Here is a 57,671-nt window from a genome sequence, read left to right on the forward strand (position 1 = left end):
GCGGGGGCTCCGGGTCGAGCCTCGGGGGCGGGCGCCGGACGCGGTGTCGCCTTTGCGGGCGAGTACGTCGTAGAGGACGAGGTCGCCGAGGCGGCCGCCGCCGCGGTCGGTGACCCGGAGACGGTGGTCGATCGGCCCGGCGTCCGGGGCGGCGGGGAGGCGGGCGTGCCTGCTCCACTCCGGGGTCTGCCGGGTGCGGACGAAGAGGTCGGCGACGGCGGAGGAGCCGTCCCCCGTCCGCGGACGGGGCTGCTCGGAGGCTCGTCGGTCGTCGAGCGGGTGGACGAGGGTGCGCCGGGCGGTCGCGGGGCCTTCCGGGGCGGTGGCGGTGGCCGTGGCGTCTAGGCGGACGTCGGAGGGCCCGGGGCGGTCGCTCGGGGGAGGGACGACCTGGAACGAGTAGGTGCGGCGCGGGCGGTCGCAGTCGTTCGGGGAGGGATGTCGCACCTGCCAAGTGATCGTCGAGGAGGCCGGGTCCCAAGTGCCGCCGCCCGTAGCCGACTTGAACACGGTGCCGCGGGGGAGGGCGACACGCAGCCGCAGGTCGCGGTAGCCGAGTGCGGGGGCGCAGTCGTGGAGCTCGTAGGTGGTCGGTCCGTCGGCCCTCGCCGGCGGACCGACCAGTCGGAGGGCGGCTGCGAGGCGGGGAGCGCCGGTCGTGGCGGCGCCCGAGGTGAGGCGGGCGTCGGGTCGGCCGTCGGCGGTGAGGAGGACGGTCTGGCGGTAGGCCGTGCGCTGTGCCCGGTCGGGGAGGCGCCAGTCCACCTCGAGCTCGCCCGTCGTGCCGCCGCGCAGGTCCCTGAGGTCGAAGACGACGGGACCGCCGCCGGTGACGGACCGGGTGTCGGGATTCTCGGTGCCGCGACCCGAACCGGGGACGACGCCGCCGTCCGGACTCCCGCCCTCGGGCGGAGCGGCGGTGAGCCGGACTCCCTTGCAGGGGGCGGCGGTTGCGGAGCACGCGTAGCGGATGCGATACGCGATCCGGCCGCCCGGACGGCTGCGGGGCTCGACCGCCGACACCGAGGCCGTCACCGCGGGGGCGTGCGTCGTGGCGCGGTCGGCGCCTGCCCCGTCCGCGTCCGGCGTGGGCGCGGCGGCGAGGAGAGCGGCGGCGAGCGGGAGTACGGCCAGCGCTCCCCGCAGCGGTCTGGTGCGGTCCGGCGGCGTCGGCATGGCGGCCCTGTCCTCTCCCTGACGCGGTGCGGCAAGGAGAAAATAGGCAGTTATAGGAGCCTTTACCGGGATGTGGGCCAGTGCAGGCGGGTGAGTCCGTTCCTGCGGACGACAGTCGCGGAGGAGTATCCGGGACGGCTGTCGGGAGCGGGTGACGAGGTGTCATAATGCACGGGTAGCCCTTCACGCATCCCCCGTCGTGAAGGGCTACACCTTTGCCACCCACCGGGGAGCCCCGGAGGGGTGTGGCGGGACGCACACCTCCGGTCGAGTCCAACTCCCGTGCCGCTGCGGCCACTTGACGTCCTTTTTGCCCTGCACCTCCGGAATGCGGTGAAGTCGTACACGGGCAGGGGACTCCCCTCGCGGTCCCCTGTCCGTGTTTTTTCGAGTTAACAGTGACGTAGAGTTCTTATGCAAGCCCGGACGAGAACCGGGCTCAACTCCACAACGATTCAATCCACTTGCCCACGGGGTGGTCTGCGCCCCGGAGGACCGACCGAGGAGTCGGTTACAGTACGAGCCCGTTGACGGATGACCGCGCGGCGCCGCACCGCGCAAGCGGCGGACGTGCACGTGGGGGCCAGGATGGACGACGGCGGCGAGCAGACGCCCGAGCTCAGGACGCTGCAGCAGAAGGTCGCGTACATGGTCGAGAAGACCTTCCCCGGCGAACGGATCTCCGGTCGGTACTTCTCCGAACTCGTGCGGGAGCGCGGCGGATCGCTCTCCCACAGCTACTTCTCCAACATCCTCGCCGGCAAGGTCACCGACCCCTCCGAGGAGATCCTCAAGGCGCTCGGCCTCGGCTTCGGCGTCGACTGGCGGTTCTTCAAGGAGGAGTCCGAGGTCGTCGACGAGGTCGTCGCCGGGCTCCAGTTCCTCGCGAAACGGCGGACCGGAGAGATCAGCGGCTTCGCAGGGCGCGGCGTCGGGGAGAATGGACTACCGCCGGAGCTGCTGCAGTTGGCACTCTCTCTCCTGGAGGGGTCCGAAGCGGAGAGCCGCCCCGGGACGCCGCGGGAGCGCAGCGGGAAACCGGAGGGGTAACGGGAGGCGTCCGCAGCCGCGACGGGGGACCGAGGCGGACAGGTGGAACGAGGATCACGAGGTATCCATGTCCATACGCGAGCTGCGGAGGGAGTGCGAGGCGGGTCTCGCCGACCTGCCTCTCCCCTCGCCTTTCGGGATACCCGAGCTGGTCGCCAACATGGAGCGCGCGGCAGGGCGCACCCTCGTCCTCCACGAGCTCCCCGACCGGCTCGCCAGCGTCGACTCCGCCTGCGGCCTGCGCCTGAAGTCGGGCACGACCAGCTTCGTCCTCTACCGCCGCCGGCCCACCGCGTACCAGACGCAGCACGTCATCCTCCACGAGCTCTGCCACGAGTGGTTCGACCACGGAACGAGCCTCGACGCCGGGCAACTCCGCAGGCTCCTCCCCGTCTTCGACACCTCGCTGATCTCCCGGATGCTCTCCGCGCCCGAGGACGCCCCGGCGGAGGAGCCGGAGGAGCCGAGCCCCTTTCCGCCCGACATCGACCGAGCGCTGCGGAGCGGGGGGCCGATCCAGGCCCGCGCCCAGTACGACACGCACGACGAGCGGATCGCCGAGTTCGGCGCCTCCCTGATCCCGCGCATGGCAAGGGAGTTGACCAGCGACGACATGGTCGGCCGCCTCGCCAACTCGCTCTCCAGGCCCGTGGCGCACCGGCGCCGCGGCCTCTTCGGACGCCACGGCCCCTGACGGCCCGCACCGGCGCCGCCCCTCCCCCACCGACCAGAGGACACGCGAAGTGACCCCCCTCGACCTCGCCGGCTACCTGGTAGCCGGGCTCATGACCGCCGTCGCACTCTGGCGGATGCCGGCAGCTCTCTGGGGCGACGAGGAGGACAAACGGCGCCGTGCCCTGTGGGGTTGCTACGCCGGGTTCGCCGCCGCGCTGTGGACGAAGACCGAGGCCGTGCGGACCGCGCTCAACAACAGCCAGGTCACCGACCTCGCCGTCCTCATCAAGCACTACACGGCGACCGTCGCCATCCTCGCCATCCTCAGCTACATCGTCGCCATCTACGGCCGGTACCCGGACGGCGGACCCGTCCCCCGGCACGTGCGCTTCGCGCGGGTGGTCCAACGCGTCGTCGCCAAGGCCGCGTTGGCGACGCTGGTGCTGCTGACGGTGCTCTTCTTCACCGTCGTCGACCGGTCCGTACCCTCCGACCGGTTCGTCTCCGACCACGCCGGGCAGTGGGGCGCGACGCTCTACATGTCCGTCTTCTACCTCTTCCTGGGCGCCGCCTCCGCGGTCTGCGCGTACCAGTGGGCGCTCGCCACCGCAGGCGCCGTCCGCCGGCACCTGCGGATCGGGCTGGGGATGATGACGTGCGCGATGTTCATCGGCGTCGCCTACACGGTGAGCCGGACGCTCTTCCTCTGGGTGAGCGTCGTCGACAACCCCAGCGCGGCGTTCGCCCGCGAATTCGACCGGGCGACCGAGGCTGCACAGGTGGTGCTCTTCGCTCTCTTCGCCCTGGGCGCCTCCCTGCCCGCCTTCAGCAACGGCTGGCGGCGCGCCCGGCTCTGGCGGGCGCAGGCCCGACTCCACCCGCTGTGGCGCGAGTTGATGACGACCTTCCCCGACCAGCCCTTCGAGCCGCCCCGCTCCAGGATGCGCGACCTCACCCGCCTCGACACCCCCGCCGACCTGCGCGTCGACCGCTGGACAGCGGACATCGCCGACGCCGTGGAGAAGCTGCGGCACTACGTGCCCGACGACCTCCTCGACGCGGCACGGCGGGCTGCCGAGGCCGACACCGAGGGGACCGGTGCCGACCCCGGGCCCCGCACCGACGCGTACTGGATCAAGGCCGCGCTCCTCGCACACCGGGACGGCGCCGAGGCGGGACGGGCGGCGGCCGTCGAGCCCAAGAACGCGAGCGACCAGGACGACGAAGTAGCGTGGCTCGTCCGCGTGGCGCGGGAGTACCGCACGATCCCCCCGGCCCGAACCGAGCAGGTCCTCGAGTCCCTGGAGCAGACAGCGTGAGTACCGCAGCCCCTACGACCGCCACCGCCACGGCCCGTACCGTCACCGACGTACTCCAGCCGCGCAACGTCCTCCTCGCCGGCATGCTCGGGATAGGTCTCGCAGCGGCCGGTGACTGGACGGGCATCCCCTGGGGCCTGCTCGGCGCCGTCTGCGCCGGGATCATCCCGGCCGGCTACATCGAGTGGGAGCGCAAGCGCGGCACCTGGGGCGACCGGCACGTCGTCGACCGGACGAAGCGCGCGCCCATCTTCCTCGTCATCCTCGGCTCCATCGGCGTCGGTTCGCTCGTGATGGTCCTCGGCTCCGCGCCGACCGGCATCCTCGTGACGATGCTGGCGCTCTGGGCGATGACGGTGGTGCTCCTCGCCGTCAACACCGTCTGGAAGATCTCCGTCGACGCGGCCGTCGCCTCTTCGGTGATCGCGCTGCTCGCCGCTGTGCACTCGCCGTACTGGCTCCTCGGGTACGCGATGACGCTCGCCGTGTGCTGGTCGCGGGTGGCGCTCGGGTACCACACCGTCGCGCAGACGGTGGCGGGCGCGGGGCTGGGTGCCCTGACGTCGGCCGCGTTCCTCTTCGGGTGACCTACCGAGGGGCGCTCAGCCGGAGTTGCCGCTGCCGCTGTAGGAGCCGCCGCCGAGCCGGGTGAGGTGGTCGGCCGCCTCGTGGAAGCTGCGGATGAGGGAGGTGTTGGCGCGCGTCGGCTCCTCCACCCCGCCGAGCTCGACGGCGTACCGGCGCAGCCGCGTCACCACCCATCCGAGGTGCGCCGACTGCTCGGCGGTCCCGGGAGCCTCCCGGAGCAGGGCCGCCGTGCGCGCCTCCAGGGCTTCCACCGCCTCCCTCGCCAGCGTGTGCTCCCGCTCGGAGACGTCCGCCGCCTCGGCCCTCTCCCTGAGGCCCCGGCAGGTGGCCGAGGCGCGCTGGAGGAGGTAGACCGGTGAACTGCCGCGCCCGCTCTGGGCGTAGAGGACGCTCCGCGACGTGGACAGCTCCTCGGAGCCGTGCCGCGCGTCCTGGCGGGGGCGCGTGACGCCGAGCGCGGGGCGGAAGCACGGGTGGACCTCGAACTCGTCGTCGTGGGGCTGGACGCCGAGGTGGTTGGCGGTGGCGTAGACGGCGCGGCGGGGCTCGCCGCGGCGGGCGCCGAGGAAGCCGACCTCGAAGAGGATGCCGAGGACCCTCTCGGGCGTGAACGTGGACGCGGCGAAGTAGGACGGGTACTCGCGCGGTATCCAGCCGGCCGAGCGCTCCAACCTCGCCGCCAACTCCCCTCGCCCGACGACGGGTTCGCGGTTCTGGAAGAGCGCCAGCAGCGGGTCGAGGTAGGGGTGGACGACGATGTACTCCTGCACCAGGTCCTTCAGCTTCCACCGCGAGAACTCCTCCGAGGCGCGCCGCACGTCCTCGGGCTCGATCCGCGCGAGGTGCCCGCTGCGGAACGCGACGTCGCGGCAACTGGTGGAGTACTGGATCACGTCGCGCGGGCGCGCAAGGGAGCGCGCGAGGAGGTACTCGGCGGTGGGCTCGCCGTCGACCGACTCGGGGAAGACACCGCCCCACAGCTCCCGCTCGCTCAACTCCCTGCCCAGCGAGGCCGCGGCGCGGGTACGGACGAGCTCTTTGAGCTCGGTGGCGCTCCAGTCGATGCGCAGCTCGTCGCCGCGGAACTTGTCGCCCTCGGGGAAGACGAGCGAGTCGTAGATGTCGGAGCGGAGGAAGAGGACGCAGCGCAGCGCCGGCGCGTACGTGCCCGCGGCCCACTTCGCCGCGAGGAGAAGGCCGATCACCATGGAGTTGCTCTCCTCGTCGGAGGACCAGACCTGCTCGATCTGGTCGACGAGCAGGAGCAGCGGCGGGTGCGTACCGGCACAGCCGAGCCGCCGGAAGGCTCCGGCCACCTCCTGCTCGACGATCTCCAACTGCCGCTGGGCGCGGGCGCCTTCGGAGCCGCCCTCCCGCTGGAGCTCGGCGCGGAAGCCGAACGCCTCCAGGGCGAGCGAGGTCCGCAGCGCCTTCGCCCCGTGCACGACGCGGTCCACCAGGTTCGCCTCGCGCAGCTCCCCGTTGTCCCTGAGGAACCTGCGCAGGCTCCGCACCTTTCCGCGGCTGCCGCGACCGTGGGCCTCCCGCGCGTGGTCCACGAGGTGCCTCGCCGCGTGGACGGCGAAGACGTACCGCCAGATCAGGGAGCGCGCGGTGTCGCCGTTGAGGCCCTGGAGCGCGAAGCGGCGCAGCTCGCCTCCGGCGGCGTCGTCCGGCGCGAGGGCGAGCGCCGCGGCGCCGGGCGGCGCGTCGGCGGCGACGGCGCCGCCCGCTGCGAGCTGCATGCAGATGGCGCTCTTGCCGGTGCCCTTGCGGCCGACGACGAGCGTCTTCCGCCCGGCGACGACGTCCCGGTACGCCGGGGTGGGGCGGAAGCCGTCGCGCAACAGGCCCTCGGCCATGTCGCGTTCGGCGTCCTCGCGGCCGAACGAGAGGCGCTCCACCGGCGTGCGAGCGGTCTCCTCTGCGTGCCTCGGCATCGTCGCGCTCCGTCTCCCGGTTGTCGGCGGGTCGATTCTCTCTCCGGGGCAGGGGTGGCGCCATGCTGGGGTGCGGCAAGGGTGAACCGGGGGTGTACGGGGGCTCGTTGGGTTGCGTGTTGGGGTCGGCCCTGTGGAAGGAGCCGGCGAAATGCCTCTCGTCGTCGCGGACTTCGGCGTGCACAGGGGTGGTTGCTGCCTGTGGATAACCGTCAGATCCTGTCCACAGCCCGCGTGTTGACCCAGGTGGCGCCGGGCTCACGGCCCGGCGCCACCCGACTGCCGGTGCCTCAGCGCCCGTCAGCGAGTCTGCGGCTGAGGCCGCAGATCAACTGCTCGGTGTGCGCGGTGCGCAGCTCGACGGCGGCGACCCGGTGGTCGAGGAGGTCCAGCCGCTGCTCCACCCCGTCGAGCCGCCGGTCCAGGCGACCGAGCCGACCCGACATACGGGCCAGCACGGGGCCCAGCTCCCGCAGCGTGACGCCGATTTCGTGGACGGCCGCCTCGACGCGGTCGAGCCGGGCCTCACACGTCGCCCAACCGCTCTCCGCCGCGGCTGCGCCGTCCCGCCGTGCCGACTCTGCTTCGAGCAGGTACCAGCGGACCCTGCGGGCCACCTCGCTGTCGCGCAGCAGCATGCCGACGTTGAGGACTGCGCGGCGGGTGAAGACCATGAGTCGCCGCCGGCGCTGTGGATAACCCACCTGTGGATAACCAGCACCGCCCTCATTTGAGACCGACAAGCTGTCGGTCTCAAATTTTTGCAGGTCAGAAGTGCGCAACACCTCCATCCCACTCTCCTGGAGCTCCTTCCGGTGCCGCTCCACGAGTTTTTCCACAACCTTCACCTCGACCTCGAAGAACGCGGCGACGTCCCTTGTGGACGCGCGCACGCCATCCGGGGAGAGAGCCAACGCCTTGACGCGATCGAGGACTTCGACCCTGTGGGCCACTGCGGAGCGCGCACTGCACGACTCCGTCAGAACGGACTCGGTGTACACGAGCCATCCCTCCTGGGGAGCTGCGGACATGACGGTCTCGCCCCGCTTGCCTGGGGGGCTTCGCCAGGTGTCCGTATCCAGGAGCCAGGATCGGAGGTCAGCTCATGTCGTCCCGTACTCTGCGACCGGCCCTCGGACCGGCAACCGCCACTTCACGCACTCTCGTCGCCACGTACTCCAGTCGCCTCCGCGCACCCTTCCCAACGAGCACACGGTCGTACGGTCACAGCGGTCCGCGGCGAAGTCGCCGCGGCGGCGCGGGCGTTCAGCCACCGAGAAGCCTCTCCAGCACGAGGGCGATACCGTCCTCCTCGTTGGAGGCGGTCACCTCGTCGCAGACGGCGAGGAGTTCGGGGTGCGCATTGGCCATCGCGACGCCGTGGCCCGCCCAGGAGAGCAGCGGCACGTCGTTCGGCATGTCGCCGAAGGCGAGGGTCTCCCCCTTCTGCACGCCGAGCCGCCGGGCGACGAGCGAGAGCCCGCGCGCCTTGCTGAGCCCCGAGGGCAGCAGCTCCACGACGCCGGCACCCGCCATCGTCACGGAGACCAGGTCCCCCGCGAGCCGGCGTGCGGCAGAGGCGAGTTCGTCGTCCCCGAGCGAGGGGTGCTGGAGGTAGAGCTTGTTGAGCGGTTCGGCCCACAGCACCTCCGGGTCGGTGCAGGGCACGTGCGGCAGCGGCCCCTCCTGCACCGCGTACCCCGGCGCGACGACGACCTCCCCGTCGACGCCGTCCCGCGAGGCGGCGAGGAGCAGCGGCCCCACCTCCGCCTCGATCCTCGCCACCGCGCGCCGTGCGAGGTCGCGGTCGAGCGTCACCGAGGTGACCATCCGGCGCGCCCCGGCGTCGTAGACCTGCCCGCCCTGGCCGCAGACGGCGAGCCCCTCGTACCCGAGCGCGTCGAAGACCTGCCGCGTCCAGGGCACGGCACGGCCCGTGACCACGAGGTGCGTGGCACCGCTCTTGCCGGCCTCGGCGAGTGCGTCCCTGGTGCGCGCCGAGACGGTGTCGTCGCCGCGGAGCAGTGTCCCGTCGAGGTCGGTGGCGATGAGGCTGTAGGGGAACTCGCTGTTGGTTGCGGTCACTTGGCGATCGGCTCCAGTCTCTCCCGGCCACCGAGGTAGGGCCTGAGCACGGGCGGCACCCAGACGGAGCCGTCCTCCAACTGGTGGTTCTCCAGGAGTGCCACGAGGGTGCGGGGTACGGCGCACAGCGTCCCGTTGAGGGTGGCGAGCGGCCGTACGTGCTTGCCGTCGCGCATCCGGATGGAGAGCCGCCGCGACTGGAACTCGGTGCAGTCCGAGGTGGAGGTGAGCTCCCGGTACTTCCCCTGGGTCGGGACCCACGCCTCGCAGTCGAACTTGCGGGCCGCCGAGGCGCCGAGGTCGCCCGTGGCCACGTCGATGACCTGGAAGGGCAGTTCGAGCGAGGAGAGCCACTCCTTCTCCCACTCCAGCAGCCTGCGGTGCTCCGCCTCCGAGTCCTCGGGCGCGACGTAGGAGAACATCTCGACCTTGGTGAACTGGTGGACCCGGAAGATGCCGCGGGTGTCCTTCCCGTAGGAGCCGGCCTCCCTGCGGAAGCAGGGCGACGAGGCCGCGTACCTCAGCGGGAGGCGGTCGACGTCGATGATCTCGTCCATGTGGTAGCCGGCGAGGGCGACCTCGGAGGTGCCGACGAGGTAGAGGTCGTCCTTCTCCAACTGGTAGACGTCCTGCGCGGCCTGGCCGAGGAAGCCGGTGCCCTCCATCGCCTGCGACTTGGTGAGCGCGGGCGTGAGCATCGGCGTGAAACCGGCCGCCGTGGCCTGCGCGACGGCGGCGTTGACGAGCGCCAGCTCCAGCAGGGCGCCGACGCCCGTGAGGTAGTAGAAGCGGGCGCCCGAGACCTTGGCGCCGCGCTCGGTGTCGATGGCGCCGAGCCGGTCGCCGAGCTCCAGGTGGTCGCGGGGCGCGAAGCCCTCGGCCGCGAAGTCGCGCGGCGTGCCGACCGTCTCCAGGACGGTGAAGTCCTCCTCGCCTCCGACGGGGACGTCGGGGTGCACGAGGTTGCCCAACTGCCTGACGAGCTCCCTCGTCTGCTCCTCGGCCTCGGCGCGCTCGGCGTCCGCCGCCTTGACGGCTTGGGAGAGCTCGCCGGCGCGCTCCAGCATCGTCGCCTTCTCGTCGGGCTCCGCCTTCGGGATGCGCTTGCCGAGCTGCTTCTGCTCTGAGCGGAGTTCGTCGAAGCGGACGGTCGAGCTCCTGCGCCGCTCGTCGGCGGAGAGCACCGCGTCGACGAGCGCCGGGTCCTCTCCTCGGGCACGCTGCGAAGCGCGTGCGCGGTCGGGGTCGTCACGGAGCAGGCGAAGGTCAATCACAGCACCAGCCTACCGGTGGCCCACAGACCGCGGCGAAGTAATACTCGAACCAGAAACGTTAGCAATTGTCCAAATTGACTGCTATTCAAGTCTTTTGGGTCGCATGCCCCGCATTCTGGTGGAGGTCGACGTACCAGCCGGAGCCGCCGCCGACACCGGAGGACGGGGCGAACACAGGCCTCCGCAGGACCGTGGACGGGGACTTATCCACAGCCGCGGACTCCTTCACAAGGTTATCCACAGGGTCCGGCGTCCACCTGTGGAAATTGAACGAGATCGTTCCGCAGACCTCGCCCGGGCGAGGAGAATTCTCGGAGCAAAACGGAAAAACCATGCGTATTCGATCCGATTCGCACGCCACACACTCACCCCCAGGGATTGATCAAAAGAATTGAGGTGACGAGGCGGCACCCATTCCCGCTTGGCGAACTCTGAGATCTCCATGCGGTTTTGTCGACAGTGCCCGTTTCCTCCCATCCCCTTGTGCACAGCCCTCGACGACGCCCTGTGGAAAACCCTGTGGACAAGTCACCGCCCCCACGGCAGCGGCCTCGAAGCCCCCGTCCCCCTCTCCAGGTCAGCCGCCCGCGGAGGGCGGAGCGACGCCCGACGCCGACCGCCGTCCCCGTCGGGGAGACGCTCAGATCCGTCCGTCGAGGCACCGGTTGAGCCAGTCGGCAGCGGAGAGGAAGTCCTCGTCCGAGTTGCCGGGACGGACCGCCGGCTCCTCCCGATCGGCCCGCGGGTACGAGCCGAGGAAGCGCACCGCACGCGTCGCACGGCGCAGCCCCATCAGGACGTCGCCGACCCTGCGGTCCTGGACGTGGCCCTCGCAGTCGATGGAGAAGCAGTACCGGCCCATCCCCTCGCCCGTCGGCCGCGACTCGATGCGCATCATGTTGACCCCGCGGGCCGCGAACTCCTGGAGCACCTCGAGCAGGGCGCCCGGGTGGTCCTCGCGCAGCCAGAAGACGGCGGACGTCTTGTCGGCACCGGTCGGCGCCGCAGGCCGGGCCGGGCGCCCCACGAGCACGAACCGCGTGACGGCGTTCTCCGCGTCGTGGATCTCCTTGACGAGCGGCTCCAGGCTGTACGTGGGGGCGGCGAACTCCCCGGCGAACGCCGCGTCGTACCGCCCCTCCTGGACGAGGCGGGCGCCGTCCGCGTTGGAGGCGGCCGACTCCCAGAGCGCGTCGGGGAGATGGGCGGCGAGCCAGTTGCGGACCTGGGGCTGCGCCACGGGGTGGCCGGTGACCGTCTTGATCTCCTCCAGCCGCGTCCCCGGGCGCACGAGGAGCGCGAAGGTGATCGGGAGCAGCACCTCGCGGTAGATCATGAGCTGCCGCCCGCCGGCGAGCTCGTCGACGGTGGCGCTGACGCCGCCCTCCACGGAGTTCTCGATCGGTACGAAGGCGGCGGCCGCCTCCCCGTCGCGCACCGCGTCCAGCGCGGCGGGCACCGAGACCATCGGGTCGAGCTGCCGCACATCGGCCTCGGGGAGCGTGCGCAGGGCCGCCTCGGTGAAGGTGCCGGCCGGGCCGAGGTACGTGTACCGGTTGGCCGGGAGGTTCTCAGGTGCCGCAGATGCCATGGGGACACCGTAGCCCCAGCCGCGGCACCCGCCTCGCGGCTTCACCCCTCCAGGAGTGGTTGCCCCACGTACTCGCCCTCGGCCGCACCGCCAGGCACCGCGAAGAGGGCGCTCGCCTCGTGGCGGAGGAACCGGGAGAGCGCGTCGCCGCGGTCGAGCTTGCGCTGGACGGGGACGAAGCCGCGCAGCGGGTCCGCCTGCCAGGCGACGAAGAGGAGGCCCGCGTCGGGCGCGCCGTCGTCGCGGAAGCCGTCGTGGAAGGAGAAGGAGCGGCGGAGCATGGCGGCGCCGCCGTTGGTCCCGGGTGCGGCCACGCGGATGTGCGCGTCGGCGGCGATCGCCAGCGAGCCGCTCTTGCGCTTCTCCAGGTCGGGGGCGGTGTCCTCGTCACCGCCCGAGAGCGGGGCACCGTCGGACTTCCGGCGGCCGACGACGCGCTCCTGGTCGTGGAGGGGTTCGGCTTCCCAGTCGTCGAGGAGCATGCGGATGCGGCGGAAGACGGCGTAGGAGCCGTTCGCCATCCAGGCGGGGGAGCCGTCGCCCGGCACGAAGACGCGCTCGTCGAACTCCTCGTCCCGCGGCTTCGGGTTGTTGGTGCCGTCGAGCTGGCCCATGAGGTTGCGCATCGTCGTCGGGTGCGCCGTGGCCCCGGGGGAGCGGTTGAAGCCGCTGTACTGCCAGCGCAGTCCGGCCGTTTCGCCGGCGAGGCGCTGGAGCAGGCGCAGCGCCTGGAAGGCGACGAGCCCGTCGTCGGCGCCGATCTGCACCCACAGGTCGCCGTCGGAGCGGGCCCTGTCGAGCGCGTCCGAGGAGAAGTCGGGGAGCGGCGCCAACTCGCGCGGCATACGGGAGCGGAGACCGGTGCGGGAGAAGAAGCCCCGCCCGAACCCGAAGGTGACGGTGAGCGAGGAGGGCCCCGCGTCCCTGCCGACGTCGGCGCCCGCGCGCTCCCCCTGCCACGGCTCCCCCGCCATCAGCCGCTCCGCCGCACTCGACCATCGGCGCAGCAGCGCGACCGCGCCGGTTCGGCCCGCGCCGGGCGCGAGGTCGAACGCGGCGAGGTGGCCGTGCGCCTGGAGCGGGGTGGTGATGCCGGGCTGGTGGGTGCCGTGGAAGGGGACCCGGGTGGCACCGAGGGAGGTGAGCGGTTCCGGGTCGCTCCGCGTCGCCGCCCAGCCGGCGCTCGCGCCGGCGCCGACGGCGAGGCCGGCCGCGCCGGCGGCGCCCGCGGTGCCGAGGAGACGGCGCCGGGTGACGCCGGCCGGCGGCTCGTCGGCGGGGTGTTGGCGTGCCGGGTCCGTGTCGGTGGACGTATGAGTGGTCATTGCTTCGTCGTCCTGCTCTTGTCTTCCCTCGCGCCGGGCGCTCCACGGTAGCCGTGGCGGCGGGCCGGGCGTCAGCCGATGCGGGCTCGTGCGTTCTCGGTCGTCTGGTCGATGTCGGAGGTACGGACGGTGAGGGCGAACTTCCACTCGCCGGCCATGGGGATCTGCACCCCGGTCGCGTGCCAGTGGCCGGGGACGCCGGCGAGCGGCGCGAGCTTCGCGGGGAGCGGGCCGATGTTCTTGTCCGTGAGGCTCAGCGCGAGCTTCACCTCCTCCGCCTCGAGCGGCTCGCCTCGGGCGTCGTCGAGCTGCACGGCGATCTCGTTCTTCCCTGAGGCACCGGGCTCGACGGCGATCTCGGCGGTGCCCTCCCCGCCCTTGCCGCCCGTGTCGAAGGGGACCTTCAACTGCGTCGGGCCCGACTTCTCGGTGACGCCTGCCGCGTCGCTGCCCTGGGCCGAGGTCTCGGTGCGGGCCGGCTCGGTCGTGGTGAGCAGCGTGGTCACGGCGAGGACGGCGACCGCGATCGCCGTCTCGACGAGGAGGGAGCGCCGCAGTCCCGAGCGCTCCGCGTCCCGCTCCCGTTCGCCCTTGCGCCGCGCCGCGTTGACGGCCGCGCGCTGGCGTGCGAGCTGCGCCGTGCGCACGGGGTCGCCGCCGGCGGGTACGGGCTCCGGCTCGGGCTCCTCCTCGTCGGGCGCGGCCTCCGGCACCTCGCGCAGCCGGGCCGTCCAGCGGCGGGAGACCCAGCCGACGCAGACGAGGAGCGCCACGAGCGCCGTCTTCACGAGCAGGAGCTGCCCGTACGCGGTGCCGAAGAGCGCGTCGAAGGAGCCGACCTGCCGCCACGCCTGGTAGACCCCCGTCGCCGCGAGCACCGCGACGCTCACGGAGGCGAGCCCGGAGAACCGGCGCACCGCCTCGCGCGGGACCGCGGGACCGCCGCGCAGCAGTACGAAGACGCAGAAGAGACCGCCCAACCAGAGGCCGGCGGCGAGGAGATGGAGGACGTCGACGGGGATCGCCACCGCCGTCTGTATCCCTGTCGAGGCGTGCTCGGCCGCCGCCCAGCCGGCGGCGAGGCCGAGCGCCAGCACGCTGCCCCCGAGCGCGAGTCCGAACCGCAGGTCGCGCCGCCCGGTGTCCGCGCCCTGCTGTGCACCCGTCACGCCGGCGCGCGTCTGGTGGCCGAAGAGCACGGCGACGAAGAGCGCGGCGGCCGCGAGCAGCAGCAGCCGCGAGACGAGGACGGCGCCCGGCTTCGTCGCGACCGTCGTCGAGAGGGCGGAGACGTCGAGCGCCTCGGCGAGGCCGCCGCCGTTGATGTAGGGGTTGCGCAGGAGCAGCAGCGCGAGCGTCGAGACCGTGACGGTGAGCCAGCCGACCCGCACCGTCCGCCGCACCGCCGAGGTCCGCGCGGCCCCCGGCCAGCAGAGCAGCACGAACCCGCAGCCGCCGACGAGGAGGATGAACCCGGCGTACGCCGCGTACCGGCCGACGTCGTAGAGGAGCCCGACCCAGCCGCCGCCCGGCTCGCCCCCGTCGACGGAGGCCGACGTCTCGGAAGGCGCGCCGACGGAGAAGGTGAAGGCGCCGGAGACGGGGTGGCTGTCGGCGGAGACCGCCTGCCAGGCGACGGTGTAAGTGCCGTCGGGGAGCCCCGGCTTGAGCCCGACCGACCGCTGCTCCTCGCCGCCGCTTCCGACGTCGCGGACGGTGTCGCGGTCGACCCTGTTGCCGTCCGGGTCGAGGACGCGCAGCGATCCTTCGGTCATCGAGACCGCCTCGGAGAAGGTGAGCACCACCTGCTTCGGCGCGCTCTGCACCACCGCGCCCTCCTTCGGGCTGGTGTCGAGGAGCGCCGCGTGCGCGGTGGCGGTACCGGCGCTCAGGAGTACGCCGGCGGCGCACGCCAGTCCGACGAGGAGCGCCAGCAGCCGGGCACGCGGTCTGTGCGGGGTGGGGGAGAGCACGCCTGTTTCCTCACTTCCGTTGTGCGTCCGGTACGTGGGTGGCGGACTCGACGGGCGCCTCGACCTCGATCGGGTCCGACTCCTCGAAGTGGAGGACGAGCTGCACCCGTTCGCCCTCCACCGGCTTGCCCGAGAGTTCCGTGAGCATCAAGTGGCTGCCGCCGCGCCGTAGTTCGAGCTCCCCGCCGGCGGGCACCGGCAGCGAGTCGACGTGCTCCATGCGCCCGTCCTCCGTGGTGTGGAGCGCGACCTTCCCTGCGTCCGGGCTGCTCACGGACGTGAGCCGGTCGGCGCCCTCGCCCGAGTTGTGCACGGTGAGGAAGCCGCCCGCCATCCGCCCGTCCACCGGCTCCGGGACGTAGGCGCCGGAGACGCGGAGTTCGGGCGACGCCTCGGAGCAGCCGGCGAGGCCGAGCGCGGCGACGGCGGCGAGCGCGGCGGCCGTCGTCCGGGCCCCCCGGGGACTCACGGGTTGCGCCCCTCGATCAGCGCCGGCAGCTCCTTTTCCAGGACCTCCGGGGTGGCGTTGCCCTCGGTGTAGAGGACGTGCGCCTTGTCGTCCTTGGGCGAGAAGGCGAGGAGCTGCGAGCCGTGCGTCGAGACGACGTCGCCGTTCTTCTTCTTGTAGCTCGGCTCGATGGAGACGCCGAGGGTGCGGGCGCCGGCCTGGATGGTGTCGAAGTCGCCGGTGAGGCCGATGAACGACGGGTCCTGCCCGCGGAGCCACTTGCCGAGCTCCTTCGGGGTGTCGCGCTCCGGGTCGGAGGTGACGAAGACGACCCGCAGCTTGTCCTGTTCGGCCTTGGGCAGCTTCGACTTGGCCACCGCGATGTTGCTCATCGTCAGCGGGCAGACGTCGGGGCAGTTGGTGTAGCCGAAGTAGAGCAGCGTCGGCCGGCCCTCGGTCTCCTCGACGAGGTCGTACTTCTCGCCCTCGGTGTCGGTGAGGGTGAGGTCGGGCTTCTCGAAGGCCCGCTGGAGCACGACACCGCCCTTCTTCTCCTTCTCCACGGTCGCCGGCTTGCTCTCGCCACCTCCCTCCTCCGTGCTTCCGCCGCAGGCGGCGAGGGTGAGCGAGGCGGCGACGGCAAGGGCGGCGGCCGCTGCTGTACGGGTGGTGCGCATGGAAGTCGTGGATCTCTCTCTGCGGGCGGTGCGGCGCCCGCACTCTCGGGGCGCCGCACCGCGGGTGTGGTTGCTACTGGCCGGCGCGGCCGCGCCGGCCGGCGAGTACGCCGAAGCCGACCCCGGCCGCACCGAGCACGATGCCGGCGACGCCGAGCACTCGGGCCGCCGTGTCGGCGCCGCCGTCGGCCGAGCTCTCGGCCGAGGCGGTCTCGGTCTCGCCGGCCTTGGCGGGGGAGCCGGCGCCGCTCTCTGCGGCGTCGTCCGCCGCGAGCTTCAGCACCGGTGCCGGCGTCTCGGGCTCTTCGGCGCCCTCCTCCGGCTCCTCGATCCAGCGGACGACCTCGCCGCTGTCGTACGTCTGGAGCGCCTTGAAGACCAACTCGTTTGTGTCCTTGGGGAGTTGGCCGAGCGAGACGGGGAACTGCTGGAACTCGCCCGGCTTGATCTCGCCGCCGGTCCAAGTGATCTTGCTGACCGCCTCGGTGATCTTCTCGCCGTGCGACTCCAGCGGCTTGTCGAGCTTCTCCTTGGTGACCTCGACCTTCCATCCCGGCACCGGCTGCGGCATCGCGGAGGCGAGCGGGTGGTCGGTCGGCAGGTGCACCTCCAGCTTCTCCGTGGAGGCGTCGTCCCGCTCGTTCGGCACCTTGAAGTTGACGACGGCGTAGCCGCCCTGCTCCGCCTCCTCGGGGTCGACGGAGACGTGCGCGGCGGCCGGACCCGCGCAGAGCAGCACGCCCGAGACGGCCGCCGCACCGACGACCGTGAACCGCCGCGCGCTACGGACCTGGTTCTTCTCCATATGTCTGGCACTCCTGTTGCCCGGACGGCGCACCATCGCGCACCGCGGCGGCCGCCGGGCTCCAGCCCGGCAGGACGCACCGCGGCGAGATACCGCGCGTCCACTGATGGTTGGGGAGACTCCTCGGACCCCGCGACCCGCGCCTTCGGCGCATGCACGACGTGCCGGACGGCGCGCTCGCGCGCCCCGGCCGCGTCAGGCCGCGAGGATCAGGCAGCCCTCGGGCGGGCCCCTGGTGTGAACGGAGTGCGCCAACAGCACGGAGTGCGGCGGGGGTTCGGCCCGCTCGGCACGCGGAGCACGGCCGACGGCCGGCAGGAGCCGGCCCGTCCGGAGAGCGCCGGCGTAGACGAGCGCCGCACGCAACGCCCGCAGCGCGAAGACCTCGTCGGCGAAGCGCGCGGCCTGCTCGGGCAGCCGCGTCAGACGCCACAGCGCGGCCTCCCCGCGCCGCAGCAGCCAGCCGATGGCCACCGCGACGAGGAGGTGCCCGAGGAGCATCGGCGCATCGAAGGCACCGAGTGCGACGCGGGCGGCGCTGCGCAGGCACTCCAGCGGTGTCTCGACGCCGGCGAGCGGGGCGGTGTGCGCCGCGTGGGCCGACTGCGCAGCAGGCGCGGCCTGGAGCCCCGCCTGCTCGACGACGCGTTGCGCCTCCGCCTGGCTCATCCCCGCGACGGCCTGCTCGTTGCAGAGGAGGCGCTGCGCCAAGTCCCGCGCCCCGCCCTCGGGGGCCGGCTGCGGACTGTGGCCGACGCCGAGCGCGAAGAGCGTGTGCAGACCGAGCTGCCCGACGGCGCTGAGCGCGGCGATCCCGGGCAGCGAACGCTCCCTGCCCGCAAGGGCGGTAGAGGCGACGAGGACCGCGGCGAATCCGACGGCGAGCGTCGCCGGCGGTACGTGCCCGCCACCCGCCAGGGTGTGCCCGGCGGCGGACAGCACGACGCAGACCGCGGTGAAAACCGCGGCCCGCAGCACTCTCAGACCCCAACCGGCAGCCATGGCCGCGCCATCATCTCACCGCGCGCCTCAGCCGTATACAACAGGTGTCCTGCACCGATGCGCGTACCGCACCGTCCCGCGCCCCGCGCCCCGGTCGGCCGAACGGGCGGGATCGACGCCACGCCGAGTACCGTCCACGGGACCCGGCTATACGTCTCGGTATGGCCTGACGGCCTGCATGGTGGCCCACCGTCGAGCCACAGCCTGGAGGGTGTCATGAGCAGCCTGTGGTGGTCTCTTCGTCTGCGGCGCGAGGCGTCGAGCGTGCCGCTCGCCCGAAAGCTGCTGTTGGAGTCGATGGAGTCGGCGCGGGTCGACCCGGAGATCGCCTACGAACTCTCGCTCGCCCTCTCCGAAGCCTGCGCCAACGCCGTCGAGCACGGCGAGGCCGACGACCCGGGCGCCTACCGCGTCTCCGCGTACCTCGACGGCGACCGGTGCCGCATCGAAGTCGCCGACTCGGGGCCCGGGTTCGCGCGCGGGGCGCGCGGCTGCTCGCGCGCCGAGCCGAGTCGCAGTCAGGTCGCCTGGGACGCGGAGCACGGGCGGGGGCTCTTCCTCATCGAGTCCCTCGCCGACCACGTCAGATTCCGGAACAGACCCGGCAGCGGCGGCGCCGTCGTCAGCTTCGACAAGGTGCTCAGACCCGGAGGCGGAACGCTCCTCCCCGCCTCCTGAACGACGCACCTGCGCCGCCGCACCGCTCGGCAGCTACGGCTGGCCGGACTCGTTCCGCGTCCAGACGTCCTCCACCTCCGGGTACTCCCCTTCCTCCGTCTCCTGCTCCTCCTCTTCCGCCGGGTCGCGATAGCGGAGGAGGAGCATCGCCGCGTCGTCGTTGAGGGGGGAGCGCACGTGCTCCTCGATGTCCTGGTGGACGGCGGCGAGCGCGGCGTCCGGGTCGGTGTCCTTGAGGAGGTCGGCGCGCTCGTCGAGGGGGTAGAAGTGGTTCTCGCTGTCGCGGGCCTCGGTGACGCCGTCGGTGTAGAAGAGCAGTTGGTCGCCCGGAGCGAAGGCGACGCGGTGCGGACGCGGGTTCTCGCCGCCGTGGATCGGTCCGAGCCCCAGCGGGAGGCTGCGCTTGGGAGGCTCGGCGAACTGCACGGAACCGTCGGCGCGGATCGCCAGCGGAGCCGGGTGCCCGTAGTTGAGGAGGATGGCGCTCTCGCGGGTGCTGCCCCGCTCCTGCGCGTGCGGTACCTCGCAGAGGACGGCCGTGACGAACTTCTCGCCGAGCAGGTGCCGGTCGAGCGCGCGCTCCAACCTCGCGCCGACGGCGAGGAGATGGCGCTCGTCGTACGCCGCCTCCCGGAAGGCGCCGAGCACGACGGCGGCCGTCTCGACCGCTTCGAGCCCCTTGCCCTGGACATCGCCCACGATCACCCGCACCCCGCGGGGCGAGTGGACCACCTCGTAGAGGTCGCCCCCGATCCGCGCCTCCGCGACCGCCGACGTGTACGAGACGGCGACGCGCAGCTTCCCGGCGTTCCGCGGCACCGGCCGCAACAGCACGCGCTGCGCCGCCTCGGCGATCGACCTGACGTTGGCGAGCTCGGTCTCGCGCTGCTTCCGCACCGCCACCGCCAGCACGCTCGCCACGGCCACACCGGCGACGGAGATCAGCGTCGCGTCGCCCCTGCGCTCGCCGAACTGGCCGTTGTAGACGCTCATCGCAACGGAGAGGAGGAAGGCGCAGCCGCCGATCAGCGCCGTGCGCCGCACGCCGCCGATGAGCCCGGCGAACGCGGGACCGAGCGCCATCATCGACGAAAGGCCGATCCCGGGCCCCGCCGTGACGTCGACGAGGACGACCGCGCCCATGGCGAGAAAGGGAAGCGCGGACAGGGGTCCGGTCCAGAACCGGGAGACCAAAGCGTGCTCTCTTCCTCGTTGGGTACGGTGGCGAAGCCGCGCGGACTCTACTCGTCCGCGCGGCCCGTCCGGCCGTGTGCGGTCAGCTCCGCAGCCCTGCCATCCATTCTTCGACGTCGGCGCTGGTGCGCGGAAGGGCCTGGGACAGGTTCCGGTTGCCGTCCTCGGTGACGAGGATGTCGTCCTCGATGCGGACTCCGATGCCGCGGTACTCCTCCGGGACCGTCAGGTCGTCGGACTGGAAGTACAGGCCGGGCTCGACGGTGAGGCACATGCCCGGCTCCAGGGTGCCGTCCGCGTACGTCTCGCGGCGGGCCGCTGCGCAGTCGTGGACGTCCATTCCGAGCATGTGCCCCGTGCCGTGGAGCGTGAAGCGGCGCTGGAGGCCGAGTTCGAGGACGCGGTCGACGGGCCCTTCGAGGAGGCCCCACTCGACGAGCTTCTCCGCGAGCACCCGCTGCGCGGCCTCGTGGAAGTCGAGGTACTTGCCGCCGGGGCGCACGGCGGCGATGCCGGCCTCCTGCGCCTCGTGGACCGCGTCGTAGACCTTGCGCTGGAGGTCGGTGAAGCGGCCGCTGATGGGCAGGGTGCGTGTGACGTCGGCGGTGTAGAGGGTGTCGGTCTCCACGCCGGCGTCGAGGAGGAGGAGGTCTCCGGAGCGGACGGGGCCGTCGTTGCGCATCCAGTGGAGCGTCGTGGCGTGCGGGCCTGCGGCGCAGATCGAGCCGTAGCCCACGTCGTTGCCCTCGACGCGGGCGCGCAGGAAGAAGGTGCCCTCGATGTACCGCTCCGAGGTCGCCTCGGCCCGGTCGAGGACGCGTACGACGTCCTCGAAGCCGCGCGCCGTGGAGGCGCACGCCCGCTCCAGCTCGCCGATCTCGAAGTCGTCCTTGACGAGGCGGAGTTCGGAGAGGAACACCTTCAGCTCCTCGTCCTGCTCCGCGGTGGTCTTGTCGCCGAGCGCCGCCTCGACCCCCGCGTCGTACCCCCGTACGACGCGGGCGGGGCCGCGGGTCTTGCGGAGCCTCTCCACGACCTCGCGCACGTCCTCGACCGGCAGCCCGTAGAGCTGCTCGGCCTCCGCGTGGCTGTACCGGCGGCCGACCCACAGCTCGCCCTGGCCGTCGAGCCAGAACTCGCCGTTCTCCCGGTTGGAGCGGGGCAGCAGGTGGAGCACGGCCCGGTGGCCGCCCTCGGCGAGCGGCTCGAGGACGAGGACGCCGTCCTCGGTCTGGTCGCCCGTGAGGTACGCGTACTCGACGGAGGCGCGGAAGGGGTACTCGGTGTCGTTGGACCTCGTCTTGAGGTTCCCCGACGGGATCACCAGGCGCTCGCCCGGGAAGCGTGCGGAGAGCTTCGCCCGGCGCTCGGCGGTCCGTTCGGCCTGGGGGATCGGCTCCAGGTCGCGGAGCTCGGTATCGGCCCAGCCGGTCTTCATGCTCTCCGCGAGCTCGTCGGAGACACCCGGGTAGAGACCGTTCTTCCGCTGCTCGACCGGCTCCTCGTCCGCCACGTCCGCCTCCTAGGGATGGAAAAAACCATCTCCATCGTATGGGGAGGCGGAAGGAGGTACAGGGTCGAGAAGCTGTGACGTATCAGGCAGCGCCGGCCGGAACAGGCGCGGCTACAGGCGGGCGGCGAGGAGTACGACGTCCTCGGGATGGTCGGCGGAGTCGGCGAGGGCGCCCGGAAGCACGGTGCGCAGCACGTGCTCCACCAGGCGCTCCGGGTCGCGCCGCACGCTCCGGGGCGCGCAATCGGCGGCGGAGTGCAGGCGTGCGAAAGCGCGGTCGAGCGGCTGCCCGGTGCGGTGGAGCAGTCCGTCGCTGTAGAGCAGGAGCGTTTCGCCCTGCCGGAGCGAGAGTTCGGCGCTCGGCGCCTCCCAGCAGGCGAGCATGCCGAGGGGCGCGGAGACCCGCGTCTCCACCGCCTCGGCTCGCCCCTCGCCCACGACGATCGGCGGACACTGCCCCGCACCCGCCATGAGCACTCTCCGCCTCCCCGGATCGAGGTGCGCGAAGAGCGCCGTCGCCGAGCGCCCGCGCTCCGTGAGACGCAGCAGCAGCTCCAGGTCGGAGAGGACGGCGACCGGGTCCTCCCCCTCCATCACCGCGTACGCACGCAGCGAGGCACGCAGCCGCCCCATCGCCGCCACCGCCTCGGGCCCGCCACCGGTGACCCCGCCCACGCTCAGCCCCACGGCGCCCTCGGGCAGCGGCAGGACGTCGTACCAGTCGCCGCCGCCCCGCGGCCCCGTACGGTGCCGGACGGCGAGCGCGACGCCGGGCACCCGGGGGAGGCGGCCCGGCAGGAGTTCGGCGCGCAGCGCCGCCGCCTGCTCCAGCGCCCTGCTGCGCTCCAGGTGGCGCGCCGTGTACTCGCCCGCGTGCTGCAAGTAGAGCTCCAGCAGGCGGCGTTGGCGGGAGCTGGGTCGGGCCGGTTCGTCGTAGAGCCAGACGGCAGCGCCGTAGCGGCCGGCGGACGCGCCTTCGTGAGGCACGGGGGCGCGGCTGGCGAGGGGCACGGCGTAGCTGGCGGCGTAGCCGAGACGGGCGGCGACCTGGCGGTGGCGGGGGTCGAGTCCGGCGTCGCCGGGGATGTCGGCGTGGACGATCGCGGGGGGCGGCTCCTCGCCGGCGGGGACCTGCGCCCCGGGCTCCGAACTCGCGGGCGGTGGAGGCGTTTCGGCGGCGTCGAGGAGGCGGGCGCAGGCGGCCGAGGTGCGCGGGACGGTCTGCAACTCCCCGATGTCGGAGCGGCCGAGGCCGAGCCCGAAGGTGCGCTCGGGACCCGCGCGCTCCTGCGGCGCCAGCACGGCGAACGCGCGCTGGGCCCCGACGAGCGAGGCGCCGGCGCGGAGCGTTTCGTGGAGCGCGTCGTCGAGGGTGCTGGTCCGGGCGAGGCGCGCGGTGAGCTCGTTGAGGAGGGAGAGGTCGGCGAGCCACCCCGTCAACTGGTCCTGGACGGCGGTGAGGCGGTCGGCGACGGAGCGCGCGGGGCGGAAGGCGGCGGTGAGGAGCGACGTCCACGGCTCGGATCGCCGCTGCTCGCCGGGGAGTTCGCGCGGGGGCTCCGCATGCGGCGCGGTGTCTTCGGCCGCTGCCGCCCGTCCCGGCTCGGCAGTCGGCGGATTGTGCTCCCGGGTGGAGACCGCGGCCTGGGTTCCGGCCACTTTCGGCGCAGGCTCCGTGCTCATCGGCGGAGGCGTCCGAGGCGGTCGAAAGCTCTCAATAGCATCGCAAACCCCCATGTCATGCTGCTCCGCTATCAATGCCCCTACATGTACACATACCTCCGAGAAGATGTCCAGCACTGAACTACCGGGGTCGAGCGTCTTCACAAGGCGCGCGGCACGCCGTTGTACGGGGGCGGTTGGGGGTCACACGGATTGGCGTGAAAGCATCGCCTGGGTTCGGCGCGGGCTGTCGACTGACACCCGACCGAGGCTGGCTGTACGGGCGTTGACGTCGTCGACGCGGGTACGGAACCCAGTGCGGGGTTCCAAGCGTCCTAGGATGTGCGGCGGTCACTTCTCCGCCCTCACCGCTCGGCAGCAGGCACCGGTCGACAGCATCGGCACGCGTATCCACCGAGAGCACGCGAGCACGCACCACCACCCGGCACAGGCGGCAGCACACGGCACAAGCGCCAAGGGCGCGCCACCCTCCGCCACGTTCCACGCTCGGTCGGCAGCATGATGCCCTGTCCAGCACGTGCCGTCACGGAAGTTCTACGCGTTGTGATGAGCTAGGCGATTCGACAACCGGTCAACTGGCGTTTACGGAAAGGAACGAGCGCTGATGCGCGAGATCCTCGGAAGGCGACGCTCCCCCTCCCGGGCCCTGCGGCCCGAGAGCCTCTCCCACCGGGCCCTGCCCGTGCGCCTGTCCGGACGCGTACTGCGGCGGCTCCGCGCACTGCTGCGCGAGCGCGGCAACCCGCGTCCACGCGCCAGCGCGCTCCACGACGCCGCCGCGACCTGCGCCACCGAGTGGGGCTGGCCCGTGGTACCGGGCGTACAGGCGGTCGTACCGCAGTGCAGCGGCGCGCGCGGCCGTCGGGCGGCGAAGCCCAACGCCGGTACGCCCGACGCCCCGTTGGCGTGCAGTTGCCCGCAGCCCGACTGCGCCGTGCCCGGCGGCCACCCGTTCGACCCGGTACTCCAGGCGGCCACGACCGACCCCCGCATGGTGAGTTGGTGGTGGACGACGCGGCCGGACGCGCCGCTCGTCCTCGCCACCGGCGGCTCCGCGCCCTGCGGCCTGAGCCTCCCCGCCGTCGCGGGGGCGCGCGCGCTCGCCACCTTCGAGAGCCGGGGCGTGCGCCTGGGTCCCGTGACGGCGACACCGACCCGCTTCACGCTGCTCGTCGCCCCCTACGCGTTGGAGGAGCTCGGCGAACTCCTCTACGCCCACGACTCGGTGCCCAGCTCCCTGCGCTTCCACGGCGAGGGCGGCTACCTGCTGCTCCCGCCGTCCGCCACGGGGATCGGCACGGTGCGGTGGGAGCGCGTGCCGACGCTCGCCGACGGCGCCCCCTGGAAGTCGGGCGGTGGCACGCCGTGGCTGCCGAGGATGGAGAACGTCCTCGACGTACTCGTCGAGGCGAGCGCCACCGTCCCCGACACCGGCAGCCGACTGGCGTACTGAGGTGCGGCGGACCGGCGGGGAAGAGTCCAAGTCGCCGCCGTCCGCGGCCGCTTGGAGGGGGAAAGCGCGGACACCCGGGAGCCGACTCGACGTGCCCCGGCGGGCGAAGGACCGCACACATGGAAAACCCGGTCGCTGGCGACGGGGGATGCACCAGCGACCGGGCTCCTAGAACGGTAACAAGAGATCCGCCGTTCGCAAATTCGATCGCGCAGATCCGGACGCCGATTTACCGACGGGTAGGGGAAGTTGCGCCCGTTCTGTGAGTCGCCTCACGAGCCGGCCACACCCCCTCCCGTGCACCGTTCGCCCGCAAGTAGTCCGACGACGGACCAACCTCCCCCGCCTCGCGGCGAGTTCGGCGAATCAGCTCAATGTCACCTGTCGGTTGGCGAGACCGTCGCGTGCCTTGCGCTCGGCGGTGGACAGGGCGCCCTCCGCCCCCAGCGCCTCGGCGAGCCGCTCGGCGAAGGCCGCCGCAGGCTTCTCGCACTCCTCGTAGCCGGCGTCCTCGGGCAGGTCCCACACCGGGACGAGCAGCCCGTGCGCGCGGAACGAGCCGACGAGCCGCGAGCCCTCGACACCGTCGAGCGCGCTCGCGCCCGCCGCGTGGAGCCGTGCCAGCGCGTCGAGCAGGCGCTCCTCGGGATGGGTCATCACCCAGCGGAGGTGGTTGCGGTCGTTCGCCTTGCACCAGTACGCGCCGTCGACGCCGGCGAGCCGAGCCGTGGGCACCGCGGCCGAGTTGGCGCGCTCCAGGGAGGCGGCGACCGGGTCCGACGGGGACTCGGTGCCGTCGAGCCAGAAGTCGAAGCCCTCGTGGACGACGGGCGAGAGCGGCACCTCGGGGTCGAGGAGGTCCTGCAACCGGACGTCGCCGCCCGGGCGTCCGGCGGGCACCGCCGTGTCGGGCTCCGCCTCCAGCGCCCGTCGGAGGACGTCCGCGAGGTCTCGGCTGAGGTCGCCGGAGGCGGTGTCGTTCTGGAGCCCGAGGAGGACGCTGCCGTCAGCGCGCCGCAGACCCGGCGTGGCGAGCGGCAGCACCGTGGCGGCACGGACCGAGGGGACCCCCTCGGGAAGCCCTCCGCGCAGGGTGAGTTCGGCGGTGGCCGCAGGAACCAGCTCGCGCAGCGCCACCCACTCGACCTCGCCGGGCAGACCCTCGAAGGGACGGCGTACCAGCTCGGTGACGGCTTGGGCGGCGGCCCGGCCGTGGCACGCCTTGTACCGGCGTCCGGACCCGCACGGGCAGGGCTCGCGGGCGCCGACGGCCGGGACCTCGCCGGCGGTTGCGGGCTGCGGGGCGGTCTGGGGGCGGCGCTTCTTGGCCATGACGGAGGTACTCCTGGTGTGCGGGTCGTCTCGGTCTCGTGCTCTTCCGGCGGCGCCTGGCGGACGGCGCTCTCCCTGTCGCCCGTGCACGCATCGGCACCTGCGCCGCGCGGACGCAGCGACGGTCGCCGCCGGCGCTCGTTTCAGCCGTATCCGTTGGGGCGTTGGGGCTCCGCCTTCCGTAGCACTGCGGTACCACCGGCGCCCCCGGCCACCCGCCGCAGCGCCGACGCTGCCGGGACGGGGCGGACCCGGCGGACCAACGCACGGCGCACAACGAGCAATCGGCGACGCCGCCGCCCCGGCAGGGCGGCGGCGAGAGAGACCCTAGCCGCTGACACGCGCGGGCGGACCGCCCGTGCGCCGGTGCGCCCCGAGACCCCGGGTCACGCCGACTCGTCGAGCCCGGCGAACTCGAAGCTCTCGGCGAGGCGATCCCCGAGCCCCTCGCTCCCGTCGAGCACGGCCCAGACCGTGACGCCGGTCTCGCACGCGCCCTCATGTGCCGCGGCCTGGCCGCGGGAGCGCGGCGGAAGACCGTCATTGACGCCCCAGTCGCGCGCGAGCGCCCTGATGATGGCGAGGCCGCGGCCGCCGCGCGCCGAGATGGAAGGCGTGGCGGGCAGTGGCCTGGTTGGGCCTCCGCCGTCCGTGACCGCGATGGTCAACTCGCCCTTGTCGTCCCTGCTCCAGGATGCGCGGACGCGCCGCTCGGCGTCGAGCGGCCGCGCATGCCGGCAGGAGTTGCTGAGTAGTTCGGAAAGGATCAGAACCGCGTCGTCCACGACCGAGTCCGGCGCACCGCTCGCGAGGAGCTCCTCGCGCATCCTGCGCCGCGCCGACCCCACGCCCGCCGGCCCATGGGGCACGGCCATGGTCGACGACGTCGGCACTTCCTGTGCCACCACGAACGCCACCCCCGAGACCTCCTTTGCCCCACGCCACGGGATGAATGCCCCTCCCGAGTGGAACGGAAACCGGCCACTCACCGGCTCTTGACGCACGCCGACTGATCGAATAAGAACCGCGAACAGCCAACGCGCTGGCAAGTACCTGCTGAGAGCCCCGACTTGCTCCCTCAGCCCGGCCAACGAGCCCGCCCCCGCACGGACACGTACGTGACGAAGACCACTGCTCACACGGGCACTTGCCCCGCACGAAGAGGTATCCCCGCCGCATTCCCGGACATCGCACGCACTCACTCGAGTTGGGCGCGCACCCGCGACGGCCGGTTGGTGATCACGGCGTCGACGCCCAGCCGCACGCAGAGCTCGACGTCCTCGGGCTCGTCGACGGTCCACACGTGCACCCGGTGTCCCGCGCGGTGCGCACGCGCGACGTAATCCGGGTGCGACCGCAGCACCCGTACGTGCGGACCGGCGATGGAGACGCCCGGCGGGAGGCTGCCGTCCCGGTGCCGCGGCAGCAGCCACTGCATCAGGTACGCGGTCGGCACCCACGGGGCGCCGGCGCGCACGCGCTCCAACGAGCGGGCGGAGAAGCTCATCACCCGCAGCCCCGGCAGCTCCCGGTAGCGGCGGAGGAGCACGAGCAGGCGTTCCTCCACCTGACCCGCCCACCGGGTCGGATGCTTGGTCTCGATCGCCAGGCCGACCGGCCGCGGCGTGTGCGCGACGAGTTCGAGGAGGCGCTCCAGCGTCAGCACCGAGGTGAGCTCGCCTCCGGGGAGGCGGGCCGCGTCCGGCGATCCGGCCTTCCAGGAGCCGAAGTCGAGTTCGGCGAGTTCGGCGAGCTCCAGCGCGGAGACGGCACCGCGCCCGTCGGAGGTCCGGTCGACGCGGCGGTCGTGCACGCAGACGAGGTGACCGTCGGCGGTCAGCCGCACGTCGCATTCGAGCGAATCCGCGCCCTCCTCGATCGCCCTGCGGTACGCGGCGAGCGTGTGCTCGGGTGCCTCCCCCGAGGCCCCGCGGTGCGCCACGACCTCGAACGGCCGCCCCCTACGTGGACGCTGGACCGATCCACCGGCGTGTTCCGTCACCCGCACATCGTGGCACGCAGCGCCGTCCGCCGGCGCGGAACCCCGTCCCGCCGCCGGACGTTCCCCGGTGAGCGGGTGAGGACGGGTCCGCATACGCTTTCCCCGGAACTTGCTCCGGACCGGACCGTCCCGCCCGTCGGTGGGAGGTAAGGAAGGGCGCCCGTGGAAGAGGGGACGTCTTACGCGCGTCTGACAGCCCATGGGGAAGGCTGTCCCCTGACACTCACGTACGTGGATGCCCTTCCTGGCTATGTCGTGCACCTGAGGAGACTGCTGTGAGCACCGAGAACGACGGCGCCGCCGAGACGCCCGCGGCGGGGCCCGCACCCAGGCACCCGTCCACCGGCACCCCGCACGCCGTCGCGGACGAGGACTTCTCGCCGACCTCCGCTCCGGAAGGACCGGCCGCACGCGCCTCCGGGGACGAACCCCCGAAGCCGGCCGGCGAACCGTCCGACACCGCGCACCAGAGCGCCGACGAACCCCGCGCCCCGCACCCGGAGCAGCCCCCGGTTCCGCCGGTGCCGCCCACGGCGCACGCCTCCGGTCCCGCGGGCCCGGCCGGCGGGCCGCAGGGTCCGGAGGGGCCCGGATATCCGGGATCGGGCCAGACGGGCCAGTGGGGCACTCCTCCGCCTCAACCCCCTTACGGCGGCGGCCCGGGCGGGCCGCAGTACCCGTGGGGCGCACCTCCCGGACCGGAGCCGAGGCCCGAGGGGAAGCGGCGCGGAGGGCTGATCGCCGCCGTACTCGTCGCGGCCCTCGTCGCCGGCGGCATCGGCGGCGGCATCGGGTTCTGGGCGTCGGACCGCGCCGGAGACGACTCGACGACGATCTCCTCCTCGAGCGACCCGGAGGCGCTCAACCGCTCGCCCAAGTCGGTCGCCGGCATAGCGTCGAAGACCCTGCCGAGCGTCGTGACCATCACCTCCTCCGGCGGCGGCGAAGAGGGCACGGGCACCGGCTTCGTCTACGACAAGGAAGGCCACATCCTCACCAACAACCACGTCGTGGCGAACGGTTCGAAGGGCGGGGAGCTGTCGGCCACCTTCTCCGACGGCAAGAAGTACACGGCGGAGGTGGTCGGCGAGGCCCAGGGGTACGACATCGCCGTGCTGAAGCTGCGCGGCACCGGGGACCGCAAGCTCACCCCGCTTCCGCTCGCCAAGTCCGGCGAAGTCCAGGTCGGGGACGCCACCATCGCGATCGGCGCTCCGTTCGGCCTCTCGGGGACGGTCACCACCGGCATCGTCAGCGCCAAGAACCGGCCCGTCGCCTCCAGCGACGGCCAGGGGGCCCAGGCGTCGTACATGAGCGCCCTGCAGACCGACGCGTCCATCAACCCGGGCAACTCCGGCGGCCCGCTCCTCAATGCGCAGGGCGCCGTGATCGGCGTCAACTCGGCGATCCAGTCCGGCGGAGGCGACGGCCTCGGGCAGTCGCAGGCGGGCAGCGTCGGCCTCGGCTTCGCGATCCCCGTGAGCCAGGCGCAGCGCGTCGCGGGCGACCTGATCCGTACGGGGCAGGCCGTCTACGCCGTGATCGGCGCCACCGTCGACATGGGCGGCGGCGAGCGCGGCCAGCAGCAGAGCGGCTCCGGCGCCACCATCTCCAAGCACGGCCAGGGCGACACCGAGCCGGTCCCGAAGGGCAGCCCCGCCGACAAGGCCGGCCTCAAGCCGGGCGACGTCATCACCAAGTTCGACGACACCCTGATCGACAGCGGCCCCACCCTCATCGCCACGATCTGGACCCACAAGCCGGGCGAGAAGGTGAAGCTCACCTACGAGCGCGACGGCAAGGAGAAGACCGTCGAACTCACCCTCGGCTCCCGCGAGGGCGAGTCCCAGTAGCCCCCGATCGGCTGCGCCCGCACCGCCCCGCACACGTTAGGCTGTCCCCGCGTCCGCTCCCGGCGGACGCGGGGAGGTGTGCCCGAGCGGCCTAAGGGAACGGTCTTGAAAACCGTCGGGGTGGCGACACCCCCGTGGGTTCAAATCCCACCGCCTCCGCAGGGCCGACAGGCCGGACAGGGCGTCTCTCGTGAGGGAGGCGCCCTGCGTGTTGGAGGCTGTCCCGTTCTCGTGTGCGCATCCGCTCCGGGGTCGCCGGCAAGGCTCGTCCGCCGCACACAGCCAGCGCCCCCGTACGCCGCCCCTGCCTGGAACACGCGGGCGCCAAGCCCGCCATCCGGCTGGTGAACCTCTCACCCCGCCCTGTGCCGATGCGCCCCCCGCCCCGGGTGGGCGTGGCGGGCGGCCGGGGCGGGTGGGGCGAACAGGTCGATCTGGCGGACGAGTTGGTGGCAGCAGAGGAGGACCGTCACCGGGGGGAGGCCGGCGATGATGAAGCCGGACGGGGTGCGGGGGGCGTCGCTGATGCACAGGGTCATCGCGGCGAGGGCGAGGAAGGCGACGACGAGCCAGGAGTGGACGGTGCTGCGCTGGTTCATCCTGGCGCGGAGGATGGAGAGGGTGGCGACCGCCCAGGGGCCGTAGATGAGCATGGGCCACAGCTCGGCGAGTGTGGGGCCTGTGACGCGTTCGGCGAGGTGGTGAAGCGGGTCGTAGCAGGTGAGAGCGCCGAGTACGGTCACGCAGACGCCGATGAGCAGGGCGAGAGCCGCGGAGAGTGCGTTGAGCAGCGCGTGCGGGGACGCCCAGCGCGGGGAGTGGGAGGCGCGGTGCTCATGGGGCCTCGGTTTGCGGTGCCGTGGGTGGGTGCCGGTCGGCTGGCGGGGGGCGGGGACGGCTTCGCCGGCTCGCCTGTCCCTGTCCTGCTCCTCCCGTACGAGTTGGGCCAACTCGGCGTCCAGATCGGGGAATTCGAGGGCGTTGCCGTCGAAGTCGAGGACAGGTTCGGGGAGTGGCTCCTCGGGGAGGTGGCCGTAGACGTCGGCGCTGCCTAGCCCTGCCGCCGTGGGGGCGGCCGTGCCGAGCGGTTCGGAGGCGGCTCCGGTCGGGAGCCGTTCCGTGCTTCGACCGCCCGCCTGTCCCTCGGGGTCGGGGTCGCGGTACGAGAAGCCAGAGGTTTCGTACAAAACGTTTCCTCGGTACGGAGGCGGGACGGAGGTCGCGCACCCGGGGTGGGTCCGCCTCCGTGGGAGGGAGCGAACGCGCCTCGTACTCCGCCCGGGCACATCCCTTGCAACGAGCACCGCGCAGCTAAGTAACTGGACATTCTGGCTACTTGGTACTTCTATTGCCATTCAGGTGTAGCTCATCTGAAAGTACCGGTGCAGCGCCGCATGCACGCTTCGACACCCCGCCCGATCCTGTGTACGCCGCCACCGCAGGGGAGTTCGCACCCGGCCGTGGCTGAAGACCGTACGAAGAGCGGCACTTGTGGTGCAGACGCACCGAACTGCCTGACCACTCGGCCCGGTTGCCCACCGCGTGCATCGAGGATGAAGGCTCCCACTTTCCGGCGAGAGAAAAGGTGTTTGTCCAGAGATCCTCACGCTTGCGGACGAATACAGCCGGTCCGTGTGGCTTTACGTACATGCCTGGGCAACTCTGTTTCCGCGACGCCGCACAGTGTCGCGTCGGCAGTCAACTGCCGTACACCACAGCGGTCTTACGTTCCTGGAGGAATGAACATGGCACGCACCAGCACCGCCCGGATCATCGCCGCAGCCGCCTCCGTACCGCTCGCCGTCACCCTCATGAGCGGTATCGCCCAGGCCGACGACGGCGCCGTCGCGGGCCTCGGCTCCAACGCGAGCGTCAGCGAGCAGGGTCAGGTGGCCGGCGGTGAGGGCAACAACACCAACCAGGCCAACAACGCGACGGTGAACGGCGACGGCAACCTCGTCAAGCAGGACAACACCACCACCAACGTGGAGTACACCGTGGTCATCACCAACCTGTGGCGCTGACCACGGCGGGCTGAGCCGAGCCCGCGCCGAGTTGTCGGGGGGAACCAGGGCCGTCCGCCGGTGCACCGGCGGACGGCCCTTCGCCGTACCACGGGTGCGGACCCCGCGATCGGCTGAATCCCGACCCACCGCAGGGCGTGCCTGAACCTTCGCGCGGCCTCGGGCTTCTTCACTCGCCGCATGTTTCCCCGTAGTCAGTTCCTACGACGGCTGGCCGTACCGACGGCCGCGCTCGCCTCCCTCCTCACCGCCGCTCCGCTCCCGGCCCAGGCGTCGGACCCCGCGCCCGGCCCGTCGTCGGGCAGCGCCCGACCGCTGCCGCAGACGCCGCAACCGCACGTGCCCGGCCCCGGCGCGGAGCCCGTGCCCGAGGGCGTCCTCCCCACCCCGCGCGCCGGTGAGGGCGACCCACGCGCCGCCGGAGCGCACGTCTACACCGGCGCAGGGTTCGACACCTGCGAGGCGCCCCCGCTCGCAACGATGCGCTCCTGGAAGCGGAGTTCGCCCTTCGGTGCGGCCGGCGTCTACATCGGGGGCCGCGCGCGCGGCTGCCCCCACCAGGCGAACCTCGACGCCAACTGGGTGCGGGCGACCAGCGCCGAGGGGTGGCGGCTGATCCCGGTCTACGTGGGGTCGCAGGCACCGTGCGTACTCGCCGCGCACAAGCGGAAGTTCGCGCTGGGCCACGAGGACCCGGCCGGGCACGGCGCACGCGAGGGGCGGGACGCGGTGGCGCGCGCCGAGGCGCTCGGTATGCGGGCGCGCACCGCGATCTACCTCGACATGGAGGCGTACCGGCAGTCGGACGCGCGGTGCGCCGCCACCACGCTCCGTTTCGTGCAGGCCTGGAACCGCGCCGTACGCGACGCCGGTTACCTGCCGGGGTTCTACAGCAGCGCCGACTCCGGCATCGTCCACATGGAGCGCGCCCGCCGCTCCGGCGCCCCCGACCTGCCCGAGGCCGTGTGGTTCGCACGCTGGGACTCCGGGAGCTCGGTGTACGGCGAGAAACGGCTGCCGCCGAAGGCATGGCACCCGCACCGGCGCATCCACCAGTACCAGGGGAACGTCCGCCTCGAGTACGGCGGCCGCGCCCTCAACGTCGACCGCAACACGGTGGACGCACCGGTCGCGGTCGTCGGCTGAGCCGTACGGAAGCGCGAGGGGGCGGCGCCCGGCCCCCGGCCGCGAAGGGACGGAAGGCGCAGGCGAGTTGAGGCGGGACGGTGCGGTATCCCCGAGAGGGCGCCGCCGGGTACCCTGATCCGGCCGCCGTACGTTCTCCACCTTCAGTAGGTGGGGCCCGCGCCGGACGTACACCCAGAGGCGGACGTCCCTTCGGCACCCAGGGGCGATGGCCCGAGCGGCCCGGACTTCTAGCGTTGAGCCATGACCACGCCTGGGACCGTTCGGACAGCCCGGACCACCGTCGAGCGCGCCCCCGCAACCGCGGGGACGCCGGGTACGGGGAGGAGTCCGCTGACTTTCACGGCGTACGTCGCCGCTCGCGGACCCGCGCTGCGGCGCACCGCGCGCTCGCTCACCGCCAACCCGTCCGACGCCGAGGACCTGTTGCAGACGGCGCTCGCCAAGACGTTCCTCGCCTGGGAGCGGATAGCCGACCACCGCGCTCTCGACGGCTACGTGCGCCGGGCACTGGTGAACACGCGCACCTCGCAGTGGCGGAAACGCCGGGTGGACGAGTTCGCGTGCGAGGAGCTGCCCGAGCCGGAGCCGCTGCCCGCCACCGATCCCGGCGAGGAGCAGTCGGTGCGCGAGGCGATGTGGCACGCGGTGCTGCGCCTCCCCGACCGCCAGCGCGCCATGGTGGTGCTCCGCTACTACGAGGACCTCAGCGAGGTGCAGACCGCCGAGGTGCTCGGCGTCTCGGTGGGTACGGTGAAGAGCGCCGTGTCGCGCGCGCTCGCCAAGCTGCGCCAGGACCCGCGGCTCTCCGCCGAATTGAGCCCGGAGTCCGCGGGCATCCCGGTGCCGTCGGGGGGTTGAGCGCGTCCGGTGTACCTGCCACGCGGATCTGCCCCGAATTCCGCGTCACCGGTAGTGACATACCGCCGGGTATGCCAGCAGAATCACCGGAAACTTACCCTCGCGTAACGACGCGCTGATTGGGGAGGTCCCCGGTGCTGAGCACGATGCAGGACGTACCGCTGCTGGTCTCGCGCATTCTCGAACACGGCTCGACGATTCACGGCCGCTCACAGATCACCACCTGGACCGGCGACGGTGCCCCTCGCCGGCAGAGCTTCGCCGAGACCGCGGCAAGGGCGGCGCAGCTCGCGCACGCGCTCCGCGCCCTCGGCGTCACCGAGGGCGACGCGGTGGCGACCCTCATGTGGAACAACGCGGAGCACACCGAGGCGTACTTCGCCATACCTTCGATGGGGGCCGTCCTCCACACCCTCAACCTGCGGCTGCCGCCCGACCAGTTGGCCTACATCGTCCGGCACGCAGGCGACCGGGTGCTCTTCGTCAACGGCTCCCTGGTCGGGCTGCTGACCCCCCTCATCGAGCACCTCCCCCGCCTCGAACACGTCGTCGTCTCCGGCCCGTCGGCGGAGGAACCACGGGCCGCGCTGGACGCGTCCGGCGTGGAGGTGCACGAGTACGAGACGCTGCTCGCCGGACGCCCCACGGCCTACGACTGGCCCGAACTGGACGAGCGGCAGGCCGCGACGCTGTGCTACACCTCGGGCACCACGGGGGAGCCCAAGGGGGTCGCCTACTCGCACCGGTCGGTCTACCTGCACTCGATGCAGGTCAACATGACCGAATCGATGGGCCTCACCGACGCGGACCTCTCGTTGGTGATCGTCCCGCAGTTCCACTGCAACTCGTGGGGCATCCCGCACGCCGCCTTCATGACCGGCCTCAACCTTCTGATGCCGGACCGGTTCCTCCAGCCGGGACCGCTCGCCGAGATGATCGACACCGAGCGCCCCACCCACGCGGCCGCCGTCCCCACGATCTGGCAGGGGCTCCTCGGCGAACTCGAGGCCAGGCCCCGGGACGTGTCCTCGCTGGCGCAGGTCACCATCGGAGGCTCGGCGTGTCCGCCGTCCCTGATGACGGCGTTCGACGAGCACGGGGTGCGGGTCACGCAGGCGTGGGGGATGACGGAGACGTCGCCGCTCGGAACGGTGGCGCGGCCCCCGGCCTCCGTGGAGGCCGGTTCCGATGCCGAGTTCGCCTACCGGATGACCCAGGGACGGTTCCCTGCGGGCGTCGAGGCCCGACTGGCGGCCCCCGAGGGCGGTTTCGCGCCCTGGGACGGCAAGTCCCAGGGCGAGCTGGAAGTACGCGGACCGTGGGTCGCGGGCGCGTACCACGGCGGCGTCGACGGCGAGAAGCTGCGCCCCGAGGACAAGTTCAGCCCGGACGGCTGGCTGCGCACCGGCGACGTCGGGGTGATCGGTCCCGATGGCTATCTGACGCTCACCGACCGGGCGAAGGACGTCATCAAGTCGGGCGGTGAGTGGATCAGTTCGGTCGAGTTGGAGAACACGCTCATGGGGCACACCTCCGTGGCGGAGGCGGCCGTCGTCGCGGTCCCCGACGACCGGTGGGGGGAGCGTCCGCTCGCCGTGGTGGTGCAGGCGGAGGAGGCGGGCGAGGCGACCTTCGAAGAGCTGCGGCAGCACCTCGGCGAGAGGGTCGCACGCTGGCAGCTTCCCGAGCGGTGGACGCGCGTCGGCGCGGTGCCCAAGACGAGCGTGGGGAAGTTCGACAAGAAGGTGATCAGGGCCCAGTACGCGGCGGGGGAGCTCGACGTCACCCGGCTCGACTCCGCCGGACACGGGTCCGACGGATGACGGTGCGGGGGCGGGCACCGGCCCGCCCCCGCTCAGAACCGTGGGGCCTCAGTTGGCGCCGATCTTCGTCAGCAGGTCGACGATGCGCGACTGCACCTGCGGCTGCGTCGAGCGCTCGGCGAGGAAGAGGACCGTCTCGCCGGAGGCGAGCCGCGGCAGCTCCGCCGGGTCGAGGTCGGCCGAGGTGTAGACGACGAACGGGGTGCGGTTGAGCAGGCCGTTGACGCGGAGCCAGTCGATGATGCCGGCCCGCCTGCGGCGCACCTGCATCAGGTCCATCACGACGAGGTTGGGGCGCACCTGCGCCGCGATCTCCACCGCCGCCGCGTCGGTCTCGGCGTGCACCGCCTGCATCCCGCGCCGCTCCAGCGTCGCCACGAAGGCGCCTGCTATGGCGTGGTCCTCCTCGACGAGGAGAACCCGCGGCGGGTGCTGCTCGCTGTCGCGCGGTGCGAGCGCCTTGAGGAGGACCGCCGGGTCGGCCCCGTACGCCGCCTCCCTCGTCGCCTGCCCGAGCCCGGCCGTCACCAGCACAGGCACCTCGGCCGCCACGGCCGCCGTCCGGAGCGACTGGAGCGCGGTGCGCGTGATGGGCCCGGTGAGCGGGTCGACGAAGAGCGCGGCCGGGTACGCCGCGATCTGCGCGTCGACTTCCTCACGGGAGTGGACGAGCACCGGCCGGTAGCCGCGCTCGGAGAGCGCGAGCTGCGTCGAGGTGTCGGGCTCGGGCCAGACGAGGAGGCGGCGCGGGTTGTCCAGCGGTTCGGGCGGCAGCTCGTCGTCGGGGTGCGCGGGCAGGGAGAGGCCGCGCCCCTCGGTGACCTCGACGGGGCTGTCGGGACCGTCGAGCGGCTCGGGCCCCTCGGCCGCTTCGCTGCTGGGGGCACCGATCGCGAACTCCTTTGCCGTGCCGGTGCCTTGGCGACGCTGGTCGACAGGCTGCGGCGGCTGGGCCTGCTGCGGGGTCTCCTGGGGGGCGGCCGGCGCCGGCTCTTCTGCCTCGTCCGGTGGCGTCGCCAGCTTCCGCCGGCGGCCGGAGCCCGGGAGCGGTGTCGGCGTCGAAGGGGTCGACGGTATCGCCGAGGCGCCCGTCCGGCCTGCCTGCCTGCCGTCCGCGCCGTCACCGGGGCGGCGGCTGAACGGGACGCCCTGCCCGAGGGTGCGCACCTGCGGGCCGCCCGCGTACGAATCGGCGTACCCGTCCGGCATCGGCAGCCCGCGCGCCGTCGCCTGCTGCTGCTCGGGGAGCGGGTCGCCGCCGAGGATGGGACTGCGCGCGACGACGGACGGCGCCGCACGTCGGTCCTCCTCCGGGCCGGCCTCCGCTTCCGCGGACGTATCGCGATGCTCGGGCTCGGTGGGAGGCGACGGTGCGAACTCGTCGGCGGCTGCCGGTGCTTGGGCCGGCGCCTCGGCCGAGCGCTGGTTCGGCAGTGCGGACGACTCGGGTGCATCGGCCGGTGCGGGCGCGCCCGGGAGCGGTTGCGGCGGGGCCTGCGGCGCCTGAGGCTGCCCGAACTGGACGCCGGGAGCCTGGGGTTCGGGGTACTGCGGCGACTCCGGGGCAGCCGGGGCAGGCCAGCCGGGGACGGGGTGCTCTGCGAAGGGTGGAGTTGGACCGTGGTGGTCGGTGGGGGCGGCTGTGGCCGGTGGCGGTGCGGGGGTTTGCGTGTCGGGGGTGCCGGGCGGCGGCGTGGGGGCGAGTCCGTCCGGTGCGGGCTGCTGGCTGGGGGTCTGCGGAGCCGTGGTGCCCGGGGCAGCGGGCGCGGACTGGGCGCTCGGCGCCTGCGGCCCGTGGGCTCCGGGTGGTGTGGGGTGGTGCGGGGGTTGTACTCCGGGTGCGTGTGCGCCGGGGGCGGGTTGGGCACCGGGGGCCTGCTGCTCGTACGCGCCCGGCGCCGTTGGCGGCTGCGGCGCGGACTGCCCGTACGCGCCGGGGGCGGATTGAGCACCGGGAGCCTGCTGCTCGGAAGCGCCAGGCGCCACCGGCGGCTGCGGCGCGGACTGCGGCCCGGATGCGTGGGCGCCGGGCGCGGGTTGGGCGCCGGCGGCCCGCTGCTCGTACGCGCCCGGCGCCGTTGGCGGCTGCGGCGCGGAGTGCGATCCGTACGCGCCGGGGGCGGATTGAGCACCGGGAGCCTGCTGCTCGGAAGCGCCAGGCGCCACCGGCGGCTGCGGCGCGGACTGCGGCCCGGATGCGTGGGCGCCGGGCGCGGATTGAGCGCCGGGAGTCTGCGACTCGGGGGCGCCCGGCACGGCTGACGGCTGCGGCCCGGACGCGTGGGCGCCGGGGGCGGATTGAGCACCGGGAGCCTGCTGCTCGGGAGCGCCGGGCGCCGTTGGCGGCTGCGGCGCGGACTGCGATCCGTACGCGCCGGGCGCGGATTGAGCACCGGGCACCTGCGACTCGGCCGCACCCGCCGCCGGCGCATTCGGCCCCGACCCGGACGCATACGCACCCGGCGCAGGCTGCACACCGGGCACCTGCGACCCGGGGGCTACGGGCGCAGGGCCGTCGGGCGTCGCGGAACGGGCTCCGGGCAGCGGCTGCTGAGCGCCGGGGACGGGCTCCGGCGCGGCAGGGAACTGCTGCTCACCGGCAGGGAGTTGCTGCCGGCCGTGGAGGGCGTTCTGTGCGGGCTCCCTCTCGGAGGGCTGGCCGGTCGCCTCCGGCTCCCTGTGCGCCGGCGCGGGCTGCCCCGGGCGCGCGCCGGGCGCGGGCTGCGCGTCGTCGGGCGCGTAGGGCTGCGCCGGTACGAGACCGCGCGGGGACTCCGTCTGCTGCGCGAGCGAGGGCTCCGCGGACGCGGGGTAGCCGGTCGGCGCGGACGGCCCCGGCTCGGACGGCATGCCCGGCGCGGGCAGGGCCGGAGCTGCCGGGTCGGGAGCGGTGCGACTCGGCGCCGGGCCTGCGCCGACGTGCGGGTCGGGGCGGTCCCCCGCAGGGACGGAGGGCGAGTCACCACCCTGCGGCGCGGGCGCCTCCGACTGAACCTGCTCCGAGGGCGCAGGAGGGAGCGCGAACGGGGCGTGCTGCGGACCCTGTTCGGTCCGCGCCGCCTCGACGCGTGCGCGGGCGGCCGCGAGCCTGCGGGCGCGCCTACCGCCGCCCGTCGAGCCGGTGTCCGACGCGTCGACGTCCGGAGCCTGCCCGGACTCCCCCGGACCGAGCGCCGGCAGCACCCCCTGGGCCGGAGGCTGCGATTCCGCGTCAGGACCGTGGGGTTCTGCGAGTGCACGCCGCGCCCGGCGCCCCGTGCCCTGCGACGGCGTCCGGTCTTCGCCGACGCGGGCCCCGGTGTCCGCCGGGCCCGCCTGCTCGTGCTGCTCCTCGGCCGAACTCGGCTTCCCGCGCCTGCGCCCCGTCGGTCGCGGCACGACCGCCGCACCCGTATCGCCCGGCAGCTCGACGGCGTCCGTCCCGGCGTGCGCCTCGCCCTGCCCGACGTACGCGCCACCGGACACGTCCACCGGCGCAGCACCGGACTCCGACGCCCCGCCGGCCGCCACGAACCCGTCGGCCGACCCGCCCGAAGCCGCACCCGACCAGGCACCGGCCCCAGGCACCGACTCGCTTTCTGCGGAGCCGCGCACCGGCCGGGCAGGCCCCGGCATCACGGTCGTCTCGTTCTCCTTCTCCTTGCCCACCCGTGCTCCCGCGGCCGGACGCGACGCCTCCGCAGCCCCGACCGTCGGCAGCTCCACGACGAAGGCGGACCCTCCGGCACCCGGCACCTCGTGCGTCTGCAGGACGCCGCCGTGCTTGCCGACGATCCCGCGCACCAGCGGCTGGTGCACCCGGTCGCCGCCGCTGTACGGGCCCCGCACCTCGATCCGCACGGCCTCACCGCGCTGCGCCACCGCCACGACGATCGTGGGGTCGACGCCCGACGGAAGCGGTGCCGCGTTCCCCGTCGAGTCGACGCCCGCGACGTCGGCGACGAGGTGCGCCAGCGCCGTCGCCAACTGCTCGGCGTCGAGTTCGGCGTCGATCGGCGGCGTGTGGACGGCGAACTGCGCGCGCCCCGGACCGATCAGCTCGTCGGCGCCCTCGATGGCGGACTGCACCACCTCGTCGAGGCGCACGGTGCGCACCTTGAGGCGCTCGGCGCCCGAATCGAGCCGCTGGTAGCGCAGCACGTTGTCGACGAGCGTGGTCATCCGCCCGTACCCGGCGGCGAGATGGCGCAGTATCTGGTTGGCCTCGGGCCACAGTTGACCGGCCGGATCGTCGGCGAGCCCGCTGAGTTCGGTACGCATCCGCTCCAGCGGCCCGCGCAGCCCCTCGCCGACGACCGCCTCCAACTGTGCGTGCCGCGCCGCGAGTTCGTCGTACGGCCGGCGATCGGTGAACGTGAGGACGGCGCCGACGAGTTGCTCGCCGTCGCGCACCGGGGCCGAGGTCATGTCGACGGGCACGGGCCGCCCGTCCTTCGCCCAGAGCACCTGGCCGACGCGCACGCGGTGCTTGCGCCCCGAACGCAGGGTGTCGGCGAGCGGCGTCTCCTCGAAGGGCAGCGGCGTGCCGTCGACCCTGGAGTGGTGGACGAGCGAGTGCAGCTCCTGCCCGCCGAGGTCGCCGGCACGGTGACCGAGTATCTGCGCCGCAGCCGGGTTGACGAGCACGATCCGCCCCTGCGCGTCCACACCCATCACGCCCTCGGAAGCGGCACGGAGGATCATCTCCGTCTGCCGCTGCTGGCGCGACAGTTCGGCCTCGGTGTCGAGCGTGCCCGTCAGGTCGCGGACGACGAGCATCAGCAGCTCGTCCCCCGTGTACCCGCCGCTGCCCGACGTCCCGTAGTCGGCGAACGCGGCCTCCACAGCCGAGGCGTAGGGGGTGCGCGAGTCCTCCAGGTTGGCGCTGGTCACCTCGACGGCGAACGTGCTCCCGTCGGTACGCCGCGCCGTCATCCGCTGCGGCTTGGTGCGCCCTTCCGCCTCCTCGATCTCCTCGGGCCTGCGCATCGAACCCGGGATGCGCTTGGAGTCGAACTCGGGGAGGAGGTCGAGGAGTCCGCGACCGACGAGCGCCGTGCCGGGGGACTCGAAGACCTCCAGAGCAATGGAGTTGGCGTTGACGACCGTGCCGTTGCAGTTGACGAGGATGAGGGCATCGGGCAGCGCGTCGAGTATGGCGGCGAGGCGAGCAGCGCCCCGGGACGGCCTGCTGCTCACAGCGGTCTTCCTCCCTGCTGACCACGTGCGGTGACCCACGGCGCCGGCTTCCTGCTGACGTCCCCGCCGATCCTCCGCTTCTGCCGGACTGCCCGGTTGCCGGTCGGTCGCCCGGGCGCGTCGCTAGGGGGAAGTGTACGGGCAGCCGGGAGGGGAGCGGCGAGGGATGCGGCAGCCGCTGCGGAGAACCGGTGGAGAAGAAACGGAAGTCGGGGAGACCGGAGGACGGGCTGATGGTGCGGGTGCGCCGGCGCCACCCGTCAACTACGCGGCAGTACGGGGACCAGCGCCGACCAGCGGTCGATTTCGCACCCGTCGGTGCGGTCGAACCGCGCGTCGACGCGCTCGCCCCGCCACGTCCCTACGACCTTCGCCGTCGCATCGCCACCGTGGACGAGCGTGCACAACTCCCCCTCGCCCACGGGCGCGAACGGGTCCCCGCCGTCCGCGGTCGCCTCGCGGAGCTTGGCGCAGGCGGCGCTCGGGTGCGGGTGATCGCCGCCCGTCGGGCGGCAGCGGAGGGGGCGCGAGCCGTTGTACGCCCCCGACTCGCTCCCGGAGACGGTGAGATGGAGGACGTCCGGCCTGCCCTCCGCCTTGGATGCGCCCGGCCCGGCGGGCGCGGCGCCGAGGGCGGCGCCCGCGAGGAGGAGCGCTGCGGTGGGCAGGACGAAGCGGCGCGGCATGGGTCTCTCCCGGGTTCGACGGGGAGCGGACGTCCCCGCTCCTGTTCCGTTAACGCCCCGGGCGACGTCCCGTTGCGCGCTGCCGTCGGCCCGCGTCGAACGAGGCGGGATGCGCTCCCCACCTGCCTCGGACGGATGCGCTTTGCCTGAGCCTTACCGGACCGAGTACGGTAGGACCCGATTGGAGACAGCCCACGCGGCTGTGCCATCATCATCCGCACACACCGCGCTTCCGAGCTCCTGGTGTGTCTGGAGGCTTCGCCTAGTCTGGTCTATGGCGCCGCACTGCTAATGCGGTTTGGGGTGATCCCCCATCCCGGGTTCAAATCCCGGAGCCTCCGCTCGATCTCCACGATCATGAAGCCCCGACCACTCCGGCCGGGGCTTCTTCGTGCGCGCGACCCCTCTCGCCACACAGAGCGTTTGCGCAGGTCGGGAGGGGTAGACAGTAAGGATTTCACCTCCGGCCGCAGGTCATGTAATGTTGTTCCCGCAACGCCGAGGGGGCGACCGACCCGAGGCACAAGCGCTCGTAGCTTAACGGATAGAGCATCTGACTACGGATCAGAAGGTTGCAGGTTCGAATCCTGCCGAGCGCGCAGTCGAAGGGCTCCGTTCCGATCATTTGGAACGGAGCCCTTGTGCGTCGTGGAGCGATCGTATCGGAGCCACACGGCGCTGCTGCCCGGCTACGGTGGGCACGCCCGCTGAGGCTGCCGCCGGGTCAACACTCGCCGCCCTGCCCGACGTGCGGGAGACGGCGCAGATAGCGGCGGAACGCATCACGGCAGCCGGGCGGCTGCGCACCGGCCGCCGGCTGAAGGTGGCTCCGTGTGCCGTGTGCTGGTTGGGCGGCGGTGAGACGGCGAGGGCGAGGTTGGTCGAGCATGGCCTGGTGGACTCCGCCGTCTTTCAATCGGCAGTCGCGGGGGAGTCTTCCGGCTCTTCATGAGTGCGAAGGCGTGCTCGACACGGGCGCGGACCTTGCGGTGTGAAGTGTCGGAATCCTCTTGCCGGCCTGCGAGTTCGACCTGATCCGGCGGGATGACCAGGCCCGTGCCCCGATAGCCGCCGGCCGCGCTCACCGTCACACGAGGTCGCGAGGTGAGCGCGCTGCACAACTGGCTTTGCCACTCACTCGACCGAGGCTGGCTGTCAACGCCCTGCGTCAGACGGTGAGTCCGACGAGGGCGAGGGTGTGTCCGTCCTCGTCGACTACCGGGGACGGGTGCAGGGCGCGATGCCACATCCCGGCTTGCACGTCGCCGAGGTGTTCCGGAGCGGAAGGAAACGGTCCGCGGTTGCACGAGCCGGGTGCGGCCGTCTTCGTCGTGAGGCACCAGGTGGCTGGACGGGGGCGCCGGCGGCGACGGAGAGGGCCACGTCGACCATCATGTGCTCGTCCGCTTGGAACCGGGGGGGGCGCCCACCGCCTTTGCAACGGTGAGCGCCGGAGTCACAGTCGAGCCGACCTGGTTGTCGCTGTGTCACGGCGGTCCTTCTGTCGACTGCCTGGATCACCGACTGGCCACCGGACGGCCGGGGTTGGTCAGGCGACTGTTTTGAAGGAGGAGCGGCGTCCGCGGCGGGCGGGCCGGTTGCGGCGGGCCCGCTGTGCGGGTGCGGCGGGCTTGGGCGGCTCGGTGTCCGCGGCGCTGAGCGGGGTGCCCGGAGGGACCTTCGCGCCGGTGATGCGTACCAAGTCGGCTTCGCCGGGGCGGACTCGGGTCTGATGCGCGGTGATGGAGGCGTCCGACATCAGGCGTTTCATGCCGTGGCGCTGTCCGGGCAGGACGAGGGTGACGACGGTGCCGGATTCGCCGGCGCGGGCGGTGCGTCCGCCGCGGTGCAGGTAGTCCTTGTGGTCGCTCGGCGGGTCGACGTTGACGACGAGGTCGAGGTTGTCGACGTGAAGGCCGCGGGCGGCGACGTTGGTGGCCACGAGGACGTTGGTGTGCCCCGACTTGAACCCGGCGAGGGTGCGGGTGCGCTGGGACTGCGACTTGCCGCCGTGCAGGGCCGAGGCGCGCACCCCGACCGCGAGCAGGTCCCGGGTGAGGCGGTCCGCGGCGTGCTTGGTGTCGAGGAACATGATCACCCGGCCGTCGCGGGCGGCGATCTCGGTGGTCGTCGCGTGCTTGTCGGCTCCGTGAACATGCAGGAGGTGGTGTTCCATGGCGGTGACAGCGCCGGCGGAGGGGTCGACGGAGTGGACCACCGGGTCGGTCAGGTAGCGGCGGACCAGCAGGTCGACGTTGCGGTCCAAGGTGGCGGAGAACAAGAGCCGTTGGCCGCCGGGACGTACCTGGTCGAGCAGGTGAGTCACCTGGGGCATGAAGCCCATGTCGGCCATCTGGTCGGCTTCGTCCAGAACCGTGATGGCCACCTGGTCCAGCCGGCAGTCACCGCGTTCGAGCAAATCCTTGAGCCGGCCCGGAGTGGCGACCACGACCTCACTGCCGTTGTGCAGGTCCCGTGCCTGACGGCCGATCGGCATGCCGCCGACCACGGTGGCGAGACGCAGCCGCAGTGCGCGGGCGTAGGGGCTGAGTGCTGCCGTGACCTGCTGCGCCAACTCCCGGGTGGGGACGAGGACCAGCGACCGCGGCTGCCGGGGCGCGGCGCGCTGCCCCGCAGTGCGAGCCAGCAGCGCGAGGCCGAAGGCGAGGGTCTTGCCCGATCCCGTACGGCCGCGGCCCAGCACGTCTCGGCCGGCCAGCGCGTTGGGCAGTGTCGCCGCCTGGATCGGGAAGGGGGCGCTCATGCCGTGCGCACGGAGCGCCGTCTTCAAACGGTCGGGCATCTCCAGGCCGGCGAAAGTCTCGACAGCCGGCAGCGGGGCGGTGCGGGTGACCGGCAGCGCGAATTCCTTCGGCGGTCCGGACGGGCGGCCCTTTCCGGCGCGAGCGCCCTGGGACGAGCGGGGCGGCCCGCCGCGCCGGTTGGTGCGGTGCGGGCGCCGATCGGCGCCCGCAGAGGCGCGGTGCGAAGGGTTGGTGGTGGAGCGAGCGGTGTGGTTCATGCAGAACCTTCCTCGATGCGGCACGAATCGAGGAAGTCACCCAGCACTGCGCAGGCGCACGGGAATTCACAAGATCGAGCCGAAGAAAAGACGAAAAAATCCGGAGCCGTGATAGGCAGCGGGTCCGTCATGAAAAGCACCCCGGCCGTCGATGGAAAAGTCGGCGGATGAATGGGTGCCGTGCAGCCGGGGGCACGTTGGCTCACGGCCCAGTTGCAACAGGCGGCGCTGTCATTCACTCGCCGCAGGGGAAGCATATCCATTGCTGCCGGGACGAGTGAGAATAATGCGACGAGCTGGGCCGCACACAGGTGCGCCCCAGCTCGTAGTGCACGTCAGCGTCAGGCGGGAACGATGTTCTCCGCCTGCGGGCCCTTCTGGCCCTGCGTGACGTCGAAGCTCACTGTCTGGCCTTCGAGCAGCTCACGGAAGCCGGTGGCGTTGATGTTCGAGTAGTGGGCGAACACGTCGGCGCCGCCGCCCTCCTGCTCGATGAAGCCGAAACCCTTTTCCGAGTTGAACCACTTCACGGTGCCAGTAACCAAAATACATCTCCTTCAAGGCGGTACCCGGGGCCCGCACTGCGCGGGAGCCGGGGTTGCCGCGATGATAACCCTCCGCGAACGGAACAACACAAGGCTCTTTCCGGGGGTCCTGGAGGAGCGCTTGAATTTTCGGGGAACCACGACTGCAACTGCTCGTAACCGTAGCACGGTGACCCTGGCTATAGCGATGGCTCCTGGTTTCAGATCCGCCGAGGCAACACTTCTCACCGGGCATTATTCGTGTTTCTACAGCGGCGAAAATAGATTTCCATCGCCGGGCGGTTACTGAAATCGACCTCCGATGGTGAGCGCCACAGCACTGACCACCGGCTGGGTGTCGACAAGAGCAGAATCGGGTGCACCGGCGCACCGTCGGTGGTGACGGCCACCGCGCTGGCGTTCCAGGTGGCGATCTCGTCGGTGGCTCCCTCGATCCGCACCCCGGTGGTACGGACGAACCGCTCAGGGGAGCTCGGGCGCCTGATGTCGACTGAGCAGCACCCGTGCAAGAGTCTTCGAAACGCGGGCCGCTGTCTCGGCCCGGCACGCTCAGGCGTCTGCCGTTGAGTCCCGGGGAGTCTCCCGGTTGCGTAGCTGTTCGTTGATGCGCTGGGCCTCTTCGAGCTGGTCTTCGAGGATGATGATGCGGCAGGCCGCCTCCACAGAGGTGCCCTGGTCGACCAGTTCGCGGGCCCGGGTGGCGAGCCGTAGCTGGTAGCGCGAGTAGCGGCGGTGGCCGCCTTCCGAACGCAACGGCACAATCAGCTTCGCCTCGCCGATGGCCCGCAGGAAGGCGGGCGTGGTGCCGAGCATCTCGGCGGCCCGCCCCATGGTGTAGGCGGGATAGTCGTCGTCGTCGAGGTTGCTCGACGGGGTGGGGTTGTCTGCGGCCACTGGCACCTCTCGGGTAACGCGTCGAAGGGCCCTGGCGCCGTACAACGCCAGGGCCCTGGGGGATTAACACCATCTACCGGTACGTACACCGGCTTCTGTCATCCGCGCCGCCGCCCGGAAGGGCGAGGCGCTGGGATCGCAGCTGCGTGACCGAGGACCACCTGCCAATCCGGGGTCTGCGGTACCCGGGCGACTGTGCTCACCCGGGCGATCCTGATGGCGCCGTCCTCCTCCTCTACTGATCTGTCGTGCACTACTTCCGTCTTGCAGAACTGCATGCGACCCCTGGGGTCGCCTGGCCCGGCGGCCAGCGGTGGAGCCCTCACCTTCCGGCCACACCGCTCGACCGCCGGTCCACAACTTCATCGACCTACATCCGGGGCAGCTCCGTCATCTGCCCCGCCCTTCTGATCTCCGCGAGTACGAGGAAGACGCTACCTTCGGCACCGCCTCATGTCTACTCTGGCGAGCACAGATTTTCTCCAGTGGACGAAGGCGTCAATCTCACCTACCGCGTAGCAGAAGACTGCACCGGCAACTGCGGCGTGCTTCCCCGCTCCACCAGGGGGCGGCAGCTCCGTAGCCGTACGACCGCGACCGAGCTCGTCGTGTGCACGTGGCGAGGTGAGTGCGGCGAAGCGGATGGTGCGCGTGTTGCGCACCGTGAGCCCTGGTCCCGCCGGAGGCGCCACCGACCGGGGCGGCAAGGGCGGCGAGCCTCCGTTCCGACCGCTAGGAACGGACCTCTCGTGCGCGGCACGGCGTCAGCATGCGGATGGCCATGCCCGCCATGGCGCGGGACGGCCTGACCTGGCACGTCTTCGTCGCTTGCCCCGGGTGTGGATCTCCCTCGTGGTGGCGAGCGCGAGTGCCTAAGGATGTCTTGCGCCACCTCCGGGTGGGCGCGAAGTCCCGTGCCGTGGGCGGGGTTTCGTTACGTCGGTGGTTCGAGTCGGCCGGGAGCTGCGCAGCTCCCGTACCGCTCGGCCGCCCCCTCGTCAGGCTGGTCGTTCAGCGCAGGTGGACAGGTGCCACCGGGGAAGGCTGCCTCGGTGAAGTGGCTGCGGGCCGAGTTCTTCGAGACGGACGTTGGCCCCGGGGGAGGTTCGGCCGCGGTCGGCGTCAAGCAGGACGTCGGGCCTGCGGAGCACCCGGAAGTGGGGGGAGCTGCAGTTCACCGCACCCCCACCCCCCTCCTCGCAGCCGCCGCCTCGACGAGTGCCCGCATGACGCGGACGTCGTCGCCCTCCTCCGGGTGCCATTGGACGCCGAGTACGAACGCGGGGCCGGCCGGGGCCTCGATCGCCTCGACGGTGCCGTCTGCTGCGTGGGCCGAGGGGACGAGGCCGGTGCCGAGGGCTGCGAGGCACTGGTGGTGGTAGGTCGGTACGGCGAGGGGGTCGGGGAGTACCGAGGCGAGGCGGGTGCCGGGGACGGGGGTCACCGTGTGGCGGGCGAAGACGCCGGGGTCGCCGCAGTGTCCCTCCAGGTGCTGGACGAGGGTACCGCCCGCGTGGACGTTGAGGAGTTGCATGCCTCGGCAGATCCCGAGCACCGGGAGGCCGCGGGCGAATGCGGCGTCGAGGAGGGCGAGTTCCCACTGGTCGCGTTCCGGGTCGGCCGGGCCCGCTTCGGGGGCGCGCTCGGCCCCGTAGCGGGCCGGGTCGACGTCGGGACCGCCCGAGACGACGAGGCCGTCGAGGCGGGCGACGACCGCGTGGGCGGCCTGGGTGGCGTCGGGAGGGAGGAGCGCTGCGAGTCCGCCGGCGCGCTGGACGAGGAGGTGGTAGCCGGCGGGGAGGAGCGCCGCCGGCTGCTGCCACACGCCCCAGCGGACGCAGCTCTCCAGGTAGGTGCTGACGCCGATGAGCGGGGCCTCATCCATCGCCGCCTCCATCACGCTGCGGAACGTCGGCGCTGTCCGACTCGCGGGGGGTGCCTGCACCTGAGGCGTCGTCGGAGCCGTCTGCTGCGCCCGGCCCTGCGGGGTGCTCGTCGGAGGTGTCACGGGCCAACTCTGCCTCCGCGGCGGCGAGCTCGGCGAACTCCTCCTCCGGCGCGGCGGCCACGAGGCGGTGCCGGCTGTACAGGGCGAAGTAGAGGACGGCAGCGGCGTAGAGGACGAGCGCGAGCCCTGCGGCCTTCGGGTCGACGAGGAACGTCGCGACGACCGCGGCGCAGGCGAGGACGAGCGCGACGGACGAGGTGACGAGCCCGCCCGGTGTCCGGTACGGGCGCGGGAGTTCGGGCTCGCGGACGCGGAGAACCACGTGCGAGAGGGACATCAGGACGTAGCTGAGCGAGGCGCCGAAGACGGCGATGTTGAGCATCCGCGCGCCGTCCCCCGTGGCGGCTGCGAGCGTGAAGCTGAAGGCGCCGGCGACGAGGAGCCCGAGGTACGGGGCCTTCCTGCGGCTCGTCAGCGAGAGGAAGCGGGGCAGGTAGCCGGCGCGGGAGAGGGCGAAGAGCTGGCGGGAACCGGCGTAGATGAGGGAGAAGAAGGAGGCGATCAGGCCGGCGAGGCCCGCGTAGTTGACGATCCGGCTGAGCGTCGTCGGATCGCCCCCGTTCGCCGCCTGGAGCGCCGCGACGAGGGGGTTGTCGGCGTCCTTGATCGCGGTCGAGCCGGCGGCGCCCGCGGCGGGGAGCAGCGTCAGAAGGGCGAGGACGACGAGGACGCCGATCGCGGTGGCCATGGCGCGCGGCATGCTGCGCACCGGGTCGCGCGCCTCCTCCGCGGCGAGCGGTACGCCCTCGACACCGAGGAAGAACCACATGCCGAAGGGGAAGGCCGCCCAGATGCCCAACAGCCCGAGCGGCAGCCAGGAGTTGGAGCCGAGCGCGGTGGTGTCGACGGCGACGTCGTCGAGGGAGGCGGCGTCGAAGTGGGTGAGCGCGCCGAAGGCGAAGACCAGCAGCGCGGCGACGGCGACCCCGGTGACGACGAAGCTGAAGCGGAGCGCCTCGCCGACGCCGAGAAGGTGGATGCCGATGAAGACGGCGAAGCACGCGAGGAAGACGGGCCAGCCCGACTCGAGCCCGAAGAGCCCCAGCGACTCGACGTAGCCGCCGATGAAGACGGAGATCGCCGCGGGCGCGAGGACGTACTCGATGAGGATCGCCGTGCCGGTGAGGAAGCCGCCCCAGGTGCCGAGGGCGCGGCGCGCGAAGCCGTAGCCGCCACCCGCGGTCGGCAGGACGGAGGAGAGCTCGGCGAGGGAGAAGACGAGGCAGGTGTACATGGTGCCCATGAGCACGGTGGCGACGGCGAGGCCGCCGAAACCGCCCTCGGCGAGACCGAAGTTCCAGCCCGCGTAGTCGCCGGAGACGACGTACGCGACGCCGAGGCCGCTGAGGAGGAGCCATCCGGCACTGCCGCGGCGGAGCGAGCGGTTGCGCAGGTAGTCGTCGGCGCCCGGTGGTGCTGAACCCTGTTGCCGCGGTACGCCGCGCGAGCCGGTTGCGTCGGTCATGGCCACTCCCGCCTGAGGCAATGGTGCGGGGGCATACCTTTGTGCCGCGGACGGGGGCTGCGCAACCCCCGTGCCGGATGGTTTCGCGCCGTAACTGCGGGACAATACAGGTCATTTGGCGGTGTGGCTGCGTCAGCGGCAAACCATGCGAAGGCAGTTGCATGCAGCTCAGGTGAGGAAACCGCGCAGGAGTGCGGCCGTCCCCTGGCAGTGCTCGCGCGCCGCACGCCGTGCGCGTTCGGGATCGCCCGCGAGGACGGCGTCCGTCAACTCGGCGTGCTGCGCCTGGGAATGCTCCAGGTTGCGTACGAGGAGCGGTATACGGCCCAGCAGTTCGTTGACGCGTGCACGAACTGCCGTGTACTGCGCGGTGAGTGACGGGGAGTCGGCTAGCTCGACGAGGGTGAGGTGGAAGAGCGTGTCCTGGCGTCTGTAGTCGGCGGGCTCGGCGTCGCCCGCGGCCTCCATCGCCGTCCGCAGACGCTGCGCCGGGACACCCGACAGGCCCTGTACGGCGCAGAGTTCGGCGGCGCCCGACTCCAGCACTTCACGGAACCTGAGCGCGTCCTCGACCTCGGCGACCTCCGCTCCCAGGCGCGCGCCTTCCGCCGGCGGCTCCGGCGAGTGCACGAACGTTCCGCCGTACCGGCCACGGCGGCTGACCACGAGCCCCTGCTCGGCGAGGACCTTCAGCGCCTCGCGGAGCGTCACCCGGCTCACGCCCATCCGTCCGGCCAACTCGCGCTCGGACGGCAGGCGTTCACCGTGCCTGACGAGTCCGAGCCGGATGGTCTGGAGGATCTGCTCCAGCGCCTCCTCGAAGCCGTTGCCCGCGCGTACGGGGCGCAGCACCCTCGCCAACCGGTCCCGTCCTGCCCCGTTCTCCACCATCGCTCCCAACCCGTCCCGCACACCGCTCGGCCGCTCCGTCCGGCGCGACACCGGTCGTCCGACGCCCTTCCTTAAAAAGGTCTCGGCGAATACCTTATGGCCTCTGCCCACCGACAGGAGGACTCCCCGTGGCAGACCGTGCAGCGTCCGCGCCCCCACTCGCCGTCGAAGAGCTGCGCGCGCTGGTGGCGTCGGGCGAGATCGACACCGTGGTGCTCGCCTTCACCGACATGCAGGGGCGGCTCCAGGGCAAGCGGTTCGCCGCGCCCTTCTTCCTCGACCACGTGCTCGACGAGGGCACCGAGGGGTGCAACTACCTGCTCGCGGTGGACGTCGACCTCAACACCGTCGACGGCTACGAGATGGCCTCCTGGGAACGCGGCTACGGCGACTTCGCCATGCACGGCGACCCGGGGACGCTGCGCCGCGTCCCGTGGAACCCCGGCACCGCGCTCCTCCTCGCCGACCTCGCCCACCACGACGGGACCCCCGTCCCCGCCTCGCCGCGGCAGGTGCTCAAGCGGCAGCTCGAGCGGCTCGCCGCGCACGGCTGGAGCGCCCTGGCCGGCACCGAGCTGGAGTTCATCCTCTTCGACGACTCCTACGAGGACGCCTGGCGCAGCGGCTACCGCGAACTCACCCCCGCCAACCAGTACAACGTCGACTACTCGATCCTCGGCACCGGCCGCGTCGAGCCGCTCCTGCGGCGCATCCGCAACGAGATGACGGCGGCCGGCATGGCCGTCGAGTCGGCGAAGGGCGAGTGCAACCTCGGCCAGCACGAGATCGTCTTCCGCTACGCCGACGCACTCACCACCTGCGACCAGCACTCCGTCTACAAGACGGGCGCCAAGGAGATCGCGGCGCAGGAGGGCAGGGCGCTCACCTTCATGGCCAAGTACGACGAGCGCGAGGGCAGCTCCTGCCACATCCACCTCTCGCTCCGCGACGAGTCGGGCGGCGCCGTCCTCGCCGACGGTTCCGCGCCCGACGGCATGTCCCCCACGATGCGGCACTTCCTCGCGGGACAGCTCGCCGTGCTGCGCGAGTTCACCCTCCTCTACGCGCCGAACATCAACTCCTACAAGCGCTTCAGGCCCGGCAGCTTCGCGCCGACCGCCGTCGCCTGGGGGCCGGACAACCGCACCTGCGCCGTCCGCGTCGTGGGCCACGGCGCCGGCCACCGTCTGGAGAACCGCGTGCCGGGCGGCGACGTCAACCCGTACCTCGCCGTCGCCGGCATGGTCGCTGCCGGACTTTACGGCGTCGAGCGCGGCCTGGAGCCGCCCGAGCCGTGCACGGGCAGCGCGTACGCGGCCGACGTCGCGCAGGTGCCGTCGACGCTGCGGGAGGCGGCGCAGCTCTGGGAGGCGAGCGCGGCGGCGCACGAGGCCTTCGGCGAGGACGTCGTCGCGCACTACGCCAACATGGCGCGGATCGAACAGGAAGCGTACGACGCCGCCGTCACCGACTGGGAGCGGTACCGCTCCTTCGAGCGGATGTGAGCCGGCGCGCAGGCGCCAGGACCGCGCGCACCGCCACCCTGTGCCAGGGGAACGCCCCGCCAACGCCCGTACGCAGCCGAGGGATCGAGGACCGTTGACGCAACCGCCCCACGAAGCACACCAGGAACGCGAGCTGCGCGTCGTCAACCCGGCGACGGAGGAGCTGGTCGACACCGTGCTCGCCGCAGGGCCCGAGCAGGTCGACGCGGCCGTCGCCGACGCCGCCGCGGCGCAGCGCCGTTGGGCAGCGCTCGCGCCGTCGGACCGCGCGAGGACGCTGCGGAGGTTCGCCTCCGTCGTCGACGCGCACCGGGAGGACCTCGCCGAGCTGGAGGTCCGCGAGGCCGGGCACCCCATCACGGCGGCGCGCGGCGAGGCCGCCAACGTGCGCGACGTGCTGGAGTACGCGGCCGGTGGCGTCGAGCGGCTCACCGGGCGGCAGATCCCGGTCGCCGGCGGTCTCGACGTCACGTTCGCCGAGCCGCTCGGCGTCGTCGCGGTGATCGCACCGTGGAACTTCCCCATGCCCGTGGCCGGTTGGGGCACGGCTCCGGCGCTCGCCGCCGGCAACGCGGTGCTCCTCAAGCCCGCCGAGACGACGCCGCTCACGGCGCTGCGCCTCGCCGAACTCGGTCTCGACGCCGGACTCCCGGAAGGGCTCTTCCAGGTACTGCCGGGCGAGGGACGCCTCGTCGGGCGCGCGCTCGTCGAGCATCCGGGGACGGCGAAGGTCGTCTTCACCGGCTCGACGGCGGCCGGCAAGGACGTGATGGCGCGGGCCGCCGCGCAGGTGAAGCCGGTGACGCTGGAGCTCGGCGGGAAGAGCCCGAACATCGTCTTCGCGGACGCCGACCTCGCCGCTGCCGCCGCGGCGGCGCCCGCCTCCTTCCTCGACAACACGGGGCAGGACTGCTGCGCCCGCAGCCGCCTCCTCGTCCAACGCTCCGTGCTCGACCGCTTCCTCGCACTGCTGGAGCCCGCGGTGACGGCGTTCCGCGCCGGAGACCCGAGGGACGAGGCCACCGAGATGGGGCCGCTCGTCTCCGAACGGCAGCGCTCCCGGGTGCGCGGGTTCGTCGAGGAGAGCGCGCCCGCGCTGATCCGCGGCAGCGTGCCCGAGGGCCCCGGCTACTGGTATCCGGCGACGGTCCTCGAGGGGCGCCCCGGGGACCCCGCGGCGACGGAGGAGATCTTCGGTCCCGTCGCCGTCGTGCTGCCGTTCGAGGACGAGGCGGAGGCGGTGCGGCTCGCCAACGCGACCGAGTACGGCCTCGCGGGGTCGCTCTGGACGCGCGACGTCGGGCGCGCGCTGCGCGTCTCGCGGGCCGTGGCGGCGGGGAACCTCTCGGTCAACTCGCACAGCGCCGTGCGGTACGCGACGCCGTTCGGCGGCTTCCGGCAGTCGGGCGTGGGGCGGGAGTTGGGGCCCGATGCGCTCGCGGCCTTCACCGAGACCAAGAACGTCTTCATCAGCACCGAGAGCACCGAGGAGCACGCGTGACCGCACCAGCCGAAGGCAACGCCCCCGTCTGCCGACGCCTCCCCGGACGTACCGCGGTGATCACCGGGGCCGGCAGCGGCATCGGGCTCGCCGCCGCGCGCCGGCTCTCCTCCGAGGGCGCACGCGTCGTCTGCGCCGACATCGACGCGGACGCCGGGCGCCGCGCCGCCGAGGAGGTCGGCGGGCTCTTCGTGGAGACGGACGTCACGGACCCCGAGCAGGTCGGCGCGGTCTTCGCGGCGGCGGACGAGACGTACGGCAGCGTCGACATCGCCTTCAACAACGCCGGGATCTCGCCGTCCGACGACTCCTCGATCCTGGAGACGGGACTCGACGCGTGGCAGCGCGTGCAGCAGGTGAACCTCACGTCCGTTTACCTCTGCTGCCAGGCCGCGCTGCCGTACATGCGGCGCCAGGGCAAGGGGTCGATCATCAACACCGCCTCTTTTGTCGCGGTGTTGGGCGCCGCCACGTCGCAGATCAGCTACACGGCCTCCAAGGGCGGCGTGCTGGCGCTCTCCAGGGAGCTCGGTGTGGAGTTCGCGCGCGAGGGCATCCGCGTCAACGCGCTCTGCCCAGGACCCGTCAACACGCCGCTGCTGAAGGAGCTCTTCGCGAAGGACCCGGAGCGCGCCCAGCGCCGTCTCGTCCATGTGCCGGTGGGGCGCTTCGCCGAGGCGGAGGAGATCGCGGCGGCCGTCGCCTTTCTCGCGAGCGACGACTCGACCTTCGTCAACGCGGCCGAGTTCCTCGTGGACGGCGGGATCGCCGGGGCGTACGTGACGCCGCTGTAGCCGTCCCGCGGCGTGCGGGCGCGGCGGGGCAGGCGGTTCGAGGCTCCCCCCTCGTGCCTCGAACCGCCCTCGTGCGGCGCGTGAAACAGCGCTCACACAAGGCTAGTTGACTCAGCGTCAGTGTCCAATCACGGTATCGACACAGACCTATCGGGATACTTATCGTTGCGGACACCGTCGGCGGCATAGGCGGCAACCCCGTCGAAACGCGCATCGGAGACGTGATGGACCTGGCCCTGCTGCGCACCTTCCTCGCTGTGCACCGGGCCGGTTCCTTCACGCGCGCCGCCGCGCTGCTCGGGCTCTCGCAGCCGGCCGTCACCCACCAGATACGCACCCTGGAGCGGCAGGTCGGGCGCCCGCTCTTCGTACGCCAGTCCCGCGGAGTCACGGCGACGGGCGTCGGGGAGGAGCTCGCGCACCGGGTCGCGCCGCACGTCGACGCGCTGGCGGAGATCACCGAGATCGACCCGGAGGAGCCGGCGGGGCGCACCCTGCATCTGGCGGGGCCTCCCGAACTGATGTCGCTGCGCGTGCTCCCCGCGCTCGCGCCCCTGGTGGAGCGGGGGTTGACGCTCCGCGCCGCGTTCGTCACCGCGCGAGCGGGGCTGGAGGGACTCGCGGCCGGGCACTACGACCTCACCGTCGGCACCGCCCGCGCACACGGCGAACTCCTCTCGACGACGCCGCTCTGGGACGAGGAGCACGTCCTGGTGGCGGCCCCCGCCTGGGCGTCCCGGCTCGGTGGGCCAGGTGCCGTCCGCGCCGAGGGGGCACGGCTCCTCAAGGACGTCCCCGTGGTGGCGGTCCACGAGTCGCTGCCGCTGCTCGCCGGGTACTGGGAGTCGGTCTTCGCCGCCTCGCCGACGCACGTGGGCGCGGTCATAGTGCCCGACCTGCGCGCCGTGCTGGAGTGCGTGCGCGCGGGGGCCGGCGTCTCGGTGCTCCCGCGGTACCTCTGCGCCGGAGCGCTCTCCGCCGGCGAGGTCGCCACCCTCCACGACCCGGACGTACCCCCGCTGCGCACCTACTTCCTCACGGCACGCGCCGGCACCGCGGCGCTGCCGCACCTCGCGCGCACACAGGACCGGTTGCTGCGCACCGCCGCACACTGGTGAACCTCGCGACGAGGGACCGGTTTCGGCGGGTTTGGACGCGGCGCCGACCGGTGAAACACCGGAGATGGGCGACGAAACCCCGGTCGTGAAGCGCACCGCACGCGCCGTCCTCCTCGACGGCGAACTCGCGCCGGACGCGGTCGAGATGGTGCTGATCAAGCGGACGAAGCCGGGAGCGGAACCGTACTGGATCACCCCGGGCGGCGGCGTGGAGCCGGGCGTCGACGGCAGCGTCGTGGAGGCGCTCCACCGCGAGGTGGACGAGGAGCTGGGCGCCAAGGTGACGGACGTGGTGCCGGCCTTCGTCGACACGGTCCCGCACCGCGCGCACCCGCCGGGCCTCAAGGTGCAGCACTTCTTCGTCTGCCGGCTCGCGTCGATGGACCTCTCGCAGCGGCACGGGCCCGAGGTGGAGGCGCCCCGCGGGAGCTACGAGGTGGTCCGCATCCCCTTCAGCCGGGCCGGGCTGGACTCCGTCAAGGTGGTGCCCGAAAGCCTCAGGGTCTATCTGCGCGCCAACATCGAGGGCGTACAGGCGCTGCTCGCGCACGACCTCGGCTGAGAGCCGGCGCTGCCGTCAGCCGAACCACCCGTGGAACGAGTCGGGTTCGCGCGCGGAACGCTGCCCTCGGCGCCGGGCCTCGGCGAGCGCCTGCTGGGCCTGGCGGAGGAGCAGGTCGGCCTCGGCGCTCGGGGACGGCTGCCGGGGTCCGGAGGGCAGCTCGGCCTGCCGGAGCGCCATGGTGGTGTCGGGGGTCGGCTCCTCGGGGTGCGGGGCGCCGCCTTTCGGTGGCGGCGCCAACTGCGACGGTGCGACGCGCTGTTGGGCAGAGCCGCCGAGCGGGAGGGCGGCCGTCCTGTCGCTCTGCGGTGCGCGGACGGCGTCGACGTGCCGGTCGGCCGCCACGGAGCGCTCGTCGGCGGAACGGGCGGCGCCGAAGAAGTCGCCGCCCTTGCGCTTGTAGTCGTCGGTGCCCCACTCGCGGGCCGGGCGTCCTGGGGCCTTCTGGAGGTGCGGTATGTGCTTGGCGCAGTGGATGTACGCCTCCTCGACGGAGACCCGGACCCACAGCTCGGCATGCCGCCCCGGCACCGGGTCGACGGGGAGCGTAGGAAGTGCGGCGCGCACCTCGGCGTCCGGGACGACCTCGCCCCTGCCGTTGATGTGGAGGCCGATCCTCGCCCGCGTGAAGTCCACGAGGATCAGGCCGAGTTGCGGGTTCTCCAGCAGGTTCCCGAGGCTTGCGTGGACGCCGTTGCCGCGGTACTCCGGATAGACGAGGGTGTACTCGTCGACGACGTGGACGAAGCCGGGCGGGCCCGCGCGGAAGCTGCAGTCGCAGGCGCCTGCGGCGTCCGAGGTGGCGAGGAAGAACATCTCCTGGTGCCGGGTGAACTCCTGCATCCGCGCGTTGAGATGGTCGAGCACCTGCTCCTGGTAGAACTGCTCGGCGCGGGCCGACGTGCCCATCCGGCGCTGGAGTTCGTGCTCGCCCTCGCTGCCCGGCAGACCGTCCCGCCGGCGAGGGCCGCCCCCGGGCCGCCGCTCTCCCTCCGCCACGAAGGCCTCCTCCTTCTCGGGTACCCGCCGGATACTCCGCGGTGTCGTGGTCCGCTTCGATGCGTCACGTCTGCTGCCGATCCTCCTCCGGCCGCCGTCCAGCGTTCCGCGCAGGGTCAGCCGGCGCCGGTGAGTTCGGCGACGGCGTCGTGGCGTATGCGGCCCTGCGGGATGCCGGACCAGAGGAGCGCCTCGGCGCCGCTGCGGATCAGTCCCGGCGGGCCCGCGAGGTAGCCGTCGAAGGCGTGCCAGGGGCCGAAGCGGCGTACGGCGTCGGGGAGGAGTCCAGGGAGCGCACCGTTGGAGCCCGGGGGAGCCGCGACCACGGGGCGCACGGCGAGCCAGCCCAGGCGCTGCTCCCAGATGCGGAGTTCGGCGAGGTCGTAGAGGTCGTCGCGGTTGTGTGCGCCGTAGAAGACCTCGACGGGGCGGCGTCCGCCGTGCACCGCGATCTCCTCAATCAGTGCACGGATCGGCGCGATGCCCGTGCCGCCGCCGAGGCAGAGGAGGCCGCTTCCGTCACCGTGGTCGACGGTCATGGTGCCGGAGGGCGCGCCGAGCCGCAGGACGTCGCCGACGCGCGCCCGCCGCACGAGCGAGGTGGAGACCCAGCCGCCGGCGACTGCCTTGACGTGGAAGGTGAGCAGGCCGTCGCCGCGCTGTGCCGAGGCGAAGGAGTAGTGCCGCCAGACCCTCGGCCACCAGGGGGTCTCGACGGGTGCGTACTGGCCCGCTCTGAAAGGGTAGCCGCGGTCGGTGCGCAACGTGATCTCGGCGACGTCCGGCGTGCGCTGGCGGTGGTCGACGATCTCCGCACCCCACCAGGCGGGGGCGCGCCTCGCCTCCTCGGCCGCCGCGTCGATCATTGTCTGCGAGATCGCGGTGTACGCGCGGACCCATGCGGCCTGCGTCGCCGCGTCCCAACTGAGCGGCGCCCAGCAGGAGACGGCCGCGAGGAGGCACTCGCCGAAGACGGGGTACTGGTCGGGCGAGGTCCCGTACTTGCGGTGGCC

General features: G+C 72.6%; 45 protein-coding genes and 3 tRNA genes (2 of these 48 cut by a window edge). 19 read left to right on the forward strand and 29 right to left on the reverse strand.

What is annotated here, in order from left to right; translation table 11 throughout:
- Positions 1-1,176: the 5' portion of an SdrD B-like domain-containing protein gene (locus F603_RS0121520; RefSeq protein ID WP_019548025.1), read on the reverse strand. The gene continues 873 nt to the left of window position 1, outside the view; 1,176 of the gene's 2,049 nt are visible here — the first part of the coding sequence; its start codon is at positions 1,174-1,176; its stop codon lies beyond the left edge, outside the window.
- Positions 1,177-1,710: 534 nt separating this feature from the next.
- Here F603_RS0121520 and F603_RS32570 point away from each other — a divergent pair.
- The 4 genes from F603_RS32570 (at position 1,711) to F603_RS0121540 (ending at position 4,807) form a co-directional block, all read left to right on the forward strand.
- Positions 1,711-2,226 carry a hypothetical protein gene (locus F603_RS32570; RefSeq protein WP_019548026.1) on the forward strand — a complete coding sequence of 172 codons (516 nt, stop codon included), beginning with the start codon at positions 1,711-1,713 and terminating at the stop codon, positions 2,224-2,226.
- 67 nt (positions 2,227-2,293) lie between these two features.
- Entirely contained in the window at positions 2,294-2,920 is a 627-nt protein-coding gene (locus F603_RS0121530) for a hypothetical protein (RefSeq protein ID WP_019548027.1), read from the forward strand.
- 49 nt (positions 2,921-2,969) lie between these two features.
- Positions 2,970-4,220 (forward strand): MAB_1171c family putative transporter, encoded by a 1,251-nt coding sequence (locus F603_RS0121535; RefSeq protein ID WP_019548028.1) that lies wholly within the window; start codon positions 2,970-2,972, stop codon positions 4,218-4,220.
- Positions 4,217-4,807 (forward strand): phosphatase PAP2 family protein, encoded by a 591-nt coding sequence (locus tag F603_RS0121540; RefSeq protein WP_019548029.1) that lies wholly within the window; start codon positions 4,217-4,219, stop codon positions 4,805-4,807. The genes F603_RS0121535 and F603_RS0121540 overlap by 4 nt, the downstream gene beginning before the upstream one ends.
- A gap of 15 nt (positions 4,808-4,822) precedes the next feature.
- On the opposite strand, the gene F603_RS0121545 is transcribed toward F603_RS0121540, so the two are convergent.
- The 11 genes from F603_RS0121545 to F603_RS0121595 form a co-directional block, all read right to left on the reverse strand.
- Complete coding sequence (locus F603_RS0121545; RefSeq protein ID WP_019548030.1) at positions 4,823-6,748, reverse strand: P-loop ATPase, Sll1717 family; 1,926 nt, start codon at positions 6,746-6,748, stop codon at positions 4,823-4,825.
- A gap of 290 nt (positions 6,749-7,038) precedes the next feature.
- Positions 7,039-7,779 (reverse strand): hypothetical protein, encoded by a 741-nt coding sequence (locus tag F603_RS0121550; RefSeq protein ID WP_245600863.1) that lies wholly within the window; start codon positions 7,777-7,779, stop codon positions 7,039-7,041.
- Between the two features lie 235 nt (positions 7,780-8,014).
- Entirely contained in the window at positions 8,015-8,833 is an 819-nt protein-coding gene (locus F603_RS0121555) for an HAD family hydrolase (RefSeq protein ID WP_019548032.1), read from the reverse strand.
- On the reverse strand, positions 8,830-10,107 hold the full coding sequence (serS, locus tag F603_RS0121560) for a serine--tRNA ligase (protein ID WP_019548033.1): 1,278 nt from the start codon (positions 10,105-10,107) through the stop codon (positions 8,830-8,832). The genes F603_RS0121555 and serS overlap by 4 nt, the downstream gene beginning before the upstream one ends.
- A gap of 640 nt (positions 10,108-10,747) precedes the next feature.
- Positions 10,748-11,698 (reverse strand): prephenate dehydratase, encoded by a 951-nt coding sequence (pheA, locus tag F603_RS0121565; protein WP_019548034.1) that lies wholly within the window; start codon positions 11,696-11,698, stop codon positions 10,748-10,750.
- 41 nt (positions 11,699-11,739) lie between these two features.
- Positions 11,740-13,023, reverse strand: coding sequence for an iron uptake transporter deferrochelatase/peroxidase subunit (efeB, locus tag F603_RS0121570; protein WP_019548035.1), 1,284 nt, complete (start codon positions 13,021-13,023; stop codon positions 11,740-11,742).
- A gap of 71 nt (positions 13,024-13,094) precedes the next feature.
- Positions 13,095-14,996, reverse strand: coding sequence for a copper resistance CopC/CopD family protein (locus tag F603_RS0121575; protein ID WP_019548036.1), 1,902 nt, complete (start codon positions 14,994-14,996; stop codon positions 13,095-13,097).
- A 10-nt stretch (positions 14,997-15,006) separates the two neighbouring features.
- Positions 15,007-15,465, reverse strand: a complete 459-nt coding sequence (locus tag F603_RS0121580; protein ID WP_019548037.1) for a copper chaperone PCu(A)C — start codon at positions 15,463-15,465, stop codon at positions 15,007-15,009.
- On the reverse strand, positions 15,462-16,121 hold the full coding sequence (locus F603_RS0121585; RefSeq protein ID WP_019548038.1) for an SCO family protein: 660 nt from the start codon (positions 16,119-16,121) through the stop codon (positions 15,462-15,464). Before F603_RS0121585 ends, F603_RS0121580 begins: the two co-directional genes overlap by 4 nt.
- Before the next feature lie 73 nt (positions 16,122-16,194).
- Positions 16,195-16,926: a YcnI family copper-binding membrane protein gene (locus F603_RS0121590; protein WP_019548039.1), complete on the reverse strand. Its 732-nt coding sequence runs from the start codon at positions 16,924-16,926 to the stop codon at positions 16,195-16,197.
- Positions 16,927-17,121: 195 nt separating this feature from the next.
- Positions 17,122-17,928, reverse strand: coding sequence for a hypothetical protein (locus F603_RS0121595; RefSeq protein ID WP_026328618.1), 807 nt, complete (start codon positions 17,926-17,928; stop codon positions 17,122-17,124).
- A 216-nt stretch (positions 17,929-18,144) separates the two neighbouring features.
- Here F603_RS0121595 and F603_RS0121600 point away from each other — a divergent pair, with 216 nt between their 5' ends.
- On the forward strand, positions 18,145-18,606 hold the full coding sequence (locus F603_RS0121600; protein WP_019548041.1) for an ATP-binding protein: 462 nt from the start codon (positions 18,145-18,147) through the stop codon (positions 18,604-18,606).
- A gap of 33 nt (positions 18,607-18,639) precedes the next feature.
- Here F603_RS0121600 and F603_RS0121605 read toward each other — a convergent pair whose 3' ends face one another.
- The 3 genes from F603_RS0121605 to F603_RS0121615 all read right to left on the reverse strand — a co-directional run bounded on the left by F603_RS0121605 (position 18,640) and on the right by F603_RS0121615 (position 22,996).
- Positions 18,640-19,749, reverse strand: a complete 1,110-nt coding sequence (locus tag F603_RS0121605; protein WP_245600864.1) for a PP2C family protein-serine/threonine phosphatase — start codon at positions 19,747-19,749, stop codon at positions 18,640-18,642.
- Positions 19,750-19,882: 133 nt separating this feature from the next.
- Positions 19,883-21,313: an aminopeptidase P family protein gene (locus F603_RS0121610; RefSeq protein ID WP_019548043.1), complete on the reverse strand. Its 1,431-nt coding sequence runs from the start codon at positions 21,311-21,313 to the stop codon at positions 19,883-19,885.
- Positions 21,314-21,424: 111 nt separating this feature from the next.
- Positions 21,425-22,996, reverse strand: a complete 1,572-nt coding sequence (locus F603_RS0121615; protein WP_026328619.1) for a PP2C family protein-serine/threonine phosphatase — start codon at positions 22,994-22,996, stop codon at positions 21,425-21,427.
- 604 nt (positions 22,997-23,600) lie between these two features.
- On the opposite strand from F603_RS0121615, the gene F603_RS0121620 reads away from it, so the two are divergent.
- A complete protein-coding gene (locus tag F603_RS0121620) occupies positions 23,601-24,449 on the forward strand; it encodes a bifunctional DNA primase/polymerase (protein WP_019548045.1) in 849 nt (282 codons plus the stop codon).
- A gap of 366 nt (positions 24,450-24,815) precedes the next feature.
- Here the strand turns inward: F603_RS0121620 and F603_RS0121625 are convergent, their stop codons facing one another.
- The 3 genes from F603_RS0121625 to F603_RS0121635 form a co-directional block, all read right to left on the reverse strand.
- A complete protein-coding gene (locus F603_RS0121625; protein WP_019548046.1) occupies positions 24,816-25,781 on the reverse strand; it encodes a DUF5926 family protein in 966 nt (321 codons plus the stop codon).
- A 386-nt stretch (positions 25,782-26,167) separates the two neighbouring features.
- Entirely contained in the window at positions 26,168-26,698 is a 531-nt protein-coding gene (locus F603_RS0121630) for an ATP-binding protein (RefSeq protein ID WP_019548047.1), read from the reverse strand.
- Between the two features lie 281 nt (positions 26,699-26,979).
- Positions 26,980-27,783 carry a glycerophosphodiester phosphodiesterase family protein gene (locus F603_RS0121635; RefSeq protein WP_051096302.1) on the reverse strand — a complete coding sequence of 268 codons (804 nt, stop codon included), beginning with the start codon at positions 27,781-27,783 and terminating at the stop codon, positions 26,980-26,982.
- Positions 27,784-28,058: 275 nt separating this feature from the next.
- Here F603_RS0121635 and F603_RS0121640 point away from each other — a divergent pair, with 275 nt between their 5' ends.
- Both F603_RS0121640 and F603_RS0121645 read left to right on the forward strand, forming a co-directional pair.
- Positions 28,059-29,636 (forward strand): S1C family serine protease, encoded by a 1,578-nt coding sequence (locus F603_RS0121640; protein ID WP_019548049.1) that lies wholly within the window; start codon positions 28,059-28,061, stop codon positions 29,634-29,636.
- Positions 29,637-29,708: 72 nt separating this feature from the next.
- A tRNA-Ser gene (locus F603_RS0121645) sits at positions 29,709-29,795 on the forward strand.
- 194 nt (positions 29,796-29,989) lie between these two features.
- On the opposite strand, the gene F603_RS33555 is transcribed toward F603_RS0121645, so the two are convergent.
- Entirely contained in the window at positions 29,990-30,823 is an 834-nt protein-coding gene (locus F603_RS33555) for a DUF2637 domain-containing protein (RefSeq protein ID WP_019548050.1), read from the reverse strand.
- Between the two features lie 558 nt (positions 30,824-31,381).
- On the opposite strand from F603_RS33555, the gene F603_RS0121655 reads away from it, so the two are divergent.
- From F603_RS0121655 to F603_RS0121670, 4 genes are all read left to right on the forward strand, one after another.
- Positions 31,382-31,660 (forward strand): hypothetical protein, encoded by a 279-nt coding sequence (locus F603_RS0121655; RefSeq protein ID WP_019548051.1) that lies wholly within the window; start codon positions 31,382-31,384, stop codon positions 31,658-31,660.
- A 180-nt stretch (positions 31,661-31,840) separates the two neighbouring features.
- A complete protein-coding gene (locus F603_RS0121660; protein ID WP_169379083.1) occupies positions 31,841-32,806 on the forward strand; it encodes a DUF1906 domain-containing protein in 966 nt (321 codons plus the stop codon).
- Between the two features lie 243 nt (positions 32,807-33,049).
- Entirely contained in the window at positions 33,050-33,667 is a 618-nt protein-coding gene (locus tag F603_RS0121665) for a SigE family RNA polymerase sigma factor (RefSeq protein ID WP_019548053.1), read from the forward strand.
- A gap of 134 nt (positions 33,668-33,801) precedes the next feature.
- Complete coding sequence (locus F603_RS0121670; protein ID WP_019548054.1) at positions 33,802-35,490, forward strand: long-chain fatty acid--CoA ligase; 1,689 nt, start codon at positions 33,802-33,804, stop codon at positions 35,488-35,490.
- Between the two features lie 48 nt (positions 35,491-35,538).
- On the opposite strand, the gene F603_RS0121675 is transcribed toward F603_RS0121670, so the two are convergent.
- Together F603_RS0121675 and F603_RS0121680 are read right to left on the reverse strand one after the other, a co-directional pair.
- On the reverse strand, positions 35,539-40,668 hold the full coding sequence (locus F603_RS0121675; RefSeq protein ID WP_019548055.1) for a response regulator: 5,130 nt from the start codon (positions 40,666-40,668) through the stop codon (positions 35,539-35,541).
- A 260-nt stretch (positions 40,669-40,928) separates the two neighbouring features.
- Entirely contained in the window at positions 40,929-41,354 is a 426-nt protein-coding gene (locus F603_RS0121680) for an SSI family serine proteinase inhibitor (RefSeq protein WP_019548056.1), read from the reverse strand.
- A gap of 251 nt (positions 41,355-41,605) precedes the next feature.
- Here F603_RS0121680 and F603_RS0121685 point away from each other — a divergent pair.
- Both F603_RS0121685 and F603_RS0121690 read left to right on the forward strand, forming a co-directional pair.
- A tRNA-Ser gene (locus tag F603_RS0121685) sits at positions 41,606-41,695 on the forward strand.
- 185 nt (positions 41,696-41,880) lie between these two features.
- Positions 41,881-41,953: transfer RNA gene (locus F603_RS0121690), tRNA-Arg, on the forward strand.
- 950 nt (positions 41,954-42,903) lie between these two features.
- Here the strand turns inward: F603_RS0121690 and F603_RS0121700 are convergent.
- From F603_RS0121700 to F603_RS0121725, 6 genes are all read right to left on the reverse strand, one after another.
- On the reverse strand, positions 42,904-44,376 hold the full coding sequence (locus tag F603_RS0121700) for a DEAD/DEAH box helicase (protein WP_019548057.1): 1,473 nt from the start codon (positions 44,374-44,376) through the stop codon (positions 42,904-42,906).
- 341 nt (positions 44,377-44,717) lie between these two features.
- Positions 44,718-44,921 (reverse strand): cold-shock protein, encoded by a 204-nt coding sequence (locus tag F603_RS0121705; RefSeq protein ID WP_019548058.1) that lies wholly within the window; start codon positions 44,919-44,921, stop codon positions 44,718-44,720.
- Between the two features lie 549 nt (positions 44,922-45,470).
- Positions 45,471-45,815, reverse strand: a complete 345-nt coding sequence (locus F603_RS0121710) for a MerR family transcriptional regulator (RefSeq protein WP_019548059.1) — start codon at positions 45,813-45,815, stop codon at positions 45,471-45,473.
- 1,174 nt (positions 45,816-46,989) lie between these two features.
- Positions 46,990-47,700, reverse strand: coding sequence for a gamma-glutamyl-gamma-aminobutyrate hydrolase family protein (locus F603_RS0121715; RefSeq protein WP_019548060.1), 711 nt, complete (start codon positions 47,698-47,700; stop codon positions 46,990-46,992).
- Positions 47,693-49,288 (reverse strand): ethanolamine permease, encoded by a 1,596-nt coding sequence (eat, locus tag F603_RS0121720; RefSeq protein ID WP_019548061.1) that lies wholly within the window; start codon positions 49,286-49,288, stop codon positions 47,693-47,695. Before eat ends, F603_RS0121715 begins: the two co-directional genes overlap by 8 nt.
- Positions 49,289-49,456: 168 nt before the next feature.
- Positions 49,457-50,179, reverse strand: a complete 723-nt coding sequence (locus F603_RS0121725; protein ID WP_019548062.1) for a FadR/GntR family transcriptional regulator — start codon at positions 50,177-50,179, stop codon at positions 49,457-49,459.
- Positions 50,180-50,307: 128 nt separating this feature from the next.
- Here F603_RS0121725 and F603_RS0121730 point away from each other — a divergent pair, with 128 nt between their 5' ends.
- From F603_RS0121730 to F603_RS0121750, 5 genes are all read left to right on the forward strand, one after another.
- Complete coding sequence (locus F603_RS0121730) at positions 50,308-51,684, forward strand: glutamine synthetase family protein (RefSeq protein WP_019548063.1); 1,377 nt, start codon at positions 50,308-50,310, stop codon at positions 51,682-51,684.
- A gap of 94 nt (positions 51,685-51,778) precedes the next feature.
- On the forward strand, positions 51,779-53,185 hold the full coding sequence (locus F603_RS0121735; protein ID WP_019548064.1) for an aldehyde dehydrogenase family protein: 1,407 nt from the start codon (positions 51,779-51,781) through the stop codon (positions 53,183-53,185).
- Positions 53,182-53,979 carry a 3-oxoacyl-ACP reductase gene (locus F603_RS0121740; protein WP_019548065.1) on the forward strand — a complete coding sequence of 266 codons (798 nt, stop codon included), beginning with the start codon at positions 53,182-53,184 and terminating at the stop codon, positions 53,977-53,979. Before F603_RS0121735 ends, F603_RS0121740 begins: the two co-directional genes overlap by 4 nt.
- A 224-nt stretch (positions 53,980-54,203) precedes the next feature.
- Positions 54,204-55,097: a LysR family transcriptional regulator gene (locus tag F603_RS0121745; protein WP_019548066.1), complete on the forward strand. Its 894-nt coding sequence runs from the start codon at positions 54,204-54,206 to the stop codon at positions 55,095-55,097.
- A gap of 64 nt (positions 55,098-55,161) precedes the next feature.
- The gene (locus F603_RS0121750) at positions 55,162-55,659 is read left to right on the forward strand and encodes an NUDIX domain-containing protein (RefSeq protein ID WP_019548067.1); all 498 of its coding nucleotides are present in this window, start codon (positions 55,162-55,164) and stop codon (positions 55,657-55,659) included.
- Between the two features lie 15 nt (positions 55,660-55,674).
- Here the strand turns inward: F603_RS0121750 and F603_RS0121755 are convergent, their stop codons facing one another.
- Both F603_RS0121755 and F603_RS0121760 read right to left on the reverse strand, forming a co-directional pair.
- Positions 55,675-56,658: a pyridoxamine 5'-phosphate oxidase family protein gene (locus F603_RS0121755; protein ID WP_019548068.1), complete on the reverse strand. Its 984-nt coding sequence runs from the start codon at positions 56,656-56,658 to the stop codon at positions 55,675-55,677.
- 116 nt (positions 56,659-56,774) lie between these two features.
- Positions 56,775-57,671, reverse strand: partial view of a globin domain-containing protein gene (locus tag F603_RS0121760; protein WP_019548069.1) — the 3' portion only. 432 nt of this gene lie beyond the right edge of the window; 897 of the gene's 1,329 nt are visible here — the last part of the coding sequence; the start codon falls outside the window, past its right edge; the stop codon is at positions 56,775-56,777.

The organism is Streptomyces sulphureus DSM 40104, assembly GCF_000381025.1.
In the GTDB taxonomy this organism is placed as follows: domain Bacteria; phylum Actinomycetota; class Actinomycetes; order Streptomycetales; family Streptomycetaceae; genus Streptomyces; species Streptomyces sulphureus.

Coding starts and splice junctions, on each gene's coding strand:
- F603_RS0121680 (WP_019548056.1), bottom strand. CDS start 41,354: ATGCCGCGCCGCTTCGTCCTGCCCACCGCAGCGCTCCTCCTCGCGGGC.
- efeB (WP_019548035.1), bottom strand. CDS start 13,023: ATGACCACTCATACGTCCACCGACACGGACCCGGCACGCCAACACCCC.
- F603_RS0121545 (WP_019548030.1), bottom strand. CDS start 6,748: ATGCCGAGGCACGCAGAGGAGACCGCTCGCACGCCGGTGGAGCGCCTC.
- F603_RS0121620 (WP_019548045.1), top strand. CDS start 23,601: ATGCGCGAGATCCTCGGAAGGCGACGCTCCCCCTCCCGGGCCCTGCGG.
- F603_RS0121655 (WP_019548051.1), top strand. CDS start 31,382: ATGGCACGCACCAGCACCGCCCGGATCATCGCCGCAGCCGCCTCCGTA.
- F603_RS0121595 (WP_026328618.1), bottom strand. CDS start 17,928: ATGGCTGCCGGTTGGGGTCTGAGAGTGCTGCGGGCCGCGGTTTTCACC.
- eat (WP_019548061.1), bottom strand. CDS start 49,288: ATGACCGACGCAACCGGCTCGCGCGGCGTACCGCGGCAACAGGGTTCA.
- F603_RS32570 (WP_019548026.1), top strand. CDS start 1,711: ATGACCGCGCGGCGCCGCACCGCGCAAGCGGCGGACGTGCACGTGGGG.
- F603_RS0121665 (WP_019548053.1), top strand. CDS start 33,050: ATGACCACGCCTGGGACCGTTCGGACAGCCCGGACCACCGTCGAGCGC.
- pheA (WP_019548034.1), bottom strand. CDS start 11,698: ATGGCATCTGCGGCACCTGAGAACCTCCCGGCCAACCGGTACACGTAC.
- F603_RS0121700 (WP_019548057.1), bottom strand. CDS start 44,376: ATGAACCACACCGCTCGCTCCACCACCAACCCTTCGCACCGCGCCTCT.
- F603_RS0121600 (WP_019548041.1), top strand. CDS start 18,145: ATGAGCAGCCTGTGGTGGTCTCTTCGTCTGCGGCGCGAGGCGTCGAGC.
- F603_RS0121585 (WP_019548038.1), bottom strand. CDS start 16,121: ATGCGCACCACCCGTACAGCAGCGGCCGCCGCCCTTGCCGTCGCCGCC.
- F603_RS0121725 (WP_019548062.1), bottom strand. CDS start 50,179: ATGGTGGAGAACGGGGCAGGACGGGACCGGTTGGCGAGGGTGCTGCGC.
- F603_RS0121745 (WP_019548066.1), top strand. CDS start 54,204: ATGGACCTGGCCCTGCTGCGCACCTTCCTCGCTGTGCACCGGGCCGGT.
- F603_RS0121605 (WP_245600864.1), bottom strand. CDS start 19,749: ATGGGCGCGGTCGTCCTCGTCGACGTCACGGCGGGGCCCGGGATCGGC.
- F603_RS0121615 (WP_026328619.1), bottom strand. CDS start 22,996: ATGAGCACGGAGCCTGCGCCGAAAGTGGCCGGAACCCAGGCCGCGGTC.
- F603_RS0121625 (WP_019548046.1), bottom strand. CDS start 25,781: ATGGCCAAGAAGCGCCGCCCCCAGACCGCCCCGCAGCCCGCAACCGCC.
- F603_RS0121590 (WP_019548039.1), bottom strand. CDS start 16,926: ATGGAGAAGAACCAGGTCCGTAGCGCGCGGCGGTTCACGGTCGTCGGT.
- F603_RS0121530 (WP_019548027.1), top strand. CDS start 2,294: ATGTCCATACGCGAGCTGCGGAGGGAGTGCGAGGCGGGTCTCGCCGAC.
- F603_RS0121715 (WP_019548060.1), bottom strand. CDS start 47,700: ATGGATGAGGCCCCGCTCATCGGCGTCAGCACCTACCTGGAGAGCTGC.
- F603_RS0121660 (WP_169379083.1), top strand. CDS start 31,841: ATGTTTCCCCGTAGTCAGTTCCTACGACGGCTGGCCGTACCGACGGCC.
- F603_RS0121750 (WP_019548067.1), top strand. CDS start 55,162: ATGGGCGACGAAACCCCGGTCGTGAAGCGCACCGCACGCGCCGTCCTC.
- F603_RS0121550 (WP_245600863.1), bottom strand. CDS start 7,779: ATGTCCGCAGCTCCCCAGGAGGGATGGCTCGTGTACACCGAGTCCGTT.